The organism is Promicromonospora sp. CA-289599, assembly GCF_050936155.1.
Lineage (GTDB): Bacteria > Actinomycetota > Actinomycetes > Actinomycetales > Cellulomonadaceae > Promicromonospora.
In genome coordinates, this window is sequence record NZ_JBNJNI010000001.1 from 3872411 (window position 1) to 3928821 (window position 56411).

The following is a 56411-nucleotide window of genomic DNA, read 5'->3' on the forward strand; positions in this document are numbered from 1 at the left end:
TCAACAGCTATCGCAAGAAGCAGCGCGAGCCGCAGCAGTCCCAGGCGGAGGACGTCGAGGACTGGCAGATCGCGCGCGCGGCGTCGCACACGTCGCGCGGGCTCCGCTCGGCGGAGGTCGAGGCGCTGGACCGGCTGCCGGACAGCGATGTGAAGCGGGCGCTCGCCGAGCTCCCGGAGGACCGACGGATGGTCGTGTACTACGCCGACGTCGAGGGCTTCCCCTACAAGGAGATCGCCGAGATCATGGGAACTCCGATCGGGACGGTGATGTCCCGGCTCCACCGCGGACGGCGGCAGCTGCGTGAGCTCCTCGCCGACTACGCCGCCCAGCGAGGACTCGTCAGCCAGGCGCCCGGAGGTGCGCAGTGAACAACATCCAGCCCATCCCGCACGACACGGCGGGGGAGTCCGAGTGCGAGCACGCACTGAAACACCTCTACGAGTACCTGGACTCCGAGATGACGCCGGAGGACGAGACGCGCATGCGCGCGCACGTCGCGCACTGCTCGCCGTGCCTGGCGGAGCTGAGCGTCGAGGACCTCGTGAAGCAGCTGGTGCGCCGCTCCTGCAGCGAGCGCGCGCCGGACACGCTGCGGATACGCATCCACGAGCAGCTGACGGTCATGACCGTCGCCGAGTGACCTGTCTGGCTGACCGCGGCCGGGCATGACGAAGGGCCGGGACCCATTGGGTTCCCGGCCCTTTCGCGTGCCCTGGCTGGGCGGCTCACGGTCCTGACGGACGCTTGAGCCAGCTCAGGCGTTGGGACGCTTGCCGTGGTTGGCGGCCGAGCCCTTGCGGCTACGGCGCTTACGACCGCGCTTGCTCATGGGTGTCTCCTGACAGGTGACGGACTGAATGGCTCCATGATCCCACAGATCGTGAGGTTGTCCGGCCGCAAAGGGGTTGCCGGACGAACAAACGCGATATATCGTGAGTGAGGTCAACGCGATATATCGCGTTGAGGCAGCGACGGTCCGAGCCAGCCACGAGCACCGGAGGAACCCATGAGCGCAGACAGCTGGACCGTCACCGGTCCGCAGACCATCGAGCTGGACGGTGTGACCAGCGTCGATGCTCATGTCGTCGACGGCCGGCTCGACATCGTGGCGCACGACGAGCCGGTGGTCCGGGTCGAGGTGCACTCGGTGGAGGGCCGTTCGCTCGAGGTACGCCTCGACGCGGGGCGCCTGGTGATCGAGCACGAGAGCGGCCTGTCCGGCTGGGGCTCGTTCATGAAGCGGTTCGCCGACTTCGGCGGAAAGGCCCGTGCCGACATCCACGTGGCGGTACCGGCCGGGACCGCCGTGCGGCTCGGCACGGTCCGCGGCGAGGGCCTCCTCGCCGGTACGACGGCGGGCGCGTCGGCGTCCACCGTCTCCGGGTCGCTGCTGGTCTCCCGCACCGCCGGCGACCTCCGGCTGAACACGGTCTCCGGCGAGGTGACGGTCCGCGACCATGTCGGCGAGGTCACGAGCAACACCGTGTCCGCCGACGTCGTGGTGAGCGCTTCCGCCGACTCGGTCACGTCGTCCTCGGTGTCCGGGGACGTGACGTTCGACCTGGTGAACCAGCCGCACTCCGTCCGGGTCAACACCGTGTCCGGGAACATGCTCCTGCGGGTGCCGGACGAGCGGGCCGTCGAGGTCTCCGTCCAGAGCGTCAGCGGGCGGGTGACCCTGGGTGGCCTGCAGTTCACGGGCGGCGGTGGCTCGAAGGTCGTCGGCGGCGACCGGTCGGCGGGCCCCGGCGTCATGCACCTGCGGGTGACCGGTGTCTCCGGTGACGTCACGGTGATCGGCGGGCCGCAGGACGCGGTCGCCGACGCTCCGTCCGGCACCGTGCCCGCGGACCAGTCGCCCGTGGAGCTGTAGTGCCTCCGGTGTTCGCCCACGGGGAACTGCGCCTGTACCTCCTGGTGCTGCTCCTGGACGGGCCCCGGCACGGGTACGAGGTCATCACCGAGCTCACCCGGCGTTTCGGTGGCACCTACCGCCCCAGTGCCGGGACCATCTATCCGCGGCTGGCCCGGCTCGAGGAGGAGGGCCTGGTGCGCCGCTCCGTCCCGGGATCCGGTGCCGGGGCGCCGGGCTCACCGGGAGCCGGCCGCAAGGCCACCTACGAGCTCACCCCTGCCGGCCGCGCGGAGATCGACGCGCGTCTCGACGACGTCAGGCGGCTGGAGCGCAGCGTGGCCGAGACGGTGCGCAGCCTGGCGGACGAGGTGCGGGCCGACGTCCGCGACACGATGCGAGGCCTGCGGGCCGAGCTCGCCGCGGCCGCGCAGGAGGTCCGCACACGGCCACGCCCGGATGCCGCGCCCGACCCGCGTCGCACGCAGTCCAACTCCCTGCGGCACGACGCCGAGGCGGTCCTGCAGCGCTTCCGTAACGACGTCCTGGCCGATCTGCGAGAGGCGGACGTCGCCGGTACGGTGTCCGCGCTGACCGTGGAGACGCTCCGCACAGTTCTCGACTCGGCACGTTCCGCGATCCGTGGGACGCTGCCGCACAGCACGACCTCTCCGCCGCGTCGTGCGGACCGAATCCCATGAATGCCATCCGAACTCCACAGCAACCTCCCCAGCAGCTTTTCCCAATGAACGGAGCACAGCGATGACCACCGAGTCCTGGAGCGTGGCCGCCCCGCAGACCATCGAGGTCGGCGGCGCCTCGACCCTGATCGTCCGCCTGACGAACGGACGCGCGGAGATCGTGGCAGACCCGAACCGCACGTCCGGAGCCCTCGTCGAAGTCATCGAGGTATCGGCGCGGCCGCTGCAGATCCTCGCCGAGCACGGCAACCTCCGGGTCGCCTACGACTTCCCGGGGCTCGAGGGCTTCGTGGACCGCTTCCGCGGGCTCAAGGACCAGGACGCAGCAGTCGTCAGGGTGACCGTGCCCGCCACGTCGGTGGTGGACGTCGCCACGGTCGGCGCCGAGGTCGTGGTGACCGGGTCGCAGTCCGGCGTCAACGTCAAGACCGCCGGCGGCGCCATCACCGTGACCGGCACTACCGGGTCCGTGACCACCAAGTCCGGCACGGGAGCGGTCACCGTCGCCGAGCACGCGGGCGACGTGTCGGTCTCGACGGTCTCCGGAGCGGCGTCCGTGGTGGGTGCCCTGGGCCGGGTGTCCGTCCAGACGGTATCCGGTGCGGTCGACGTCACCGCCATCGGCACCACACCCCTCGTCAACGCCAAGACGGTCTCCGGCCCGGCAGCGGTGCAGCTTGACGCCGGGTCCCCGGTCAACCTCCGTGCGCGCAGCGTCACGGGCAAGGTCGTCATCGACGGGGCACAGGCGACGTCCAGCGCGCAGCGCACCGTCGTCGTCGACCACGCCGAGCCGGGTGCGGCGGCGTACATCTCGACCAACACCGTCTCGGGAACGGCCACGATCACCCGCGGCTGACCGAGCTCGGCGAAGTAGAGCGCCTGTCCGGGTCTCCCTGGCGACACAAGGGAGACCCGGACAGGCGCTCTACTTCTCTCTCAGGCGACCTCGTCCTGGGGGAGGCCCAGCCAGGCGTGCCAGCCGGTGTGCAGCACCAGCCACGCCATCAGCCCGTAGCCGGCCTGGCCGGGGTAGACGCCACCACCCTGCGCGAGGTCGGCGAGCCACTGCTCGTGCTGCGCCAGCGGTGTGTACGTGTCGACGTACGGCACCCGGCGCCGGTTGGCGACGTCGGCGAACGCGTCCGACAGCTCCGCGATCCGGCTGCCCTCCGCGGGCAGCCCGGGCGGCGGCCCGACGACGAACGCCGCCGTCCGGTTCGCGTCCGCGACGTCGAGGATGTTCGCCAGGTTCAGCCGCGAGCGCGCGACGGTGAGCCCGGAGGCGACGTCGTGCCGCCCCAGGGCCACCACCAGGCGGTTCTCGACCTCGGAGTCCGAGCCGAACCGCGTGGCGGTCTCCGCCTCCCAGCGGGCGCCGAGCTGCGTGCTGGTCTCGCCGGGCACAGCGAGGGTGAAGAGCATGGCGGGCCGGGAGAAATGGGTGCGTGCGAGGACACGACCGGTCCAGCCGAGCGCACGAGCGTCTCCGACACCCGTGGCCAGCTCGTCACCGACGACGCAGATGCGCACCTCGCGATCCTGCAACGGACTCTCCTTGCCTGTTCCCGGCAGCCTGGCGGACGGCCGGTTCCCCATTGTGGTGCACGGACGGTGGCCGAACAGTGCCAACGCGCCGACGCGTGTGCGCCCACGTGAACCAGCGACACTTTCGCAGCGCCGTCAGTGCGGTGACGTCGAAGGGCGCCGTCAGAGCAGCGTCATCCCCCAGCGGACGGCGTGCCGCTCACCCGGAGCGAGGTGCACGAGCCGCTCGCCCGTGCGGAACGCGTCGGCCACGCACGTCATCGGCTCGGCGGCGAGGCCCATCCGGCGACGGTCCGGGTCGATGTGGTCGCCGGAGCACACCTGCCAGACGTCCTGCGACTCGTCCATCCAGACCGCCGCGGTGCGGCCGTCCGGTGCGGACAGATGGGCCCAGGAGAGGCCGTCCGCGTCGCGCACGACGTCGACGTACGCGTCGTCCAGGTCCAGCCCGGCCGCGCTGCGCGGCTCACGCAGGTCAAAGGTGCCCGACGCTGGTTCGGTGCCGGTCGGGAGCAGCCGCTCGTCGGTCGTGACGCGCGTGGCCGCGTCGAGGCGGACGGTGCACTCGTCCAGGTTCGCGCCACCTGTCGAGAGCCACGGGTGGAACCCGCACCCGTAGGGCGCGGTGCTCCCACCGACGTTCGTGACGTCGAGGATGACCTCGAGGCCCGCGTCGGACAGGGCGTAGCGGATCTGCGCGACCAGCTGGAACGGGTAGCCCGGCCGGGCGACGAGCTCGAGCTCGAGGGTCACGGCGGAACCCGTGTGCTCGATCACCGACCAGCGCTCCCATGCCGCGAGCCCGTGCAGCGCGGTGTTGCGCGCGGGCTCCGTGACGGGCAGCTGGTGCGTCGTGCCGCCGTACTCGTAGGAGCCGTCGCGAAGCCGGTTCGGCCAGGGGATCAGCACGGCACAGTTGAACACCGGGCTGATCTCGTCCGCCCTGAAGGGCACCACGACGTCGCGGCCGTCGACCGAGTACTCTCGCAGCGCCGCACCCACCTGGGTGACCGTCGCACGGTGGCCTTCGTGGCTGATCCGGAACTGGTCCCCGGAAGGGTGGGGCCTGGCCGCAGCCACGGGAGGAATTTCTGTCGTCACACTCACACCGTAACCGTAGGGCAATTTATGCCTGCGCCACGTAGCGTGAGACAGCAGACTAGGGGGTCGGGTTCTGTGACGTTCGCACGACCCCGCTACGAACAGGACCTGATGTCGGGTCCACGCGGGCACGTCTGCCCGCCCATAAGCAGGAGGAACGATGGAACAGCAGGTACTCGGACGGACGGGTCGGCTCGTATCGGCTGTGGGCCTGGGCACCTGGCAGCTCGGCGCTGACTGGGGAGAGGTCAGCGAGGGCGACGCCCGCGCCGTCCTCGAGGCCTCGCTCGAGGCCGGGGTGACCTTCTTCGACACCGCAGACGTCTACGGTGACGGCCGCAGCGAGCAGGCGATCGGATCCTTCCTGAAGGAGCACCCCGACGCCGGCATCACCGTCGCCACGAAGATGGGCCGGCGCATGGACCAGGTGCCGGAGAACTACGTGCTGGAGCACTTCCGGGAGTGGACCGACCGGTCCCGGCAGAACCTCGGCGTCGACCGGCTGGACCTGGTGCAGCTCCACTGCCCGCCCACGCCCGTCTACTCCTCGGACGCCGTCTACGACGCGCTCGACCAGCTCGTGTCCGACGGCGCCATCGCCGCCTACGGCGTGAGCGTCGAGAAGACCACCGAGGCGCTCGAGGCCATCGCGCGGCCCAACGTCGCCAGCGTGCAGATCATCCTCAACGCGTTCCGGCTCAAGCCGCTCGACGAGGTGCTGCCGGCGGCCTCCGCCGCGGGCGTCGGCATCATCGCGCGCGTGCCGCTCGCGTCCGGCCTGCTCTCGGGCAAGTACACCAAGGACACGGTGTTCGCCGAGAACGACCACCGCAACTACAACCGCGAGGGCGCCGCCTTCGACGTCGGCGAGACGTTCTCCGGCGTGCCCTACGAGGTGGGGCTCGAGGCCGCCGCCCGGTTCACGGAGCTGGCGCGGGAGCTCGTCGGCGAGACCCTGACCCCGGCGCAGGCCGCGATCGCCTGGGCCTGGCAGCGACCGGGCGTCTCCTCCGTGATCCCGGGTGCGCGCAACGTCGAGCAGGCCCGGGCCAACGCCGCGGCCGGGCACGCGGAGACGCTGGGCCCGCTCTTCATGTCCGGCGTGCGGGAGATCTACGACGAGATGATCAAGGAGCACGTCCACGACAAGTGGTGAGCTCACCCCGCCGAAGTAGGTAGGTGTCCACGAAGTAGAGCGCCTGTCCGAGTCTCCCTGGTTGCGCCAGGGAGACTCGGACAGGCGCTCTACTTCGTGGAGCTGTACGTCAGCCGCGTGTGAAGGCCTGCTCGAGGAGCGTCTTCTGCTGCGCCTGGTGCAGCTTGGCGGTGCCGGCGGCGGTCGATGCGGACGCCGGGCGGGAGACCACCTTGACGTACGGCATGTCCAGCGGCAGGGCCAGGTGGATGAAGCCCCACGCACCCTGGTTCTGCGGCTCGTCCTGCACCCAGACCAGCTCGGCGCCGTCGTACTTGGCGAGCTCCGCGCGGATCTGCGCCTCCGGGAACGGGTACAGCTGCTCGAGGCGGACGATGGCCACCCCGTCGTCGCCGCGCTTGGTGCGCTCGGCGAGCAGGTCGTAGTACACGCGACCCGTGCAGAAGAGCACGCGGTTCACCTTGGCCGGGTCGGCCACCGGGTCCGGGATGACTTCCTGGAACGTGCCCGACGTGAAGTCCTCCACCGAGGAGGCCGCCGCCTTGAGACGCAGCAGCTGCTTCGGCGTGAACACCACGAGCGGACGGCGCGGGCGGGCGTACGCCTGGCGGCGCAGCAGGTGGAAGTACGACGCCGGGGTGGACGGCTGCGCGATCGTCAGGTTGTTCTCCGCGCCGAGCTGCAGGAACCGCTCGATGCGGGCGGACGAGTGGTCCGGACCCTGGCCCTCGTAGCCGTGCGGCAGCAGCATGACGACCGACGACGACTGGCCCCACTTCTGCTCGGCGGACGAGATGAACTCGTCGATCACCGTCTGGGCGCCGTTGACGAAGTCGCCGAACTGCGCCTCCCAGAGCACCAGGGCGTCCGGGCGCTCCACCGAGTAGCCGTACTCGAAGCCGAGTGCGGCGTACTCCGACAGCGAGGAGTCGTAGACCCAGAACTTGGCCTGGTCGCCCGACATGTACAGCAGCGGCGTCCACTCGGCGCCGGTCTCCCGGTCGTGCAGCACCGCGTGCCGCTGCACGAAGGTGCCGCGGCGGGAGTCCTGCCCGGCGAGGCGCACCGGGGTGCCCTCGACGAGCAGCGAACCGAAGGCGACGAGCTCGCCGAAGCCCCAGTCGATGCCGCCTTCCTTCGCCATGAGCTGGCGCTTCTCCAGCATCTGCGCGAGCTTCGGGTGGATCGTGAAGCCCTCGGGCGGCGTGGTGTGCACGTCGCCGACCTGCTGCAGCATCTCCGGCGAGATCGCCGTCTGCCAGCCCACCATCGTCCCGGCGTCCTCGCGCTGGGACTCGGGGCGCTCCAGACCGGCGAGGTGCTCCGTCTGCGGGGCGGGCGTGAAGCCCGACTTGGTCTCGGTGAAGACCCGCTCGAGCTGCGACTGGTAGTCCTGCAGCGCGCCCTCGGCCTCTTCGACGGTGATGTCACCACGGGCGACCAGGTTCTCGGTGTACAGCTTGCGCACCGAGCGCTTGGTCTCGATGAGGTTGTACATGAGCGGCTGCGTCATCGACGGGTCGTCGCCCTCGTTGTGCCCGCGGCGGCGGTAGCAGATGAGGTCGATGATGACGTCCTGGCCGAACTGCTCGCGGAACGCGAAGGCGAGCTCGGCGGTCCGCACGACGGCCTCGGGGTCGTCGCCGTTCACGTGCAGCACCGGGACCTGGTAGCCCTTGGCGACGTCGGTCGCGTACGTGGTAGAGCGGGACGCCGTCGGGCCGGTGGTGAAGCCGACCTGGTTGTTGACGACGACGTGGATCGTGCCGCCCGTGCGGTACCCGCGCAGCTGCGACAGGTTCAGCACCTCGGGCACGACGCCCTGGCCCGCGAAGGCCGCGTCGCCGTGCACCAGGATCGGCAGCACGGAGAAGCCGTCGCCGCCGAGGTCGATGCGGTCCTGCTTGGCGCGCACGATGCCCTCGAGCACCGGGTCGACTGCCTCGAGGTGCGACGGGTTGGCGGCAAGGTAGACGCGGGTCGTGGCGCCGGACTCCGACGTGAACGTGCCCTCGGTGCCGAGGTGGTACTTCACGTCGCCGGAACCCTGGACGCTCTTGGGGTCGAGCTGGCCCTCGAACTCCTTGAAGATCTGGCCGTAGCTCTTGCCCGCGATGTTCGCCAGCACGTTGAGGCGGCCGCGGTGGGCCATGCCGATACCGACCTCGTCGAGGCCGCCCTCGGCGGCCCGCGACAGGATCGCGTCGAGCAGCGGGATCAGGGACTCGCCACCCTCCAGCGAGAAGCGCTTCTGCCCGACGAACTTGGTCTGCAGGAACGTCTCGAACGCCTCGGCGGAGTTCAGGCGGCGCAGGATGCGCAGCTGGTCCTCGCGCGGCGTCTTGGCGTAGCCCGCCTCCAGGCGCTCCTGGAGCCACTTGCGCTGGCCCGGGTCGGCGATGTGCATGTACTCGATGCCGATGGTGCGGCAGTACGAGTCGCGCAGCAGGCCGAGGATCTCGCGCAGCGTGGCCTTGGGCTTGGTGCCGAAGCCTGCCGTCGGGAAGGTGCGGTCCAGGTCCCACAGCGTCAGGCCGTGGTTCTGGATGTCCAGGTCCGGGTGCTTGCGCTGGCGGTAGGCCAGCGGGTCCGTGTCGGCCATCAGGTGGCCGCGCGAGCGGTACGACTGGATGACCTCGGCGATCTTGGCCGGCTTGGCGGCCTCGACGTCGGCGTCGACCGTGTTGTCCCGGACCCAGCGGACGGGCTCGTACGGGACGCGCAGCGCCGCGAAGACGCGGTCGTAGAAGCCGTCCAGGCCGAGCAGCTTCTCCGAGATGATCTTGAGGAACTCGCCGGACTGCGCGCCCTGGATGATGCGGTGGTCGTAGGTCGACGTGATCGTCATGACCTTCGAGATGCCCATCTTGGCGAGCTGCTCCTCGGACGCGCCGGCGAACTCCGCCGGGTAGTCCATGGCGCCGACGCCGACGATGGTGCCCTGGCCCTGCATGAGGCGCGGCACGGAGTGCACGGTGCCGATGCCACCGGGGTTGGTCAGCGAGATCGTCGTGCCCTGGAAGTCGGGCACGGCGAGCTTGCCGCCGCGGGCCTTGCGGACCAGTTCCTCGTAAGCCGCCCAGAACTCGGCGAAGTCGAGCTCCTCGGCCTTCTTGATGCTCGGCACCAGCAGCTGGCGCGAGCCGTCCGGCTTGGCGAGGTCGATCGCGAGACCGAAGCCCACGTGCGCGGGCTGGTTGACGCCCGGCTTGCCGTCCACCGGCTCGTAGTGCGCGTTCATGACCGGCATGTCGGCCAGCGCCTCGACCAGCGCGAAGCCGATGAGGTGCGTGAACGAGATCTTGCCGCCACGACCACGCTTGAGGTGGTTGTTGATGACGATGCGGTTGTCGACCATCAGCTTGGCGGGCACGGCGCGCACCGAGGTGGCGGTGGGGACCTCGAGCGAGGCCTCCATGTTCGTGACCACGCGCGCGGCGGGGCCGCGCAGCTTCTGGATGTCGTCTACGGCGTCCGGGTGCGCCACCGGGCGCTCGAACGTGTCCGCGTAGTGCGTGGTGGGCGGGGTGGCGATGGGGTTCGCCGGGTTGACCTTGGGGTCGGCAGGCAGGCGCTTCTTGCGCACCTTCTGCGCCGCCTCCGACGCGGCGGTGCCGCCGGTCACCGGGGGTGCCGACTGCCGGGCGGGAGCCGGGGCAGGGGCCGCCGGGCTTGCCTGGGTCGCACCTGCGCCGGCTGGAGCCCCGTCGGCCGGCGCTGCGTCGGCCGGAGCCGTCGGAGCTGCTGCCGGTGCGCCGTCCTTGGTGGAGCCGTTCTCGCCGGGGGTGTAGTCGGCGAAGAAGTCCCACCACGCGGGGTCTACCGCGTTCTTGTCCTTGAGGTACTGCTGGTAGAGCTCGTCGACAAGCCATTCGTTGGCTCCGAATGACGAGCTCGCCACGCTGATCGACTCTGAACCAGCCTTAGGGGACACGCGCGGATCGCCCACCTTCACCACAGTTGCGTTCGTCGCGCGCCAGACTTGTCGCAGCACGCGAAGCCCGAATGTTTTCGGACCCTCCAAGGGTAGGCCCTTATCGCCCGCTGGTGGGCTTGGCCGCACGGGCCCTGCGGGGCGCGACGGCGCCAAAGAAGTTGGTTCGTCATGTTTATCGCACGCTGAGCAAAACCCGGGCAACATTCGGCCTGGAAGTCCCCAACACGGCGTTACGGGGCTTCCTGCGGGGCGGACAATCTTTGGCGCGTGTGACAGAAATCACGCGACTCCGTCTCACGCTCTGACCGCTCGCGCCCCTAGGCTTCTCGGTTTCTCACGGGACGCGGGTCGGTCCGTGTGATCAGTCCGTGTGCGTGGTCGAGACACCCGGTGCCGGGTGCGCCCGCGCCGGGAGGGTGACCCGCATCGTCGCGCCCCGGTCGGAGTCGACCACCTGGACGTGCCCGCCGTGCAGTTCGACCGCCCAGCGGACGATGGCCAGGCCGATCCCGGTGCCCCCGCTCGACCCGACGGTACTCCCGACCGTGCCGCCGCCGAAGGTGTCGCCCGCAGATCCGTTCCGGCCCCGGCCGTCCGTCCGGTCCGCCGTCGACCCGGTGCCGCGCACGAACCGCTGGAAGATCCGCTCGCGGTCCGCCGCGGCGATACCGGGACCCTCGTCACTGACCTCCAGCACGACGTCGGCGCCCTCGGTGCTGTCCACGGGGTAGGCGTCCAGGCGGACGACACCGCCCGGCGGCGAGTGCCGGATCGCGTTCTGCAGCAGGTTCATGACCACCTGGTGGAGGCGTTCGGCGTCGCCCTCGATGGAGAGGTCCTCCGGCGTGACGTCGACGACGTAGTGGAGGTCCTTGGCGGCGTCGACCATCGAGAGGTCCTCCGCACAGTCCTCGAGGAAGTCGCCGACGGCGATGTTGCCCACGTTGAGGGCCGAGGCGCCCGCCTCGATGCGCGAGAGATCCAGCAGGTAGGTGACGAGCCGGGTGAGCCGGTCCGTCTGGGCGTGCGCCTGCTCCAGCGCGGCCGGGGTGGGCTCGACGACGCCGTCGACCATGTTCTCCAGCTGCGCCTTGAGCGCGGCGACCGGGGTGCGCAGCTCGTGGGACACGTTGGCGATCAGGTCACGGCGGGTCTGCTCGACCGAGGCCAGGTCCTCGGCCATGCGGTTGAAGGCGTGCGCGAGCTGCCCGACCTCGTCGCTGCTCGTCGCGCGCACCCGGCGGGTGTAGTCGCCGTCCGCCATGGCCTCGACGGCCTCGGTGATCTCCCGCAGCGGCGACGTCATACCGCGGGCCAGGACCTGCGTGACCAGCAGCGACAGGATGATGGCCAGGGGGAAGGTGCGGCTCGGTCCCAGGGACGCCTGCAGACCGAGCCACGTGATCAGCACCGCCGCCGAGACCGTCACCGCCACCAGCACGCCCAGCTTGATCTTGAGCGAGCGCAGCGGGTCCAGCGGCCGCACGTCGGGGACGCGGGGTACGTGCGGTCTCATCAGAACCCTTTTTCTGGCTACGGGTTGGCCTGGTTGGCCTGGTTGGCGGGCGGCTCGAACGCGTACCCGACACCGTGCACGGTACGGATCAGGTCAGGGCCGAGCTTGCGGCGCAGGGCCTTGATGTGGGAGTCCACGGTGCGGGTCCCGCTGGCGTCCGCCCAGTCCCAGACCTCGGCGAGCAGGCGCTCGCGCGTGAGGACGGTCTTGGGTGAGCCGGCGAGCATGACGAGCAGCTCGAACTCGGTCGGAGTGAGATGGACCTCCTCGCCGCCGCGGTAGACACGGCGCTGGGCGCGGTCCACCGTGACGTCGCCCATCATCATGGGCGGGTCGGCGGGCGTCGTCGCGGCGGCCTGCGCCGCCCGGTCCACGCGGCGCAGGAGCGCCTTGATCCGGGCCACGAGCTCGCGCATCGAGAACGGCTTGGTCATGTAGTCGTCCGCGCCGACGCCGAGGCCGACCAGCATGTCGGTCTCGTCGTCCCGCGCGGTGAGCATGAGGATCGGCGTGGGGTGCTCGGCCTGGATGCGTCGCGTGACCTCGAGCCCGTCGATGCCGGGCAGCATCACGTCGAGCACGACGAGGTCGGGGCGCAGCCGTGAGGCGGCGTCGACGCCGGACAAGCCGTCGCGTGCGACCTCGACCCGCCAGCCCTCGGCGGACAGCCGCTGGGCGATGGCCGTCGCGATCGTCGGCTCGTCCTCCACTACGAGCACGGTCGCGCTCTGCTGACCGGTCGAGGCTGCGGCCGACGCCGGACCGGGCTGCTGCGAGGCCCCAGACGGCTGGGGGTTACCAGATGACATAGGTCAATCATGCCCGTACCTACCTGATAAGACCCTGATAACGGCCTGACTGCGTGTCCGAGCGCCCGGTCGCTCGTGCGCGCAGCCCTTCCGGAGCGTTCCCGCTACGATCTGTCGCACGATGATCGAGCGATATCCCGACCGAAGATCCTGGAAGAATCCAGACCCCCCGAAAGCCCTCCGGAGCGCGAGATGACCGGCGACTGGATCCTGGTCGCCGTCGGCGTCCTTCTCACAGCAGGTACTGCTGTCTTCGTGGCCGGGGAGTTCTCCCTCGTCACCATCGATCCCGCGGTGATCGGTGACTCCGACGACTCGGAGGGGGACAGACCCGGCCGGACCCGGTCCGATCCCCAGTCCTCCGCGGCCAACCCTCGGTCCCCCCACGCTGCCCGGCCCGCACTCGGCCAGAGCATGCGGGACCGCAGCGTACGCACCGCACTGCGCCACCTCTCGACCGAGCTGAGCTCCGCCCAGGTCGGCATCACGCTGACCACCATCCTGCTCGGCTACACCGCCCAGCCGGCGCTGAACTCCCTGCTCTCGGCAGCATTCGGCGCGACGTCCGTGCCGACGGCGGTCTCCGTGGTGCTCGCGGGCGTGCTGGCCGTCGTGCTGGTGAACGTCTTCTCCATGGTGTTCGGTGAGCTGATCCCCAAGAACTTTGCGCTCTCCACCCCCCTTGCCACCGCGCGCCTCGTGGTGCCGATCCAGCGTGGGTTCACCATTGCCTTCAAGCCCGTGATCGCTGGGCTCAACGGCTCCGCCAACGCCCTGCTGAGGCGCATGGGCGTGGAGCCGCGTGAGGAGTTGTCCGGAGCCCGGTCCGCGTCCGAGCTGGCCTCGCTCGTGCGCCGCTCGGCGGAGGAGGGCACGCTCGAGGAGTCCGTCGCGACGCTGCTGACCAACTCGATCGAGCTGGACACGCTGAGCGCGCGCGACGTCATGACCGACCGCCTGCGCATGTCGGTGCTGGACCGGACGGCGACGGCGGAGGACGTCGTCGCGCTCGCCCGACGCACCGGACACTCGCGGTTCCCGGTGATCGGGGAGGACCGGGACGACGTCGTCGGCCTCGTGCACCTGCGGCGCGCGGTCGGCGTACCGCACGACCGCCGGAGCGAGGTGCCCGCGGCCGCCCTCATGGTGGACGCGCCCCGCGTCCCGGAGACGGTGCGCCTGGGCCCGCTGCTCGTGGAGCTGCGCGGGTTCGGTATGCAGATGGCGGTGGTCGTCGACGAGTACGGCGGCACCTCCGGCGTCGTCACGCTGGAGGACGTCGTCGAGGAGCTGGTGGGCGACGTCGCGGACGAGCACGACCCCCGGCGGGCCGGCGCGGCCCGTGCCGCCGACGGGTCGTGGATAGTGCCGGGCGTGCTGCGCCCGGACGAGCTCGTCGAGTACACCGCCATCGAGGTTCCGGAGGGGGCCGCGTACGAGACGCTCGGCGGCCTCGTCATGGCGGAGCTCGGTCGCATGCCCACCGTCGGCGACGAGGTCACGGTGGGGACCGCGGCCGCCCGCGTGACCCTGCGGGTGGAGGCCATGGACGGGCGCCGTGTCGAGCGGGTGCGGGTGCGCTCGCTGCCCGACGACCGGCCGGGGGACGACCGGGCCCGGAACGACCGGTCCCGGCCGGACCGGGTCAGGGCCGACCGGACGCGCAGCGAGAAGGGGACGAGCCGATGAGCACGACCACCGCACTGATCATCGGTCTCGTGCTGCTCGCGGGCAACGCCTTCTTCGTCGGCGCCGAGTTCGCCGTCATCTCCGCGCGCCGCAGCGCCATCGAGCCGCTCGCCGCGGCAGGGGACCGGCGGGCCGTCACCGTCCTGTGGGCCATGGAGCACGTGTCGCTCATGCTCGCCTGTGCCCAGCTCGGCGTGACCGTCTGCTCCACAGGCCTCGGCATCGTCGCGGAACCCGCGCTCGCGCACCTGCTCGAGGGGCCGCTGCACAGCCTCGGGGTGAGCGACGACCTCACCCACCCGATCGCCCTCGTCATCGCGCTGTCCCTGGTCGTGTACCTGCACGTGGTGCTCGGCGAGATGGTGCCCAAGAACCTCGCGGTATCCGGCCCGGACCGGGCGGTCATGTGGTTCGGCCCGCCGCTGGTGCTCCTCGCCCGCGTCCTGCGTCCCGTCATCGGCGGCCTGAACTGGATCGCCAACCACGCGGTGCGGCTGGCGGGCGTCGAACCCAAGGACGAGGTCGCCTCCGCGTTCACCGCGGAGGAGGTGCAGTCCATCGTCGAGCACTCCCAGGCCGAGGGTGTGCTGCGCGACGAGCAGGGCCTCCTGACCGGCGCCATCGAGTTCTCCAACCGCACGGCGAGCGACGTCATGGTGCCCGTCAGCGGCCTGGTGTCCGTCGACGAGCACAGCACGCCCGACGACGTCGAGCGGCTGGTGTCGAAGCACGGCTTCAGCCGGTTCCCCGTCGTGACGCACGGCGAGGACGGCGACGAGCTCGTCGGCTACCTGCACCTCAAGGACGTCCTCTACGCGACGGGGCCCGCCCGGTTCGAGCCGGTGGCCGCGTGGCGGGTCCGAGCGCTGGCCGCCGTCGGGCCCGACGACGAGGTCGAGGACGCGCTGCGGGTCATGCAGAGGTCCGGCTCACACCTCGCTCGTGTCGAGGGCAACGAGGGCCAGGTCCTCGGCGTCGTCTTCCTCGAGGACATCCTGGAGGAGCTCGTGGGCGAGGTGCGCGATGCGATGCAGCGCCGGTGAGGCGGTCGGGAAGGCATGAACAGGTAGTGATCACGTCATGTGCGGGTCGGACGATGTCCCGGCGGGGCTTGGCAGGCGGGCCGGCCCCGGTTAGTGTCTCGTGCGACAGAGACACCGCGAGGGGCCGCGGACGCTCGACGACGGAGGATCAGTGGAGTCCACGGCTGTGACGAGCCTGCAGCCCGCGCCCATGACGCGCCGAGCGCGGCGCGAGGCGCAGGAGCAGCAGGCCCAGGCCCTGCGCGCGCACGTACTGCGGGCTCAGGGAGCGCGGGTCCGGCGTCCGCAGGCCCAGCCTCCGCAGGTCCAGCCTCCGCTGATCCAGCCGACGCCGGCGCAGGCGAGCCAGCCGGTGGCGACCCGGAGTGCCACGTCGTTCGACCAGGTGGTCACCGGGGCCATCACCCGGCCCACCAGGCCGACGTCGTCCGTGCCCGCCGGGCAGCGGATCGTCTCCCGGGCGGCCGTGATCGGCACGCTGGCCGCAGCGACCATCGCCGCGCCGTTCGTGCAGGGCACCGCGGAGTCGGGCGAGTCCCCGTTCGACATCGAGGCGCCGCACACCGGGCCGAACGTGCTCGACCTCGTGACGCAGCCCGTCGAACGCCCGAAGACCTCCGCTGCCGTCGTCCGGGCCGAGATGATCACCCGGCCCGAGTCGGCCGCCAGCCGCTCGCTCGACCGCGGCCCTCTGCCGGACTGCGACGTCAGCGCTCCCGTGGAAGGCACCAACGGTGCGCTCGCGGACCACTCCCTGTGCGAGCTGTGGCAGGCGGGGGAGTACCTGCGGCCCGACGCCGCGATGTCGCTCAGCGCCCTCAACGAGGCGTTCCGGGCGTCGTTCGGCCGGGAGATGTGCCTCGTCGCGAGCTACCGCGACCTGAGCACGCAGTACGAGATCAAGGCCGCCAGAGGGTATTTCGCAGCCTCGCCGGGCACGTCCATGCACGGCTGGGGTCTTGCGATCGACCTCTGCTCGAAGGAGACCGGGGACAGCGAGGTCTTCTCGTGGCTCTGGGCCAACGCGCCGTCCTACGGCTGGCAGAACCCCGCGTGGGCCCAGCTCGGCGGGAGCAAGTACGAGCCGTGGCACTGGGAGTTCGTGTCGGGCGTCGCCGAGAAGGGCGAGTGGGACGGGTAGGACCCGTCAGAAGCGCAGGTGGGTGTTCGGTCCGAAGTCCTGGCGGAACACCGGGCCGTCGCTCGCGAGCTCGGCGGCGAACGACGGCGCCCACGCGCTGTAGGGCTCCATGGCGAGCGACTCGTTCGAGAACCGGCGGTCGTCGGTGATCTCGGTGACGCAGAAGTCCGGGATCTGCAGGCCTGTCACCGGGCCCGAGCGTTCGCACTCGGCCACCACCAGTGGATGGTTGGCGCCGCCGAAGACGTCGATCGACCAGCCGTCCGCCCCGAGCCAGACGGCGTAGCGGACCTTGACGATCGGTGCCCCGCCGCGGCGGACCAGCTCGACGCCGATGCTCGGGTCCAGCTCTCGCTCCGCCTCGTAGCGGGTGCCACCCACCGCGGGCCCCTTCACCGTGACTGCCGCGAAGTCGATGTCCGCGACGTGCGCCCGCAGGAGTTCCGCGGGGTCGGTGTCGCCGGTCAGGTCGGCGTCGATGTCACCGGCCTGGACGCGGACCCGGAGGGCGTAACCGTCGTCCGCCAGGAAGTAGGACTGGACGATGAGGGCCGGCGCGTCCCGGAGCTCGGCCGGGAGGTCGCGCACGAAGAACCGGCGCTCGAACTCGAAGTCGGCGTAGCCGCGGTCGGTGTCGGCCGGGGCAGCCTCGTCGAAGCGATCATCGCTCATGTGAGATCCCTCGCCATGCTCGGCAGCTGATGCTCGGTAGGTGCTTCGTATGCATCCTTCCGCAGATGGTTGTCTGCGGATGGTTCAAGAAGTCTACGCAACCGGCTCGGTGCGAGGCGCCGTGCCGCCGATGAGCTCGCCGCCCACGACTCTGCCGCCCACGAACGTGCTCAGGGCCGCGGCGATCACCTCGTGGCGGCTGTCGATGCTGCCGGGCTTCAGCACGACCGGCGTGCCGACCAGGGCGATGTTGGCCGAGGCGGCGATGCGCCGGACGAACGTCCGCTGGCGTGCGACGACCGCCTTCGGGTCCGCGACATCCACCGCGAGCACCCGCCGGAAGGTCAGCCGGGCCTCGCGGACGCCGGTGACCTCGGTCCAGAGCACCTGCTCGACGCCGAGGTTGGGCAGCCAGTCGGTCAGCCCCTCGCCGTCGAGCGTGAGCACGGGCCAGGTGGGCAGCAGCAGGCGGCGCACGATGATGAGCCCCAGGCCGGTGAAGACCAGGACGCCGATGGCGCTCAGCGAGACGACGGCGAGCGCGGCCGGTGCGGCGCTCGCCTGCGCGGCGTCGAAGCCGAGGCGGGCGGCCACAGCGCAGAGCACGACCAGCGCGAGGGTGGTCAGGGCGAGCGTGAGGACGTGGGCACGGGACGGGTAGAAGTCCACGGACTCGTCGGGCATACCCGGGACAGTAGCGGCACCGGGGGCGCATCGGTAGCCCGGTGCGGGGGTGCGTCGGTCGGCGCTCGAGTGGTATGTCACCCGAGCAGGAGCCGAGCGCCAGCCAGGGCCGTCGCGACGAGCACGGCCGTGCTGAACACCGGGCCCGAGATCCGGTGCGCCACGAGCCGGCCGAGCAGCAGGCCCGCGACCATGCCCGGGAGCAGCGCGAGCGAGACGTGCAGCGAGTCCGGGGAGACGAGGCCCAGGCTGGTGCTGAACGGCAGCTTCGCGAGGTTCACGGTGAGGAAGAACAGAGCGACGGTGCCGAGCAGACCGGCCCGCGAGACGCCGGCGCGCAGCAGGTACAGGCTCATCGGCGGACCGCCCGCGTTCGCGATCATCGTCGAGAGGCCGGCCGTGGCGCCCAGGGCCGTGCGGGCGATGCGGTCGCGCAGCCGGGGACGGGTGGCGGCCGGGGGCGGGGCGGCAGCGTCGTCGTCGGGCATGGGGTTGGATGCGGGGCTGCTCGGCGGACGGCGGGCGGCCCGGCGCGCGGCGAGCTGTCGCACCAGGTCGCCCAGCCCGGCGAGGAGGAGCAGGGCTCCGACGATCCGGGCGCTGACGTCGGGTGGCGCCCAGCGCAGGGCGGCGAAGCCGACCAGGATCCCGAGGGCGACGCTGGGCAGGAGCGCCCGCAGGATGCGCCAGCGCACGTTCCGGCCATACGCGCTGACGGCGACGAGGTCACCGACGATGAGCAGGGGCAGAGCAACGCCCGCGGCAGGGACGGGCGGGAGCACGGTTGCGATGACTGCCGCGCCGAGCGCCCCCAGGGGAGGCAGGCCCGTCTTGGACAGGCCCATGAGGAGCGCGGCGATCGTGCCGCCGATGATGACGGGAACCGTCAGGTCCAGTGCGGTGTCCATGGCGATGTGGACTCTACGGCGACGCGCTCGGACGGCGGTGGGCCGCTCACCGGGCGGGACCGATCACACGTTCCGGTCGAGTAATACGCTACAGGCCCGTATCGTTTTTGGGTGAGGACTGAACAGTGACGGCCCAGCGGCGTCGTGCGCCGGGCAGGCCACGGAACACGGAGGCGGACCGCGCGGTGCTGAGTGCGGCGCTCGACCTGATCGCCGAGGCCGGCGTCGAGGGTGTGAGCATCGATCAGGCGGCGAAGCGCGCGGGGGTTGCCCGCACTACCGTCTATCGCCGCTACGCGACGCGCGACGACCTGGCGGTCGCCGCCCTCGTGGCGAACGAGGCGGCGGTGCTCGTCTCCTTCCAGGTCCCCGACCAGCCAAGCCTCGCCGACCTGGTCACCACCTGGTCGGCCGGCCTGAGCGCTCCCCGGTCGCGGGTACTGCTGCGCCGCATGATGTCGGTGCCACGTGAGCACCCGAAGCTGTGGGCGGCCTTCCGCGCGGCGAGTGCGGGCTCGCGCGACCTGAGCGTCCATGACCTGGTGATTCGTGCGCGAGACGAGGGCCAGCTGGCGGCGGACGCCGACGTCGAGATGGTGCAGGCCATGCTTACGGGCGCCGTGGCGGTTCACCTCACGAACTATCCCGACGACGTGTCGGCGGAGGAGGTTGCCGAGTACTTCTGGCGGGTGCTGCGCACGCTGGGGTTCCGGGTCGCCACCACGGGCCGGCTCTGAGGTCGGCCGCCTACTTGCCGTCGAACGGCACCCGCTCGGAGAGAAGCCAGTCGCGGTAGGCCCGCAACACCGCCCCGTCCGCCGAGGACCGGACCGACAGAACGCCGTACTGGATGTCCTCGAAGCCGTCCGGGCCGGAGTTGATCAGGTGGGTGGCACCCCCTATGGACAGGATGGCCCGCAGCACTCTTGTGCCGGTCTCCGCGAACGCCGCGGCATTCTTCACCTGGACGAGATGCTGGCTGTCGCCGGTGCCTTCGACGACGTAGTAGTAGGTCCCGAGAGCCATCTGCGTTCCCCTCATCGCCCTGCACGCCCGGTGCGTCGTGGGTCCTGCGGCCGAACGTACGGCATCTGGTGCCGGGCGGCGGGGAGATCGGTAGGGAACGGCTTTCGGTTGTCGGATGGGGTTCTACCGGCAAGTCCTCGGGGAGCCGGTAGGGTCCCAGGCGATGAAAAGCGACGAATGGGCTGAAATCATCCGATCGGCGAAGCGGGGCGACGAGGATGGCGTCTTGACTTGGACGTGCCCGGAGTGCAACGAGTACTCCGTCGAGATGGGCGTGCGGTTCGAGCACGGCGAAGCGGTCGAGTACACATTGATGTGCCTCTACTGCGGAGCAGAGGTCGTTGCACCGGCCTGACCGGTCAGGTCGACCCCGCCTCAAGCGCTGCGGCCACTCGGGCACGTGTTCACCCACCAATAGCATCGTCAGCAGGGCCTGCGTGACCAACGCACCCTCCTACCGTGGAGCGTGAACCATCAACATGCCGATGAGCCAGCAGCAGGTCGACGAGTTCTTCCGTGCGTATGCGCCAGCGGACGTCCAGCACACCGTCGCTTGGCTGGTGTCGAGCGGCTATGTGCTCGTCTCACAGGACGGCACGAACACGTTCGGCGCGCTGTTCGTCTTCGAGGGCGATTCGGTGGTACAGATCATCGTCGACCGTTCGCAGTGGTCGCTCGACATAGCTGCGGCGCCCGCGGCGGAGTTCTGGCACTACGACCTGCTGCTCGCGGCGCAGAGCAGCCAGGAGTACGGACGACGGTTCCCGGTTGTCGGTACCCGCACGTTGGGCGGGCACCTCCCGAAGCAGCTTCCGGAAGGCGTGAGCTGGCGTGAGACGCTGCCGGGCATACTTCTCTGGGTCCAGGCGAGCGACGTGACCGAGTCGGTCACCGAGGCACAACGGCAGCGCTCGATGCTCATGTGGCCACGGAACCGCGAGGGCGTCCGCGACGAATAGCAGGCCGGATGCGCGGCGAAGCTGGCCATGGACAAGTACCCGGGACGCTGACCGTGGTGGGGAGATTGGTGGGGGACAGCCTCCGACCCCGGGCAGAAAGAAGGCCCCTCATCAGGCGTCATGCCTGGTGAGGGGCCTTTTTCGGGTGGTGCGCCTGAAGGGATTCGAACCCCCGACCTTCTGCTCCGGAGGCAGACGCTCTATCCACTGAGCTACAGGCGCGTGGCCGAGATCCATGAGCTGTTGCTCACCGTATCGGCCGAAACGAGACTACCAGGTGACGGACGTGAGGAGCGCATCGATACCTGTGACACGCGTCTGGCAACCTTCCGTCGCTCGCCTGCGTCTGTGTCCCATGAATCGACGAAGAGCCCGATCCCACCGGCGTACCGACGTACGCGGGCGACGACGAACGAGGTGGTGGACATGCTGAGTGACGACGCGGCGGTCGTGGACGAAACCCGTGCCACGGTCGTGACGACGGGCACGCGCGCCGACCGGTTCACCTCGTTCGCCAGGGACCGGTCACCTGAGCTGTCCCGCATCGCCTACCTGTTGTGCGGCGACGTGCACCGGGCCTCGGACCTGGTGCAGCTTGCGCTGGAGCGGACGTACCGGGCCTGGAACAGGGTGGGCGACGGAGACCCGTTCGCTTACGCCCGCAGGATCATCGCCACTGCGCGGATCGACTCCTGGCGGCGGACCAAGCACGACGTCCTCGTCGCTCCCACCGACCTACGGCCTGGTTCCGCACCGGACGGCACGCAGCACGTCGTCGACCGCGACGAGCTGGTGCGGGCCCTGCGCCAGCTCCCGGCGGGACAGCGGCGCGTCGTCGTCCTGCGATACCTGCTGGATCGCACCGAGAAGCAGACCGCCGAGGACCTCGGGATCTCCGTGGGCGCCGTGAAGTCGGGCGCGTCACGCGGCCTCGACCGGCTGCGGGAGGTCCTGGGCAAGGGAAACCCAAGGTCAGCGACGACGGACGGCACGCCCTCGCGGAAGGAGGCGCAGTCATGAAGGAACAGAGCGACATCCTGGTGAAGCTGATCCACGACGCCGCGGGGCAGGTCGGGCCTCTGGACGGGATCGACGGTGAGGCCATGGCACGGCGGGCGATCCGCCACGAGCGCACGCGTCGCGGCGTGATCGGGGGTGCCGCGGCCATCGTGCTGGCGGCCGTGGGTGCGACAGGCGTGATCTGGTTCACCGACCGACAGGCGCTTCCGGCGCTTCTGCCGTGGTTCTCGAACTCGGGCGAGGTCCGTTCGGACGGCCTGGTCTTCGAGGTGCCGGACGGCTACGAGAAGTTCAGCCCCACGGGGGACCCGATGTGGGGACTCGACCCGGTGATCCCGGGCGAACTGGATATGGAGTCCCTTCCGTCGGCCGAGTCGTGGGTCGCCGTCGACCCGGTGGACGGTGTGCCGCTCGTCGGCAGGCAGGTCGGCAACCCGGTGGTCGACACCGAAGTGCCCGGTGCGGCGTCCGCGAAGTACTCCTGGTACTCCGCGGACGGCGCCGGCGAGCCGATGGCCGACGAGCTCACGGCGGACGCCGGCGACTTCGTGGGCGAGCTGGACGTACAGCTCGCTGACGGGACGGTCGTCAGGGTCACCATGAAGCTCCACGACGACCCCACGCCGCAGGCCACCTTCGAGCGGCTGGTCGACACGGTCCGGATCGACGAGGAGTACGAAGGCCCGGAAACCTTGCCGATGATTCCGCAGGAGGACCTGCCGCTTCTCGAGGCGGGCGAAGTACCCGCCTCCTGGCGGCAGGCAGAGTTCCACGGCCTGGAGTACGCGGCACCCGATGACTGGACGGCCGGCGGGCAGGACCTGGAGAACCCTGGCGACACGCTTATCCTCGAGCGGCAGGACGACAAGGTGGAGCTCCGGATGGAGCTGACCGACCACCTGATGTACATCGAGAACGCCCAGATCGCGGCCGAGTACGCCGAGCTCGGCGAGGACCTCCCGTACTACCGCTTCGACCTGGCGGGCTCGGACGTGGCACAGGTCCGGATCGAGCGTTTCGACGGCGAGTACCAGGCCTACATCGAGGTGCGTCGGGCCGGCGGCAGGGGCTACATGGTGAACTTCTTCGGGCGCCCCGGTGCCGGGGACCTCGACGACGACCTCGCGGCGCTCCTCGGCAGCCTCGGCTTGACCGCCGCGTCGAAGGACGGAGCCATTGCCTACGACGACCTGGATCCCGCGGACCCGCTGCTGCAGGACCCGCCGTCGGACTGGGAAGCGGACACGTTCGAGGGCCTTGAGATGAGCCTGCCGCAGGAGCTCAAGAGCGACGAAGGGACGTGGGGAATCTGGAGCAGCGACTCCCCGGACTCCTGGGAGGACCTGTCGGTCTCGCTCTGGGACCTGGAGGCGTACGAGCAGCCCTTCGACCTCGACGAGAGCGGGTACCGGTACGAGCCGCCCGGTACGACACGCGGGGTCGTGACCGTAGGGACAAGCACCGAGACCGGCGAGCCGACCTTCCTGGGGCACGCCACCTTCTGGCTGACAGCTGACGGGCGCAAGTCGTTCGAGGTCCGGTACGAGGGCTCGGGTGCGACCGAGGAACGGTGGTGGCAGATTCTCGCATCGCTGGACGCGGCGGACCTGGACGTGCCCTGACCTCTACCCGACATCTCTGCCCGACGGTGGCCGGCGCACCCAGGTGCGCCGGCCGCCGTCGGACATCGCGTTCCCGGCCTGTGGAAAGCGTGGGCCTCGTGTCGGCGCTCGCCCGTAGAATCGTCGAGTGACACCTACCCAGCTCTCCGAAGCACTCAGTGCTGCCCTCGCCGCGGCCGTCGCCGACGGCACGCTCGCCCTGCCCGCCGACGCCGTGCCGGCGTCGGTTCACGTGGAGCGACCCAGGCAGCGAGAGCACGGGGACTGGGCCACGAACGTGGCCCTGCAGCTCGCGAAGAAGGCGGGCACGACGCCGCGCGCGCTGGCCGAGGACCTGGCCGCCCGCCTCGGCGCGACGCCCGGCATCGAGTCGGTGGGCGTCGCAGGCCCGGGCTTCCTCAACATCAAGCTCGACGCCGGGGCGGCGGGCGAGCTCGCGCGCACCATCGTCGAGGCGGGCGCGGCGTACGGCCGGGGCGACGCCCTGACCGGCCAGGTCATCAACCTGGAGTTCATCAGCGCCAACCCGACCGGTCCGCTGCACATCGGCCACACCCGCTGGGCCGCGCTCGGCGACTCGCTGGGCCGCATCCTCCGCGCGGCCGGCGCCGAGGTGGCCGCCGAGTACTACATCAACGACGCCGGCGCGCAGATGGACCGCTTCGGCGAGTCCGTCCTGGCGCGCGCGACGGACACCGAGGTGCCCGAGGGTGGCTACCGCGGCGAGTACGTCAAGGAGCTCGCGGCCAAGGTGCTCGCGGACCACCCCGAGCTGCCGGAGCTGCCGCGCGACGAGGCGATCGCCGTCGCCCGCGAGGCCGGCTACAAGCACCAGCTCGCCGAGATCCGCGAGGTGCTGGCGAACTTCGGCGTGCACTTCGACGTCTGGTTCTCCGAGCGCGAGCTGCACAGCTCGGGCGCAGTCGAGAAGGCCGTGGCCCGCCTGCGCGAGCAGGGGCACGTGTTCGACAAGGAGGGCGCGGTCTGGCTGCGCACGACGGACTTCACGGACGACAAGGACCGCGTGATGATCCGGGCGAACGGCGAGCCCACCTACTTCGCCGCTGATGCCGCGTACTACCTGTCGAAGAAAGACCGCGGGTTCCCGGGCAAGATCTACCTGCTCGGCGCCGACCACCACGGGTACGTCAACCGCCTCAAGGCCATCGCGGCCTGCGCCGGGGACGATCCGGAGACCAACATCGAGGTGCTGATCGGGCAGCTCGTCAACGTCGGCGGCGCCAAGCTGTCCAAGCGCGCGGGCAACATCATCGAGCTGCGCGACCTCGTCGACTGGATCGGCAAGGACGCCGTCCGCTACTCCCTGGCCCGTTACCCCGCGGACTCGCCGCTGGAGCTGCAGGGCGAGGACATGATCAAGCAGTCCAACGACAACCCCGTGTTCTACGTGCAGTACGCGCACAGCCGCACGGTCCAGATCGGGATCAAGGCCGTCGAGCGTGGCGTGCGCCGCGCCGACGGGTTCGACCCGGCGCAGCTGTCGCACGCCTCGGAGACCGCCCTGATCGGTCGGCTCACGGAGTTCCCGCGGATCGTGGCCCAGGCCGGCGAGCTGCGCGAGCCGCACCGCGTGGCCCGGTACCTTGAGGCGCTCGCCGGCGACTTCCACGCCTGGTACAACGACGACGACAAGCTGCGCGTCACCCCGTACCCGGACGAAGAGGTCACGGACGCGCACCGTGCCCGCCTCTGGCTGAACGACGCCGTCCGCACGGTCCTCGCCAACGGCCTGGACCTGCTGGGCGTGAGCGCCCCGGAGCGGATGTGATGGGCGGCTACGTGATGGGCCCTGACGTGAGCGGCCCGCCCTGGTCGAGCGGCGTCGGCCGACTGCCGGACGGCGCGGTAGCCGTCGGGGGAGTCGACGTGCGCGAGCTCGCCGCTCAGCACGGCACGCCCGCCTACGTGCTGGACGAGGCCGACTTTCGCATGCGGGCCCGCGCGTACCGCACGGCGTTCGAGGCGGCGTTCGGCGCCGTCGGCACAGGCGTGGACGTGTACTACGCGGGCAAGGCGCTGCTCACCGTGGCCGTCGCGCGCTGGGCGCGTGAGGAAGGCCTGCGGGTCGACACGGCGTCGGGCGGCGAGCTGGCCATCGCGCTCCGAGCCGAGGTTCCCGGCGCCGAGATCGGCCTGCACGGCAACAACAAGTCCGACGCCGAGATCCTGCGGGCGCTCGACGCCGGCGTGGGCCGCATCATCGTGGACTCGCTGGTCGAGATCGAGCGGGTCGCTCGCCTCGCCCGCGAGCGCGGGGTCGTGGCACCCGTGATGGTCCGGGTGACCACCGGCGTGCACGCCGGTGGTCACGAGTACATCGCGACGGCGCACGAGGACCAGAAGTTCGGGCTGTCGGTCAACTCGGGGTCCGGGGCGACGAGCCCGGCGATGGCCGCGCTGCTCGCGGTGCTGAAGCATCCCGAGCTGAAGCTGCTGGGCATCCACTCGCACATCGGCTCCCAGATCCTCGACCCCGACGGCTTCGAGGCCGCCGCACGCGTGGTGCTGCGGCTGCGGGCCGAGCTGGCGGAGCGGTCCGGCCTGCTCGTCGACGAGATCGACCTGGGCGGCGGCTACGGCATCGCCTACCTGCCCGGCGAGGTCGCGCTCGACCCGGAGCGCGTAGCCAAGGACATCGCGCAGTCGGTGGCCGGGGTGTGCAAGGAACTCGGCACGAACCTGCCCCGGTTCTCGATCGAACCCGGCAGGGCGATCGTCGGCCCGGCGGGCCTCACGCTCTACACGGTCGGCACGGTCAAGCCGGTCACCGTGTCGGACGACGACGGCGCCGACTTCACACGCACCTACGTGTCCATCGACGGCGGCATGAGCGACAACATCCGCCCGGCCCTGTACGGGGCGGCGTACCACGCGGAACTCGTCGGCCGGTCGTCCGCCGCGGAGAACGTGCTGGCGCGCGTGGTGGGCAAGCACTGCGAGTCGGGCGACATCGTCGTGCACGAGGTGCGGCTCCCCGCGGACGTGCGGGCCGGGGACCTGCTCGCGGTCGCCGCGACCGGCGCCTACGGGCGGTCCATGGCATCGAACTACAACATGCTGCCGCGCCCGCCGGTCGTCGCGGTGTCCGACGGCGCCGCGCGGGTGCTCGTCCGCCGCGAGACCGAGGACGACCTGCTGGGCCTCGACCAGGGCTGACCCTCTCGGCTCCGGGCGTCCGCCCGGGGCCGAGAGGACCGTTCAGGCGCTCGGGTCAGACGTCCTGGGCGTCGTCGACGTGGCAGCCCTCGGCGGAGTCGCCGTACGCGTCGATGTGCTCCTCGATCTGCGTGGACAGGTCGTCGATCTGCTCGGTGAGCTTGTCCATCTCCGCGCCGATGGTCTCGACCGCCGCGACGTCGCGCGCGTTGATGGCGGCCATGAAGTCGTTCAGCCCGTCGATGTACGTGGCGGACTTCTCGTCCAGCTTCGCGGAGACCTCGAGCATCGCGTCGGCGTCACCGATCGCGCCGATGCAGGCCGCCGCGGTGCTCTCGGCACGCGACTTGGCGGTCTCCAGGCCGTCGATCGTCGCCTCTGCGTCGGCGAGGCTCTCCTCGGCGCTCGTCAGCTTGGCCGAGAGCGACGTGGCACGTGACTCCCAGTCGTCGGCCGAGACCGTGCCGAGCGCTCCCCACACGATGGCGCACACGAGCAGCACCGCGAGCACGACCACCGCGACGTTGGCCCTGACGAAGGCCACTGCCTTGTCGAGCGCCTTCGGCGGCGCGGGTTCGGAGGTGGGTACGGGCTTCGGTTCAGCAGCAGAAGCAGGGGCGGGCTCGGCGCCGGCCGGCAGGTCGCTCTCCGGCGCGGCGGGCGCCGGGTCGGGTTCGGGGGTGGGATTCAGCTCAGCGGCGGGACGCGCGCGCTCGTCGTCGGACATGCGGGCAACGTACTGGCTGAAAACTGGCGAAAAGCCCGAAAAGCAACAGATCGCAGAAAGATCACCCGCCCGTTGAGTGCTGGATATTCGCCCTTCGAACGGCTTGCAAGGGGCAAATATCCAGCACTCAACGATGGCTGACCGCTACGGGCGGTCGATGGTGATCGTCGGGGAGGTCCAGGTCTCCCAGTGCTTGGGGTTCCAGGTGTCGCCGTCGGCCTTCAGGGCCTTGAGGGAGAGCACGTAGTCGCCGTCGGGCACGGTCTTCGTGACCCCGCGGAGCGTGGTGTACGAGCCGTCCCACGCGTAGGCGGTGAGCCCGCCCGCCGTCTCGTTCCGCTCCACGCCCGTCACGTCGACGGCGAACGCGCCGCGGCGGTCCACCGGGCGGCGGGTCTCGGCGTCGAGCACCCTGACCTGCAGCGTCTCCACCTGGTGCTGGAAGTGGACGAGCGTGTACGGGATGTCGGGCAGGCCGTTGACGGTGCCGAGCGAGTACGCGGCACCCTCGGGCTTGAGCTCGTAGTCGCCCTGCGGGTCGATGCAGTCCAGGTTGATGAACTCGGTGCAGGCAGTGATGCTCCCGACCGACGGCAGGTCGGCCACGACCTCGCCGCCGGACATGACCGGCGTGATCGGGTCGATCGCCTGGTAGTCGCCCGCGTACCCGGCGTACGGCACCGAGTACTCGGTGCCGTCGCCTGCCGTGACCACGACGTACCCGCCGTAGATGAGCTGGTCGGCGTCGGTCGCCTCGGGTGCGGTGACTGCCACGCGGATCACCTCGGACTTGCCCGGCCGCAGCTTGACCGACTCGCGGCTGAACGACACGTCCGCGTAGGCGTCGGCGAACGACGGCGCGAAGGTGTTGCCGTACGTCGCGAGTGCCGGGGCGTGCGACACGGTGTAGGTGACCGTCTTCTTGGTCGTGTTGCGGACCGTCACCGACTTGGTGATGGTTCCTGTCTTGGTGCTCTCGCCGAGTGAGAGCTTCGCGGGCCGCACGGTGGCGCCGGCCTGGACGACACCGGGGATGTCGAGCATGCCCGCACCCTGCCGGTGCGCGTTGTCGAGGTAGCCGGCAGTCGGTGCCCCGGACCACGCGGCCGGGTCGGCGCTGTTCTGCAGCACGCTCCGGACCTGCGAGGCGCGCAGGCGCGGCTGCGCCTCGAGCAGCAGGGCGACGGCGCCTGCGACGTGCGGCGACGCCATCGACGTGCCGGAGTTGACGCCGTGCCCGCCCTGCTCCAGCGGCAGGGTCGAGTTGATGTTGCCGCCGGGGGCGCCGATGTCGGGCTTGAGGGCCAGGTCGGGAGACAGGCCGTACGAGCTGAACGAGCTGATCAGGCCGCCGGTCGGGCTGGGCGTGGACACCTCGCCGGCGGACCACGTGAGCGTCACCTCGGTGCCGGCGGCGAGCTCGGCCACGAGGGCCTTGCCCTCGGCCTGCGGGATGCCGATACCCGGGATGTCACGGTCCACGACGCCACCGCCTGAGAACAGGCCGGGGCTCGAGTTGTAGATCACGACCGCGGTGGCGCCCGCCGCGTGCGCCGTCGAGTACTTCTCCTCGAAGGAGCAGGAACCGCGTGCGATGAGTGCGGTCTTGCCCGCGACGTCGGCCTCCAGCGGTATGTCGACGCTGGGGCAGACGGTTCCGGCGTCGACCAGCGGGTCGGTGGTGCCCTCGGTGGGCGGGTCCGCGACGTCACCGAGACCCAGGTAGGGCACTGCCGTGCCCGACGGGTTCGCGACGACGGAGCGCGCGGTCACGTGGGTGTTGTCGAACGACGCGACACCGATGACCTTCTCGCCCAGGCCGGGCGCACCCGCCGAGTAGAGGCCCGACGCGCCCGAGTTACCGATCGAGGCGACGACGACCATGCCGCGGTCGACGAGCCGGTCGCTGGCGGTGGCCGTCGGGTAGGACGGCCAGGAGAAGGCGGAGCCGATCGACATGTTCAGTACGTCCATGTCGTCGGCCAGGGCGCGCTCCATGGCCGCGATCATGATGTCGGCGGAGGTGGAACCCTCGCAGCCGAACACGCGGTACGCCCCGAAGGAGACGCCGGGCGCCACGCCCGTGATCCCGTCGGCCCGGTCCTCGGCGTCCGCGCCGACGATGCCCGCCACGTGGGTGCCGTGGCCCTGGCAGTCGTCGGGGACGGCGTCGGGGTGCGGGACCCGCCGGTCCGGGTCGCTCGAGGCCTCGTTGTAGTCGTCGCCGACCAGGTCGTAGCCCGCGACCACGCGGCTGTTCGGGAAGCCGGGGCCGCCCAGGTCCGGGTGGTCGGTGTCGATGCCCGTGTCCATGACGGCGACCTTCACGCCCTCGCCCGTCAGGCCGAGCTCGTTCTGCGCGATGTCGGCACCCGTCATGCCGAGCGCCGTCGCCATGTCCGGCTCGTTGCCGGGGACGGTCTCCGGGATCGAGATCTGCGTCATGGGGTAGATCGCCTTGACGCCCTCGGTGCGCTGCAGCTTCCCGAGCTGGGCCGAGTCCATGTCGATGGAGTAGCCGTTGAACAGGGTGTGGAACGTGCGCCGGACCGAATAGTCGACGTCGGCGTGCTTCGCGGCCGCGCGGAACTCCTGGTGTTCGGCCGTGAGGGTCTTGCTGTCGGTGCCCGCCGACGCCGGCTCGCTCTCCAGCTCGACGAACCATGAGCCCTTGGTCTCGTTGACCAGGCTGGTGTCGACGGAAGCCGGGATCTCGTGGACCGGCGCTATCGGGTCGATGGCGCCGGCGCCTCCGACCGTCGCACCCTGGGCGGCGAGGCCCTGGGCGGTGACACCCCCGGCAGCCAGCGCGAGCGCGGCGAGCGCTCCGAGGTACCTGCTGCGATTCATTCGTGCTCCCCGTTCGGGAGGCCACCGCTTGCTACCGCGGTGGCCCTTATGTGAAGAAAGCGTGACTCGGGTGACTTTAGAGGAGCACTTCCGCGCTGGGGAAGACGCGGAGGGCAAACCGGGTGATTTTCCGGTGTGGTGCTATCGCACGTCGATGTGGATCGGGTTGGTGTAGAGCCAGGTGTCCGCCCACGGGTCGCCGTCGTTGTCGTCGTGGGGCACCGGGCCGGCCGGGTCGATCGACGCTCCGAGGTATCCGGCGCCGTGCCGGTTCCCGTCGCTGCCGCGCAACCGGATGTAGCAGGACTGCGTGATGCGGCCCAGCGGGACGCGCAGGTGATAGGTGCCGGACCGGCCGCTCGTGTCGATCTGCTCGACCACGCGTGTCTCGGGCGCCTGCCAGCTGTCGCGGTCCGTCGACGGACCGGTCACGGCACCCCGGATCACGTCCAGGTGGGCGAGCCGGGGGAGCACCCCGTGCGGGTTGGGGCGGTGTGCGCTGCGTACCTTGACCCTGAGCTCCACAGCGGTCCCGCGTTCCACGGTGAGCCGTCCGCCGAGCGTGCTGCTCCGGCCCCGTGCTCCGACCAGCCGGACGTCGAGCCCGTCGACGAGGTGTCCGTGGTCCACCCAGACCCGGCCGCGGCGCAGGCCGTCCATGACGTCGAGGTAGCCGTGCCGGGTCACGCCGACGTGGGTCCGGCTGAACTCGCCGGGCCAGAAGTCGCTGCCGGGCTGGGGCGTCCCGGTGTCCACGGGGGACGGCTTCCAGCCCAGCGAGTCGAAGCTCTCGCCGGGTGGCATGTCGCCGTCGCGCCAGGTGTCCCAGATGGTGCGGTGGTTGTCGGAGTTGGAGGTGATCGAGAACAGGCTCCCCTCTGCCAGCATCGCGTCCCACAGGCCGCCGACGGTCGCCGTCATCCAGTCGAAGCCACCGACCGTGCGGTACGCCTCGACCGGGTAGCCGGACCAGGAGTCCGGGCGCGGTGCGTTGTTGTACTCGCCGCGCTGGGCCCGCGTGCCGCCGCGGTACGCGACCCAGTCCGGGTCCGCGTCGCCCTGGGCACCGGGCGCGCCCTCCATGCCGATGCAGATCCCGCGCGCGGCGTCACGCCAGGCCCGGATCTCGTGCGGGGAGTCGATGCCGAGCCGGGACGGGTGGTTGGCCAGCACGAGGACGTCGTCGACGTAGCCTCTTGTCTTCTGGGCGGCGAGCCACCGCAGCGCGTCCACCGCGCGCTGCTCGTTCTCGGGCAGGTCGGCGTCCCAGCCGTTGAGCTTGCCGTCCCACCGCCGCTCGAACTCGCGCAGCAGCTCGACCTCGTGCCGGCCGGGTGCGGTGAACACGGTGCCGTGCTCGGCAGCCGGGATGTACCACTCCAGGCCCTGGAAGATGAGCTGGCGCGGGTTGCGTGCCCGCGCGGCCATGATCTCCTCGTGCTCGGCGGCAGCTCCCTTGTCACGGTGCCCGAAGTTGCTGTGCTCCGTGAAGACCATCCAGTCCAGGCCGAGCTCCGCGCCCTTCCGGGCGAGCTGGTCGAAGTCGTACTTGGCGTCGTGGCTGTACCGGGAGTGCACGTGGTGGTCGCCGACGAGCCAGGCCAGCTGAGGGTCCCTGTGCTTGGGCGCGGCGACGGCGGTGCCGGCGTGCGCGCCGGTGGCGAGCGCGAGCCCGCCGGCCATACCGAGGCGCAGGAACGTGCGGCGGGAGGCGCCTTGCGGGTCCAGGGACGAGGCCGGGACCGACGGATCGGCCCAGGCGGGCAGATCGGTGGCGCGGAACGGGTGGGGCATGGTTCCTCCTGCGGCAGTTCTGGGTAACGCCACAGGGTTACGCCGTCCGAAGGCCCGGAGATGAACGCGACACATCGGCTGCCTGTCGGCCGGACGTCGAGTCGCTGCCTCCCGCTGACACCGTTCCCCTCGAAGGGGAGAGCCCGACGCCGGCCGGTGGCCCCCGGGGTGGTGGGGCGGAGAGAGACGGCAACCGGCACGGCGTCGGGCAGCTTGGGGCGGGGGACTCAGACCTGGTCGGCGGGCGAGTCCACCAGGTGTCCCTGATAGGCGGGGTTCGTCAGGAACGCCGGGAAGTCGTCCTGGAGGGCGACCTGGCGGAAGATCGCCGCCGCGTCGTCGAGCCTGCTGCCGGGCTCCTGCGGGAGCGCGGCGACGACGTCGAGCAGGATCCTCTCGACCCGCTCCCGCGTGATCGGGAGCCGGTCGTCGTGGGTCACCGTGCCCGAGGCGATCCACTGCCACACCTGGGACCGGGAGATCTCGGCGGTGGCGGCGTCCTCCATCAGGTTGTCGAGCGCCGCGGCTCCGGTACCGCGCAGCCAGGCGTCGATGTAGCGGACGGCGACCGAGACGTTCGACCGCAGCCCGGCGGAGGTCACGGTCGCCCCGGCACGCCGCGCGGAGGCGATGTCGAGGAGCTCGTGCTGCCCCACGACGACGTCCGGCCGCTGCCGAGACACCTGGTTCGGCGCATCCCCGAGGACGGCGTCGAACTCGGCCTCGGCCACCGGGATCAGGTCGGGGTGGGCCACCCACGTGCCGTCGAAGCCGTCGCCGGCCTCACGCTTCTTGTCGGCCGCGACCTGCTGGAACGCCTGCCGGGTGACCTCCGGGTTGCGGCGGTCCGGGATGAACGCGCTCATCCCGCCGATGGCGTGCGCCCCGCGCTTGTGGCACGTGGCGACGAGCAGCTCGGTGTACGCGCGCATGAACGGTGCGGTCATGGTGACCTGCGCGCGGTCCGGCAGCACGTACGAGTCACCGCGTGTGCGGAAGCACTTGATGATCGAGAACAGGTAGTCCCAGCGACCCGCGTTGAGCCCCGCGCAGTGGTCACGGAGCTCGTAGAGGATCTCCTCCATCTCGAACGCCGCGGGCAGCGTCTCGATGAGCACCGTGGCGCGGATCGTGCCGCGGGGGATGCCCAGCGCGTCCTGCGCGACCTCGAACACCTCGTTCCACAGCCGCGCCTCCTTGTACCCCTCCAGCTTGGGCAGATAGAAGTACGGGCCCCGGCCGCGAGCGATCAGCTCGGCGGCGTTGTGGAAGAAGTAGAGCCCGAAGTCCACGAGGCTGCCCAGGGCGCCGCTCGTGATGCCGTTCGCGTCCGTGTAGCGCAGGTGGGCCTCGTCGAGGTGCCAGCCACGCGGGCGGAACACGATCGTCGGGAGGTCGACGATGTCGGCGGACCGCAGCGTGTACTCCTTGCCGGCCTCGTTGGTGAAGCTCAGCGAGCCGCGGATGGCGTCGTGCAGCGCGAGCTGCCCCTCGACCACGTTGGGCCACGTCGGGCTGGACGCGTCCTCGGCGTCGGCCAGCCAGCACCGGGCACCGGAGTTGAGCGCGTTGATGGTCATCTTCGGGTCGGTCGGACCCGTGATCTCGACGCGGCGGTCCTCCAGGCCGGGCGCGTTCCGGGAGCCGGCGACCCGCCAGTGCGGGTCGTCGCGCACCGGACGCGTCGAGGCCCGGAAGTCGGGGTCGCTGCCGTCCGCGATGTCCTGCCGGCGCAGCTGGCGCTGCGCGATCAGCTCGTCGCGGGCGGCGTCGAACCGGTCGTGGAGCAGGGCGAGGAACTGGAGCGCGTCAGCGCTCAGGATCTCGGCGTAGCGCGGGCCGACCGACCCGGTGACGGTGATGACGCCCCGGCGCGAGCCGGTTCGCGAGGCACCCACCCCGCCGTTCGGCAGCGAGCTCGGTGCGGAGCTCCTGTGCGTCGGCGTGGAGGCCGGGCGTGCCGAGGCCGGGTGTGCGGAGGCCGGGTGTGCGGAGGCCGGGCGTGCGGAGGCCGGGCGTGCGGCCGACGTCGGCATGGCGCCCGCACGTGCGGCGGGCGGCGTGCCGATCCCGGCGAGACCGGCGTCCGGGTCGAAGGGGTTGGCGCCCTGCGGGCGTGTGTCGATGGTCGCGGTCATCAGAACTGCGCCGCCTCGGTGGAACCGGCCAGAGCCGTGGTGGACGAGTTGGGGTTCAGCGCCGTCGCCACGCGGTCGAAGTAACCGGTGCCGACCTCGCGCTGGTGCTTGGTGGCGGTGTAGCCGCGCGCCTCGGCGGCGAACTCCTTCTCCTGCAGCTCGACGTACGCGGTCATCTGCTCACGGGCGTAACCGTGGGCCAGGTCGAACATCGAGTAGTTCAGGGCGTGGAAGCCGGCCAGGGTGATGAACTGGAACTTGAAGCCCATCGCGCCCAGCTCGCGCTGGAACTTCGCGATCGTGTCGTCGTCCAGGTGCTTCTTCCAGTTGAACGACGGCGAGCAGTTGTAGCTCAGCATCTGGTCCGGGAAGTCGGCCTTCACTGCCTCGGCGAACTTGCGGGCGAGCTCGAGGTCGGGCGTGCCGGTCTCCATCCAGATCAGGTCGGAGTACGGCGCGTAGGCCTTGGCACGGGCGATGCACGGCTCGATGCCGTTGGTCACCTTGTAGAAGCCCTCGGCGGTGCGCTCGCCGGTGATGAACGGCAGGTCGCGCTCGTCGACGTCGGACGTGATCAGGGTCGCGGCCTCGGCGTCGGTCCGGGCGATCACGATGGACGGCACGTCGGCGACGTCGGCCGCGAGGCGGGCCGCGTTCAGGGTGCGCACGTGCTGCTGCGTCGGGATGAGCACCTTGCCGCCGAGGTGGCCGCACTTCTTCTCCGAGGCGAGCTGGTCCTCCCAGTGCACGCCGGCCGCGCCCGAGGTGATCATCGACTTCATCAGCTCGTACGCGTTGAGCGGGCCACCGAAGCCGGCCTCGGCGTCGGCCACGATCGGGGCCAGCCAGTCACGGGTCGGCGTGCCGTTCTCGGAGACGTCGATCTGGTCGGCGCGCAGGAGTGCGTTGTTGATGCGGCGGACCACCGCGGGCACCGAGTTGGCCGGGTACAGCGACTGGTCGGGGTAGGTCTGCCCCGAGAGGTTCGCGTCACCGGCGACCTGCCAGCCGGACAGGTAGATGGCCTGCAGGCCCGCCTTGACCTGCTGCACCGCCTGGTTTCCGGTCAGCGCCCCGAGGGCGTTGATGTAGTCCTCCTCGTGCAGCTGTCGCCACAGGCGCTCGGCGCCGCGGCGGGCGAGGGTGTTCTCCTCGCCGACCGAGCCGCGCAGCGCGACGACGTCCTCGGGAGTGTAGGTGCGCTCGATGCCGGCCCAGCGAGGGTCGGACTCCCAGGACTGCTGCAGCTCGGCAGCGGTCTGCACCTGGTCGCCGGTGCGCACGGGAGTCGACGCGGTCGTCGCGGACACAGTTGCCTCTGACGGGGAATCGATGGTGGGTGCGCTCATGGCGGGTCTCCTTCTCGGGAACGTCGGTCCTGGGACTTCGGTGGAACGTCGTCACCGCGCCTGCCGGGTGACGTGTTACGACCTTCTGCCCTGCGCAACCCCCTTCACAAGGAGATCTGGGTAGAAGAACTTCAGTTCTTCTGTTGAACGGAAGCCTCTCCGTATGTCACCCTCGGGCATGGCAGTTACCCCTGGCAATCGCAGAACCGCGCGAAACGTCACTTCTTCGCTTCCTACGCAGAACGGCGCAGCCCGGGCGGCGGGCCAGTCGCGCGTCCGTGTACCTGGTCAGGCTCTCGGCCGGGTGCCCAGCCAGGCTGCGACGCCGGCGGCCGGTCCGGCCGAGGCGGAGCCGGACGCACTCACCATCGGACGGCGCATCCGGCACCTGCGGACCAGCAAGGGCATGACGCTCGACGACCTCGCTTCGGCGATCGACCGGGCGCCGTCCCAGGTCAGCACGCTGGAGAACGGCAAGCGGGAGCCCAAGTTCTCGCAGCTGCAGACCATCGCCCGGGCGCTCGGCGTCGGCGTGGACGACCTGCTCTCGGCCGAGGCGCCGTCCGAGCGGGACGGGCTGGAGATCGAGCTGGAGCGGGTGCAGCGCGGCCCGCTGTTCGCGTCGCTCGGCATCGAGGGCGTACGCATCGGCAAGTCGCTGCCCCACGACGCCCTCGCGACCATCCTGGCGCTGCACCGCGAGCTCGAGCGGCTCCACACCGAGCGGGCGGCCACTCCGGAGGAGGCCCGCCGGGCCAACGGTGAGCTCCGCGACGACATGCGCGCCAAGGACAACTACCTGCCCGAGCTGGAGCAGGTCGCGAAGGAGCTGCTCGCCGACGTCGGGCACACGTCGGGCCCGCTGCCGCAACGCATGGCGGCCGAGATCGCCGCGCACCTCGGCTTCACGCTGCACTACGTGAGCGACCTGCCGCACTCGACGCGTTCGGTGATCGACACCCGGAACCGGCGCCTCTACCTGCCGTCCAAGGGCTTCCGCGGGCGTTCCAACACCCGGTCGGCGCTGCTGCAGGCGCTCGCCTCGCACGTGCTCGACCACACCGAGCCCGGCGACTACGGCGAGTTCCTGCGCCAGCGCGTCGAGGCGAACTACCTGGCGGCGGCCTTGATGGTGCCCGAGAAGCCGGGCGTGAAGTTCCTGCGCGACGCGAAGGACGAGCGCGCCATCGCCATCGAGGACCTGCGTGACGCCTTCGGGGTCTCGTTCGAGACGGCGGCGCACCGGTTCACCAACCTCGCGACCAGGCACCTCGGGATTCCCGTGCACTTCATGAAGGTCCACGAGTCCGGGATCCTGCACAAGGCGTACGAGAACGACGGCGTGCGGTTCCCCTCGGACGCGCTGGGCGCGGTGGAGGGGCAGCACGTGTGCAAGCAGTGGACGGCGCGGCGCGTGTTCGACGTCGAGGACCGGTTCAACCCGTACGCGCAGTACACCGACACGACGTCCGGCACGTACTGGTGCACCTCGCGCGTGGAGAACACGTCGGACGGCGCGTTCTCGGTGTCGGTCGGCGTGCCGTTCGCGGACGTCAAGTGGTTCGAGGGACGTGACACCGCGGAGCGGACGGCCTCGCGCTGCCCCGACGAGTCGTGCTGCCGTCGTCCGCCCGAGGAGCTCTCCGCGAAGTGGGGCGACTTCGCCTGGCCCTCGGCGCGGCCGCACGCGTCGATGCTGGCGGCGATGCCCTCGGGCGCGTACCCCGGGGTGGAGACGACGGAGGTCTACCGGTTCCTGGAGCGGCACGCTCCGGAGGACTGAGTCTGCAGTCGACGGTGGATGGAACGCGCGCTGACCGGGTGTGACACTGGCACATGGCATGACCTGCCGGTACTGGCCCGATGGAGGAGTCAACGATGACTGAAGTGGGTAGCACGGGGTTCGACAAGGTGGTCGCGAGCGCGGCCGAGGCGGTCGCCGACATACCGGACGGCGCGTCGCTCGCCGTGGGCGGGTTCGGCCTGTGCGGCAACCCGATAGCGCTGATCGAGGCTCTGCTCGCGCAGGGCACCGCCGGCCTGTCCGTGGTGAGCAACAACTGCGGCGTCGACGACTGGGGACTCGGCGTGCTGCTGAACGCCCACCGCATCGCGAAGATGACCAGCTCGTACGTGGGGGAGAACAAGGAGTTCGAGCGGCAGTTCCTGTCCGGGGAGCTCGAGCTGGAGCTCACCCCGCAGGGCACGCTCGCCGAGAAGCTCCGCGCCGGTGGCGCGGGTATCGCGGCCTTCTTCACCCGCACGGGTGTGGGCACGCAGGTGGCGGACGGCGGCCTGCCGCGCAAGTACGACGGCGCCGGCGGCATCGCCATCGCGTCGCCGGCCAAGGAGGTGCGCACGTTCGGGGACAGCACCGACGAGTACGTGCTGGAGGAGTCGATCAGCACCGACTACGCGCTGGTGCACGCGCTGCGCGGGGACCGGCACGGGAACCTCGTCTTCAACAAGTCGGCCCGCAACTTCTCGCCGCTCGCCGCGATGGCGGGGCGGGTGTGCGTCGCCCAGGTCGAGGAGCTCGTCGAACCGGGGGAGATCGACCCGGACACCGTGCACCTGCCGGGGGTCTACGTGCACCGCGTGGTGCACGTGGGCACCGACATCGAGAAGCGGATCGAGCGGCGCACGGTGACCACGCCGTCGTCGGCCGCCACTCCGGACATGAAGGGGGCCTGAACCATGGCACTGACCCGACAGGAGATGGCCGCGCGCGCCGCGCGCGAGCTGACCGACGGCATGTACGTGAACCTGGGCATCGGGCTGCCGACGCTCGTGCCGAACTACGTGCCGGAGGGCCGGCACCTGGTGCTGCAGTCCGAGAATGGGATCCTCGGCGTGGGGCCGTACCCGACGGAGGACGCGGTGGACCCCGACCTGATCAACGCGGGCAAGGAGACGGTGACGCTCCTGCCGGGCTCGTCGATCTTCGACTCCGCGACGTCGTTCGGCATGATCCGCGGCGGCAAGATCGACGCCGCGATCCTTGGCGGTATGCAGGTCTCCGCCACGGGCGACCTGGCCAACTGGATGATCCCCGGCAAGATGGTCAAGGGCATGGGCGGCGCGATGGACCTGGTGCACGGCGCGGGGCGCGTGATCGTCCTCATGGAGCACGTGGCGCGGGACGGGTCGCCGAAGATCCTGAACGCCTGCTCGCTGCCGCTGACCGGCAAGGGCGTGGTGAACCGGATCATCACCGACCTGGCGGTGCTCGACGTGACGCCGTCCGGCCTGGTGCTGCGCGAGCTCGCACCGGGAGTCACCGCCGACGAGGTGGTGGAGAAGACGGAGCCGGAGCTCACCGTGGAGCTCGTCCAGCCGATGGTCTGAGGGCTACGGGGTGCTGAGCACCGGGCGATACGCTGAAGTACGACGGCCAAAGGAGGTCTCATGACTGACCCGATCAACACTCCGGCAAGCGCCACGAGCGCGGCCCCGGGTGCGGAGAACCGCGCTGACAAGACCAGCGCTCAGAACAACCACGCAGACGACGTCGTGATCGTCTCGGCGGCGCGGACGCCGCAGGGACGGCTGAAGGGCTCGCTGGCCACGCTCAGCGCGGTCGAGCTCGGCGCGGTAGCCGCGCGGCGTGCCCTGGAGGGCGCTGGTCCGCTCGCCGCCGATGTCGACAAGGTGATCTTCGGCCAGGTGATCCAGGCGGGTGCCGGGCAGAACCCGGCCCGGCAGACGGCGGTCGCCGCGGGCGTCCCCTGGGACGTCCAGGCGGTCACCGTCAACAAGGTGTGCCTCTCGGGGCTGACGGCGATCATCGACGGCGCCCGGCTGCTGCGGACCGGCGAGGCGGCAGTGGTGCTGGTGGGCGGGCAGGAGTCGATGACGAACGCGCCGCACCTGCTGCCCGGTTCGCGGTTCGGGTTCGGCTACGGCTCTGCCGAGCTGCTGGACTCCGTGGCGCACGACGCCCTGACCGACGCGTTCGACGGCGTCTCCATGGGTATCTCGACCGAGGACCACAACACCGGAGACGTCTTCGTTTCGCGCCAGGAGCAGGACGCGATCGCCGCGTCCTCGCACCAGCGGGCCGCGGCGGCGTGGAAGGACGGGGTCTTCGAGGCGGAGCTCGCACCGGTCTCGGTGCCGCAGCGCCGCGGCGAGCCGGTAGAGGTGCGCACCGACGAGGGTGTCCGGCCCGACACCACGCCCGAGTCGCTGGCGAAGCTGCGCCCCGCGTTCGCGGGCGAGGGAACGCTCACTGCGGGCAACTCGTCACAGATCTCCGACGGCGCCTCGGCGCTCGTGCTCACCACCCGCGGCCGCGCGGAAGCGGCAGGGGTTCCGGTGCTTGCGACGGTCCGCGCGCACGGGCAGGTGGCAGGCCCGGACAACTCCCTGCACTCCCAGCCGGCCCGGGCGATCGCCCAGGCCCTGGAGCGGGAGGGCTGGACCGCCGAGGACCTTGACGTCGTGGAGATCAACGAGGCGTTCGCCGTGGTGGTCGGGGTCTCGGCGAAGGCGCTGGGGGTTCCGCTGGACCGCGTCAACGTGCACGGCGGCGGGATCGCCCTGGGCCACCCCGTCGGGGCGTCCGGGGCCCGCATAGCGGTGCACGCGGCGCACGAGCTCGCGCGCCGCGGGGGCGGACGGGCCGCCGTCGGCCTGTGCGGTGGCGGAGGCCAGGGCGAGGCGCTCCTCCTGGAGCTCTGACGCCGTAGCGCCGTCGTCGGCCGAGCTTGTCGGGACGTGGTCCCGACAAGCTCGACCGACGGACGGGCGAACCTCAGTAGGACTCGCGGTCCTTGGTGTCGCCTATGTAGCTGCGGACCTGGTCCGGCCGGCCGTCGAGGTTCATGTCGGCCGCGCGGGCCCGGCGGGCGTCCCAGCGCAGCGAGATCGCGCCGAGGATCGCGGCGAGCACAGAGGCGCCGAGAATCGCGATCTTGGCCCCGTCGGTGTGCTCCGAGTCCCCGAAGGACAGCTCGCTGATCAGCAGTGACACCGTGAACCCGATGCCGGCCAGGAATGCCACGGGCAGCAGGTCGCGCACGCCGATGCCGTCGGGCAGCCGCAGGGGCGTGATCCGGGTGACCAGTGCCGTTGTCGCGAGCACGCCGATGAGCTTGCCCAGCACCAGGCCGGCGGCTATCGCGGCGACGACCGGCTGGCCGATCACGGCGCCCGGACCGTCGCCGTCGACCAGGGAGACACCCGCGGCGAAGAACGCGAACACGGGCAGCGCGATGCCGGAGGAGAGGGGCTTGAGCCGATGCTCGTACCGGGTGGTGCGGGACTTCGCCTCGCCGTGCATGGCGATCGCCGGGACGGTGAAGCCCAGCAGCACGCCCGAGATGGTCGCGTGGACGCCGGACGCGTGCATCAGCGCCCACGCGACCACCGCGAGCGGCAGCAGGACGAACCACCGTGGCTTCCGCGACCGGACGTGCCACAGGAAGAGCGCGACGCAGACGAGCGTGCCGAGCAGGGAGAGCCAGTGGATCTCGCTGGTGTAGAAGATCGCGATGACGACGATCGCGAGCAGGTCGTCCACGACGGCGAGCGTGAGCAGGAAGGTCCGGATCGCCGTCGGCAGGCCGCGGCCGAAGATGGCGAGCACGCCCACCGCGAACGCGATGTCCGTGGCGGTGGGGATGGCCCAACCGTGCAGGGCGCCGGGTGCACCGAGGCTCAGGACGACGGCGACGTAGATCAGGGCGGGCAGGGCCATGCCGCCGACCGCCGCGATCATCGGGACGCCCGCTTCCTTCGGGTTGCGGAGGCTGCCGGCGACGAACTCCTGCTTGAGCTCCACGCCGACCACGAAGAAGAAGATCGCGAGCAGGCCGTCCGCGGCCCAGGTGCTGAGGGACAGATCCAGGTGAACCGGCAGCGGCCCGATCGCGGCGGGACCGACCACCGTCGCGGACAGTGCCTGGTAGGCGTCTCGCCAGGGGGAGTTCGCCCAGAGCAGGGCGAGGAACGCGGCCCCGATCAGGAGCGCACCGCCCGTGGTCTCACGGGAGGCCCAGGTCCGGAGCCGCTTGATTCGGGTGGGGGCGACGGCGTCAGAGCTCAACGCGGGTCCTCTCGGGTCTACGGATCGTCGAAAAGGGAGCGGTCGACCCGGTCCACGCCGACCAGACTTCCCGGCACAGCCTGAGCTTCACCCTACTCGGAGGCGAGCCCCGCACAGACCGCGCGCAGCCTGGTGACCGTGTTCCAGTTCCGGGCGGTGGTCGGTGCCCCGGCTGCCCTGTCGACGACCTTCGGCGTGAGCTTCGACCGGCCGATCCCGTCCGCGTAGTGCACGTACAGCACCCCAGCGCCGGTCGCGAGCAGCTCGCGGCCCGCGTTGGCCAGGTCGAGCCGGGCGATGCCTGCCTCGTCCAGGTCGCCGAACGGGACGTGCACCTGGAGCTGCGCCGGATGATCCCGCGCGGCGGCAGCGAAGGGGTTGGCTCGGGCTATCGCCTCCAGCCGCTCGGCACTCAGGGCGACGGCGGCCACGTCCTGACCCAGTCGCTCGGTGAGGCAGCGCTGTACCAGGTGTGCGACGTCGGCGGACGTGGACGCGCCGGAAGTGCCCGGCGTGACCACGAGGTTGCCGCTGTTGAGGAGGGTGCGGGCGGCTCCGAGCCCGGCGTCGGCGGCTGCGCCGATCAGGTCGGCGGACGTCACGCGCAGGCCGGGTCCGACGTTGACGGCGCGGAGCAGGACGGCGAAGGAATCCATGCGTCCCATCCTGACGCTTCGGCGAGCCTTCCAGCGAGTTTTACGATTCCTTGGGGCGATCGTCAAGTTATTACCAACGTGTGAACAGTTCGTGACAACTTGCGACCCGCCGGGGCGCGGGTCTGGTCATGGGATGGCAGTGCGCGTAGTTTCCATTTCAGGGACGGCACCCAGTCGCCCCTTCGGGAGGCCAACCTATGGAGTGCTCGCTCCGTGGAGAAGGGCCGGTCCCGGCTCTGTGCCACGACGCGGCATACCGAGTCGGTCATCCGGCCCATCCACCAGCCCCGGTTCGTCCGGGTCGGTTCCGCCGACAGGCGGTACTCGCCAGGTAGTGACGAGGCTGTCACGGCGCCTCGGCGCCGGAGGGAGAACCGCAGTGAGCCAATCCGCACACACCACCCGTCCGTCCGACCAGAGTGCCGACGCCGCTCCCGGCGCGGCAGGTGACGAACGTAGGACCTTCGTCATCGACACGTCTGTGCTGTTGAGTGATCCCAAGGCGATGTTGCGGTTCGCGGAGCACGATGTAGTACTCCCGATCGTCGTGATCACGGAGCTGGAGGGCAAGCGGAACCACGCCGAGCTCGGGTACTTCGCCCGGAGCGCCCTGCGGATGCTGGACGGGCTGCGCGTCCAGCACGGCCGCCTCGACGCACCGGTCCCTGTGGGGGACTCGGGCGGCACGCTCCGGGTGGAGCTCAACCACGTGGACCCGACGGTCCTGCCCGCAGGGTTCCGGCTCGGCGACAACGACACCCGCATCCTCGCGGTGGCCGCCAACCTCGCGGCCGAGGGCAACAGCGTCACGGTGGTCTCCAAGGACCTGCCGATGCGGGTGAAGGCGTCCGCCGTCGGCCTGCAGGCCGAGGAGTACAAGGCTGAGCTCGCGGTGGACTCGGGCTGGACCGGGATGCGCGAGATCGACCTGTCCGACGAGCAGATGGGCGCTCTCTGGGACAACGACTCGGTCGAGATCGCGGCACTGGACCCGGCGACGGTCGAGGCCGCCTCGCCGCTCCTCGTGCACACGGGGATGGTGGTGCACTCGCCGGGCGGTTCCGCGCTCGGCCGCGTGACGGCGGACAAGCGGGTGCAGCTGGTCCGCGGTGACCAGGAGGTGTTCGGGGTCCACGGGCGCTCGGCGGAGCAGCGTGTGGCCATCGACCTGCTGCTCGACCCGGACATCGGGATCGTCTCGCTCGGCGGCCGGGCCGGCACGGGCAAGTCGGCACTCGCCCTGTGCGCCGGCCTGGAGTCCGTGCTGGAGCGGCAGAAGCACCGCAAGGTGGTCGTGTTCCGGCCGCTGTACGCCGTGGGCGGGCAGGAGCTGGGCTACCTGCCCGGGTCGGAGTCCGAGAAGATGAACCCGTGGGCGCAGGCCGTCTTCGACACGCTCGGGGCGCTGGTCTCGCCCGCGGTGCTGGAGGAGGTCATCGAGCGCGACATGCTCGAGGTGCTGCCGCTCACGCACATCCGCGGGCGGTCCCTGCACGACGCGTTCGTCATCGTGGACGAGGCGCAGTCCCTGGAGCGGAACGTCCTGCTCACGGTGCTCTCGCGGATCGGTCAGGGGTCGCGCGTGGTGCTCACCCACGACGTCGCCCAGCGGGACAACCTGCGGGTGGGGCGGCACGACGGCGTCGCGGCGGTCATCGAGGCGCTCAAGGGGCACCCGCTCTTCGCGCACGTGACCCTCACCCGGTCCGAGCGGTCGCCGGTGGCGGCGCTGGTGACCGACATGCTGGAGCGGCTGGAGGTCTGATACGTAGGGTCCGTGGTCGCGCCGGCCGCACGATGTCAGACGCTCAGGTCACTCCAGTGACCTGAGCGTCTGACATGTTCGTAACTCCTGGCACAGAAGAGGCGTGCCGCCGGACGGAACCCCCCAGCCCCGCAGTCCGGCGGTACGCCTCTTCGAGTGCATGAGCGACAGTAGCAGACTTAGGTAAGGCTAACCAAAGGATCTCGCCGACAGTTGTGACCCGTTTCCAGGGTGGCTGTCTCAATACGGGCGTTGTCTCGCTTGTCGGATATAGCATCGGGGCCATGCTGATTGCCGAAGACTTCCTGCTGCTCGCCGTCGACGACGAGACGGGCAAGACCGCCAACGTCGACAACCTGGGTGTTCGCCTCGCCGGCGCACTCCTCGCGGACCTCGCCGCCGCGAACAAGACCCTCATGCGGGGCGCGCCGGAGGCCGGCGCGACCAAGGAGGAGCGCGAGAAGGCCGGGGACGCCACGATCCTCGTCACCGACAACGCGCCCACCGGCCACGTGGCGCTCGACGCCGCCCTGCAGGCCGCGCTCGCCGCCCCTGACGCGCCCGCGCGCAAGATCGTCGAGGCCATCTCCGAGAACGCGGAGGAGAACCTCCTGGCCGCCCTCGTCGAGCGCGGCGTTCTCGAGAAGGAGGAGACCAAGCTCTTCCGCATGCTCCCGATCACCCGCTGGCCGGCCGCCGACTCGAGCCACGAGACCGCGCTGCGCGCCAACCTCACGAAGGTTCTCGTCGAGGGCGCGGAGCCCGACGAGCGCACCGCCACCCTGATCTCCCTGCTGCACGGCTCGGGCCTCATCGGTGGCCTGGTCGGCAAGGAGCAGCGCAAGGCCGCCCAGGACCGCGCCGAGGAGATCGCCGGCAGCGAGTGGGGCGTCGCGACCGTCGCCACCCAGGTCGCCATCGCGGCGACGGTGGCCACCGTCGCCACCGTGGGTGTCGCCGCTGCGGCGTTCATCCTGCTGTCGAACGACGCCGAGAAGACCGCTGACGCGGCCGCGCCGGCCGCCGAGTCGGTAGAAACCCCGGTGGCCTGACCTAAACCAATTGTTGTGAGCGTGATCGTTGCGCCTGGATCGGACGCTCAGGCGCAACGATCACGTTCATGACGAAGTGGTTCCCTCGGGCCGAGCGTCAGGCCCGCGGCGGGCGCGTCATCGACAGCACGTCGAGCGCGGTGTCGAGCTGCGCCTCGGTGACCTCGCCACGCTCGACGAAGCCGAGGTCGATCACTGCCTGCCGCACGGTGATGCCCTCCTTGACGGCGGTCTTCGCGACCTTCGCGGCGGCCTCGTAGCCGATCACACGGTTCAGCGGCGTCACGATCGACGGGGACGACTCGGCGAGCGCGCGGGCCCGGTCGACGTTCGCGGTGATGCCGACGACGGTCTTGTCCGCCAGCACGCGCGACGAGTTCGACAGCAGCCGGATCGACTCCAGCACGCCCTGGGCGATCACCGGGATCTGCACGTTGAGCTCGAACGAGCCGGAGGCACCTGCCCACGCCACGGTCGCGTCGTTGCCGATGACACGCGCGCACACCATGAGCACGGCCTCGGGGATGACGGGGTTGACCTTGCCCGGCATGATCGAGGAGCCCGGCTGCAGGTCGGGCAGCGCGATCTCGCCCAGGCCCGTGTTGGGGCCGGAGCCCATCCAGCGCAGGTCGTTGCAGATCTTCGTCAGCGAGACCGCGATGGTGCGCAGCGCACCCGACAGCTCGACCAGGCCGTCGCGGGCCGACTGGGCCTCGAAGTGGTCGCGGGCCTCGGTCAGCGGCAGGCCGGTGTCCTCGGCGAGCAGGGCGATGACCCGCTGCGGGAAGCCTGCCGGGGTGTTGATACCGGTGCCGACGGCGGTACCGCCCAGCGGCACCTCCGCGGCACGCGGGAGCGCTGACTGCAGGCGCTCGACGCCGTAGCGGACGGCGGCCGCGTACCCGCCGAACTCCTGGCCCAGCGTGACCGGGGTGGCGTCCATGAGGTGCGTGCGACCGGACTTCACGACCTCCGCGTACTCCACGGACTTCGCCTGGAGTGCCTCCGCCAGGTGGGTGAGCGCCGGGACCAGGTCGTTCACGACACCCGAGGTCGCGGCGACGTGCACGGAGGTCGGGAAGACGTCGTTCGACGACTGCGACGCGTTGACGTGGTCGTTCGGGTGCACGTCCTTGCCGAGCGCGGCAGTGGCGAGCGTCGCGAGGACCTCGTTGGTGTTCATGTTCGACGATGTGCCCGAGCCGGTCTGGAAGACGTCGATCGGGAAGTGGCCGTCGTGCTTGCCGGAGGCGACCTCGTCCGCGGCGGCGACGATCGCCTCGGCGATGTCCTTGTCGAGCACGCCGAGCTCCGCGTTCGCGGTGGCGGCGGCCTTCTTCACGCGGGCCAGGGCCTCGATGTGCGAACGCTCGAGGGGGGTGCCGGAGATCGGGAAGTTCTCGACGGCACGCTGCGTCTGGGCGCGGTAGAGGGCGTTCTTCGGGACGCGCACCTCACCCATGGTGTCGTGCTCGATACGGAACTCGGTGTCGCCGGACGGGACGACGGTGTCAGCAGTCATGGTTCTATCGTGCCGCAGCCGCGCCCCGCCGACGCACCTGAGCACGTGACTCGTGTCACCCCGGCCCCCGTCGCGCCTGTCAGTCGGTCCGCGGCAGGGCCGCGGGCAGCTCGCCGACCTCCCCGATCACGTTGACCATGCGTGCGCTGCCCTCCGCGAGGTCGTACTCGAGACCGACCACCGCGCACCTGCCCTCCTCGACCGCCTTGGCCAGGCCCGCCGAGTAGCTGTGCAGCATCCCGACGGTGTGCTTCACGTGCTCCCGGCGCAGGACGTTCTGGTCGGACAGGGCGTCCATGGCCTTGGCCGGGTCACCCGAGGTGATGTTGACGATCGACGGGATCACGCGGTCCACCACGGCCCGCACGAACCCGCCGGGCTGTTCACCCGTCGCGAGCGTGTGCGCGGCGGCGGCCACGGCACCGCAGGAGTCGTGCCCCAGCACCACGACGAGGGACGCGCCGAGCACGTCGACCCCGTACTCGATGGAGCCGATCACCGTGGTGTCCACGACGTGGCCCGCGGTGCGGACCACGAACACGTCGCCCAGGCCCTGGTCGAAGATGATCTCCGCGGCGACCCGGGAGTCCGAGCAGCCGAAGATCACCGTGTGCGGGTGCTGCGCGGCCTGCAGCTCGCGGCGTCGGGCCGCGCCCTGGGACGGGTGGGCCGGAGCGTCCGCGACGAAGCGGTCGTTGCCGGAGCGCAGCAGCGCCCACGCGTCACGCGGGCTGATCCGCTCTGGTACCACGGTCATCGGCTTACCTCCTCACGGCGAGGCGGGTTGGCTCCCGCCCGGGACACGGTGATGGCCGCGACGGCGCAGCAGCGGTCCAGGATCTGCTGCACGGTCGCGACGTCGACGGCGTCGAGCGCACCGCGCCGGTCGGCGCCGAGCAGGTCGTGCTCCCACAGGCCGTCGATGAGCGCACCCATGAACGAGTCGCCGGCACCCACGGTGTCGACCACCTCCACCCGCGGGGCGACCGCCTCGACCGCACCGGCGTCGGACACGGCTACCGCGCCCTTGCCGCCGAACGTGACCACCACCAGCGCGGGCGTGCCGCGCTGCCAGTCGCGTGCGACGGCGACGGGGTCGGTACCGGGGTAGAGCCAGGCCAGGTCCTCGTCGCTCACCTTCACCACGTCGGAGAGCTGCACGAGCGCCTCGACACGCGGACGCACCTCCTCGGCGGGGCCCATGATCGCGGGCCGCGCGTTCGGGTCGTACGTGGTGGTCGACGTCGCCCGCGCCGCCTCGAGGACCTGCCGCACCTCGGTGGCGCCCGGCTCGAGGATCGCCGCGATCGAGCCCGTGTGGACCGCGAGGGCAGCGCTGCCGCCGACCTGGGCGCTCGCCTCGGCGCTGGTGTCAGCACCCGGCAGGGCCTCGGCGGGGACGCGCCACGCCAGATCGAAGTCGTAGGTGGCGGAGCCGCTCTCGTCCAGCGTCGCGACCGCGACGCTGGTGCGTTCCGCGCCGTCGCTGCCCGGCACGAGCGCGACACCGGACTCGGCGAGCCATGCGCGCACCAGGTCGCCCCGTGCGTCGGCGCCGAGCCAGGTCGCGAGCCGGACCTCCCGGCTCAGGCGGCCCAGCGTGAGCGCGACGTTGGCGATGCTCCCCCCGGGATGTTCGGCGGAGGAGCCGTCGGGCCGGTGCACCTCGTCCACGAGTGCCTCGCCCACGGCGAGGACGTACCCGCTCACTCGGCGTCCTCCGGCGACTCGGCCGACGAGAGAGACCCCTGCTGCGCGGCGGCGAGGCGCTCGCGGGCGCCGTCGAGCCATTCCTGGCAGCGTGCGGCCAGGGCCTCGCCGCGCTCCCAGAGCGCGAGCGACGCCTCCAGCGGCTCGCCGCCGGTCTCCAGGCGGCCGACCACCTGCACGAGCTCGTCGCGCGCCTGCTCATAGCTGAGCGTCGCGACGTCGGGAGCGTTCCTCACCGGATCGGTTCCGGTCGCAGCATCTGTACTCACGGGAGACAGTCAACAGCACGCCACCGACATCTGCGGCGTCCGTCCACAGGAATGAGTTTGGCTTCGGCCGGTCCGACGTCGGACCATGGTGTCCCATGGGCCATCTCGAAGTCGCGCACGTCGAATACCACCTGCCGGATGGCCGGACGTTGCTGGGTGACGTCTCGTTCCGCGTGGGTGAGCGGAGTGCGACGGCGATCGTCGGGCCGAACGGTGCCGGCAAGACCACTCTGCTGCGCATCATCACCGGCGAGCTGGCGCCGCACGCCGGTTCCGTGGCCGTGAGCGGTGGGCTCGGCGTCATGCGCCAGTTCGTCGGCTCCGTGCGCGACGAGACCACCGTGCGCGACCTGCTTGTGTCCGTGTCCGCACCCCGGCTGCGCGAGGTGGCGCGCGCCGTCGACGAGGCCGAGCACCGGATGCTGACGGTCGACGACGAGGCCGCCCAGATGGCGTACGCGCAGGCGCTCTCGGACTGGGCGGAGGTGCGCGGCTACGAGGCCGAGACGCTGTGGGACGTCTGCACCATGGCCGCGCTCGGCATGCCGTACGACCGGGTGCAGTTCCGCGAGGTGCGGACGATGTCGGGCGGTGAGCAGAAGCGGCTCGTGCTGGAGGCGCTGCTGCGCGGCACCGACGAGGTGCTGCTGCTCGACGAGCCGGACAACTACCTGGACGTTCCGGGAAAGCGCTGGCTGGAGGAGCAGCTCAAGGCCACCAAGAAGACCGTCCTGTTCGTGTCGCACGACAGGGAGCTGCTGTCGCGGTCGGCGGACCGGATCGTGTCGCTGGAGCCGAGCCCCGCGGGCGCGGACGCCTGGGTGCACGGTGGCGGCTTCTCCACGTTTCACGACGCCCGACGCGAGCGGTTCGCGCGGTTCGAGGAGCTGCGCCGTCGCTGGGACGAGAAGCATGCCCAGCTCAAGAAGCTGGTCCTGACGCTGCGCAACCAGGCGGCGAGCAGCCCCGACATGGCCTCGCGCTATCACGCGGCGCAGACGCGGCTGCGGAAGTTCGAGGACGTCGGCCCGCCGCCCGAGCCGCCGCGTGAGCAGGACATCACCATGAACCTGCGCGGTGGGCGCACGGGCCTGCGGGCCGTGACCTGCGAAGGGCTGGAGCTCTCCGGGCTCATGAAGCCGTTCGACCTGGAGGTCTTCTACGGCGAGCGGGTGGCCGTGCTGGGCTCGAACGGCTCCGGCAAGTCGCACTTCCTGCGGCTGCTGGCGGGTGGCGACGTCGCGCACACCGGCTCGTGGAAGCTCGGGGCGCGGGTGGTCGCCGGCCACTTCGCGCAGACGCACGCACACCCTGAGCTGTTCGACCGTGCGCTGCTCGACATCCTGTGGGAGGACCACGCGCAGGACAAGGGCAAGGCGATGGCCCGGCTGCGACGCTACGAGCTCACCGAGGCGGCGGACCGGCCCTTCGACAGGCTGTCCGGCGGCCAGCAGGCGCGGTTCCAGATCCTGCTGCTCGAGCTCGCCGGCTCGACGGCGCTCCTCCTCGACGAGCCCACCGACAACCTCGACCTCGAGTCGGCCGAGGCTCTCCAGGACGGGCTGGAGTCGTTCGACGGGACGGTGCTGGCCGTGACGCACGACCGCTGGTTCGCGCGCTCGTTCGACCGGTACCTGGTCTTCGGGTCCGACGGCGTCGTGCGCGAGACCTCGGAGCCCGTGTGGGACGAGCGCCGGGTCGAACGGGAGCGGTAGGCGGGTTCAGGCGGGCGCGACGCCGTGCTCGGCGAGCCGCTCCAGCAGGACGTCGTGCCCCTCTTTGAGGCGCCAGTCCACGGCAGCCATCCCGGTCGCCCGGGCGCCGGTGACGTTGGGGGAGTGGTCGTCGATGAAGAGGATCGCCGCCGGATCGGCCCCGATCCGGGTCGCGGCCTTCTGGAAGAACGCGACGTCCGGCTTCGCCACCCCGAGGTCGCAGGAGTAGAGCTTGACGTCGAACAGTTCGTCGTAGGGCAGCTCGGCCCGCATGTACTCGGCCCGGCGCCGGACCTGGTTGGTGCCGAGGTGCACGCCGTACCCGGCGTCGCGCAGCCCACGGACCAGGTCCAGCGAGGCCGGTGACGTGGCGATGTTCAGCCAGACGGCCTCGAACAGGTCGGCGGCCGGCACATCGACGTCGTACTGCCGCAGGACTTCGGCGAGCACAGGCAGGAAGTCGTCGTCGCCCCCCAGCAGCGGCCGCTCGTAGGCCGAGGCGAGGGTCAGGATCTCGGGGGCGCGCTCGCCGAGCAGCGGCGTGGCCGAGGCGAAGAAACCGTCTCGGATCTCCTGGAGCACGCCGTCGGCGTCGAAGAGTACGTGTCGGATGGTCGTCACCAGCGAACCGTAACGGTCCCACGCCACGGTGGCCGGGGCGCGCGCCGCACCGCGCCCGGTGCGGCCCGTCACAGATCCGGGGCGATCCCGGTCGAACTCATGACGGGCCGTCCGGCTCGTCGAGAACGTCCCGGACATGAATGGGGAGCACACCATGAAGATCGTGGTCATCGGCGGCACCGGCCTCGTAGGCAGCCAGGTCGTGAACAATCTGCGCGAACACGGGCACGAAGCGGTGGCAGCCTCGCCACAGACCGGCGTGAACACCCTGACCGGCGAGGGCCTGCCGGAGGTGCTCGAGGGCGCACAGGTGCTGATCGACCTCAGCAACTCGCCCTCGTTCGCGGAGGAGGACGTCACCAGCTTCTTCCGCACCTCGACCACCAACCTGCTCGAGGCCGAGGCGAAGGCGGGAGTGCAGCACCACGTGATCCTCTCGATCGTGGGGGCCGAGGGCGTCGACGCCGGCTACATGCGCGCCAAGATCGTGCAGGAGAACCTCGTCAAGGCCTCCGACGCGGGCTGGTCCATCGTGCGGTCCACGCAGTTCCTCGAGTTCCTCGGCTCGATCGCCGACACGGCGACCGTCGACGGCGTGGTCCACATGGCGCCGGTCCGCTTCCAGCCCATCGCCTCGGCGGACGTCGCCCGGTTCGTCGCCAGGACCGCCGTCGGCACCCCGCTGAACGGCACCATCGACATCGCCGGACCGGAGGTCTTCGGCTTCGACGAGATCGTGCGCACCTACCTGGCGTCGAAGGACGACCCGCGCGAGGTCCGCACCGACCCGGGCGCCACGTACTTCGGCGCGGCGCTCGAGGACGGCGAGCTCGTGCCGCACGGGGAGGCCCTGCTGGGCGAGGTCAGCTACGAGCAGTGGCGGAAGGCCCAGGCGTAACGCTCAGCGCGAACCCTCCGGCGCGGCCCGGCCTGCCCGGGCCCGCCGGAACGGGTCGATCTTCTCCGGGTTCAGCTGCCACATGAGCTCGTGCAGGCCGTCGGACGACGCGGTGACCGCAAGGATGCCCACCAGCTCGCCGTCCCGCTCCATCGCCATGCCCTCCTCGCCGTTGACCTCTATCGGCCGCGTCGTGATACCGGCCCAGAAGACCTCCGCGAACGAGGACAGGACCCGCGCCACCTTGTGCCTGCCCTGCACCGCGACCCGTGCGACGTGCTTCGCGGTCCCGTTGCTGTCGGCCCGCGTGACGACGTTCTCGGCGAACAGCCGCTCCAACCGCTCGACGTCGCCCACCCGGGCCGCGGCGAGGAACGCCTCCAGGAGCGCGCGGCGCTCCGTGCTGGTCACCGTGTTGCGCGGCTCCGACGCGATGTGCTTGCGCGCCCGGCTCACGAGCTGGCGCGTGGCGGCGGGCGACACCCCGACGATCCGCGCGATCTCCGGGTACGCGTAGTCGAACGCCTCCCGCAGCACGTAGGCAGCGCGTTCGGTAGGGGTCAGCCGTTCGAGCAGCACCAGCAGCGCGACGTCCAGGGCCTCCGCCCGCTCCGCGCCGAGCGTCGGGTCCTCGCTCGTGTCGACGGGCTCGGGCAGCCACGGCCCCACGTAGGTCTCGCGGCGCGACCGTGCACTCTGCAGCACGTTGATCGCCAGCCGCGTCGCGGCGGTGGTGAGGAACGCCTGCGGGTTCACCACCACCGAACGGTCGGTCGTCTGCCACCGCACCCACGTCTCCTGCACGACGTCCTCCGCCTCGGCCGCCGAGCCGAGCATCCGGTACGCGATGCCGAACAGTCGCCTGCGGGCGGTGGCGAACACCGCTGCCGCGTCGTCGAGCGTGGTGTCAACGTCACCTGTCATCGTGCTCTCCTTCTGGTGCCGTATCGACCGTAACCGACCGAATGTCCTTGGGCCCGGTCTCACGGCGGGTAAACATGTTGCCATGACCACACCCGACCCGATCTTCGTGGATCCTCGGCTCGCGCGGCTCTACGACTCCTTCGACGACGACCGCAGCGACCTCGGCCTGTACGCCGACCTCGCCGCACGGTTCGGCGCCCGAACGGTCCTCGATGTCGGCTGCGGGACCGGGGTGCTCGCCCTCCTCCTTGCCGAGCGCGGCCTGCGCGTGACCGGCGTCGACCCCGCCGCCGCCTCGCTCGAGGTGGCCCGCCGCAAGCCCGGTGCCGACACCGTCACCTGGGTCGAGGGCGGGGCCGACGCCGTCGCTGGCCTGCACCTCGCCGCCGACCTCGCGACGATGACCGGCAACGTCGCGCAGGTGTTCACCACCGACGCCGAGTGGGCAGGGGCGCTCGCGGCGGTCCACTCGGCGCTCCGCCCCGGTGGCGTGCTCGTGTTCGAGACCCGCGTGCCGGCGCGGCAGGCCTGGCTCGGGTGGACCCGCGAGCTCCGGTCCGTCCGCCGCGACATCCCCGGGGTGGGCGAGGTGGAGATGTGGAACGACCTGCTGGAGGTGGCGCTCCCGCTGGTCACCTTCCAGCAGTCCTACCGTTTCCCGCCCGGCGTGCTGCCCGGCGACGACGTGGTCACCTCGGTCTCGACCCTGCGGTTCCGCGAGCGGGACGAGACCGAGGCGACGCTGGTCGCCGCCGGGTTCGAGGTCGCCGAGGTGCTGGACGCGCCCGACCGGCCGGGTCTGGAGTGGGTGTTCGTGGCGCGCCGGGTCTGATCATCCCAATTCGCCGAGGGCCGGCGAGCCGGCCGCGAGGAGTGAGTACGATCCATCACTCCTCGTGCCGACGAGGAGGCGGCACGAGGGGACACCACGTGGGACACAGCACGACGCGCAGGCTGAAGCTGCACACGAAGCCCGTCCATCAGGGGGAGCAGCCCCCGGCCGAGGGCACCGGGGCGGTCTGGCATCACATCGACGTGTTCGCGGCGCAGGGATCGACCCGCACGATCGCCCACGTGGAGCGGGAGCTGCCGCCGGGCGGCGTATCTGCCTACCTCGCGGCGCGGCGCACGGGCGCTCGGTCCTTCGTGCTGTGGGCGGACGAGCACCGTGAAGCGCTGTCTGCCACTGTCGGTACCGTCTCCGGCGCGAACGGCGTCGCCGTCTACCAGGTGCTCGGTCCGCAGGGCGAGCTGCTGTGCACGATCGAGCGCGCCAAGGCGTTCAGCAAGGGACTTCGCACCCGGTGGACGGTGAGCCGGCCCGGTGAGCCCGACCTGGTGGGCTACAAGGGCCGGCTCGTCTGGTGGTGCACGTGGTGGCTCTTTTCTCCGCTGCTGCCCTTTGTCTGGGTCGCTGCGGTGTTCAGCATGTCCGACGTGCCACGCTCGCCCGGCCGCATCATCTGGCGCACACGCGGCCGGGCGCTCCTGGAGCTCAAGCTGATGTGGAACGAGATCCACCTGCACGACCCGGAGCTGGACGAGCGAGTGGGAGCCGCGCTGCTGGCCCTGGTCCGTTCGTTCGACCGGCAGAGCGGCGGATGGGACGGCTGGACGGAGAAGCAGGCCCAACGGATCAGTCGGGCGAGCCGGAGGAACAGGCCGAGCTGATCAGCGAAGTGCGCTGAAGAAGTCCCGGATGTCGTTCGCGAGCAGCTCGGGCTCCTCCATCGCGGGGAAGTGGCCGCCCTCGGTGAAGTCGCTCCAGTGGCTTATCGCGTTCCACGGGTCGAGCGCGCGACGCATGAGCGGGTGGGTGTCGAACACCACCCAGGCGGCGGGTACATCGGACGCCCCGGCCCAGCCGAGGCCCGAGTGCTCCGACTCGTAGTAGAACTGCGCGCTCGATGCTCCGCTGCGGGTGAACCAGTACAAGCTGACGTTGGTGAGCAGCTGGTCGCGGTCGACCGCCTCGTCGGGGGTCGCGTGCCGGGGGTTGGTCCAGGTCTGGAACTTCTCGGCGATCCACGCGAGCTGGCCGACGGGCGAGTCGCTGAGGGCCGCCGCGATGGTGTCGGGGCGGTGGTTCTGCATCTCGAAGTAACCACGCTCGGCGATGTCCTCGGTGCGGATCGCCTCGATCTGGGCGATCTCGTCCTCGGTCAGCCCGTCGGGGTACGGGAACTTGTCGCCGACCATGCCCAGCATCCTGCCGTCGCTCCCGACGTGGGTGCCGATCACGCGCTCCGGGTGGACCGCAGCGAGCCGGCCGGTGACGCCCGCACCGATGTCGGTGCCGTGCGTGGCGAACCGTTCGTAGCCGAGCCGCGTCATGATCTCGGCGTACGCCTCGGTGGTGCGTGCCAGCTCCCAGCCGGTCCCCGACAGCGGGGTTGAGAACCCGAACCCGGGCAGCGACGGGATGACCACGTGGAAGTCGTCGGTCAGCAGCGGGATCAGACGCTGGTACTCGACGAACGAGCCCGGCCAGCCGTGGCACAGGATGAGCGGGGTGGCCTCGGGGTTCGCCGAACGTGCGTGGACGACGTGGAACGTCTGGCCGTCGACGACCGTCGTGAACTGCTCGTGCTCGTTGAGCTTGGCCTCCTGCGCGCGCCAGTCGAACCCGTCGCGCCAGTACTCGGCGAGCTCGGTCAGGTAGGCCTGGGGGATGCCGCGGCTGAAGTCCGTGCGGTCGTCCCGACCCGGCACCGGGAGCGGGCGGCGGGTCCGTGCGAGCCGGTCCTGGAGGTCGTCGATGTCGGCCTGCGGAACGTCGATGCGGAACGGGGTGAGTGCGCTGTCCTGGTTCATGACACCTACAGTGTCAGCCGAAGAGGACAGGTTCTGTCCTCTACTGGCCGCCTCATCTTAGGGAGTTGTCGCGGTGACCTCGGCGTCCAGCGCGCCCTCCGCGAGGCGGACGTGCACGCCGGCCCCGACCGCGACGTCGTCGGGCCGCCGCACCACGTGGCCGTCGGCACGCTGTACGACGGCGTAGCCGCGCTCCAGCGTCGATGCCGGCGACAACGCCCGCACCTGGGCGCCGAGCCGCCCGATCTCACCGCTCGCGCGCAGCAGCAGCGTGCTCAGGGCGTGCCTGCTGTGCCGGAGCGACTGGACGATGTCGCGCTCCCGGGCCTCCAGCATCGTGTGCGGCGCGGCGAGGACCGGGCGGGAGCGGACGCCGTCGAGCCCGTGCTGCTCGCGGTCGATCATGGCCGCGATCGCGCCGCGCATCCGGCTGCGGGCCTGGGTGAGGCGAAGGCGCTCCTCCGACACGTCGGGCACTATCCGCTTGGCCGCGTCGGTGGGCGTGGAGGCGCGGTAGTCGGCGACCAGGTCGAGGAGTGGCGCGTCGGTCTCGTGGCCGATCGCGCTGACCAGGGGAGTGCGGGCCTGCGCGACGGCGCGGACCAGCGACTCGTTGCTGAACGGCAGCAGGTCCTCGACGGAGCCGCCGCCCCGTGCGACGACTATGACGTCGACCCGGGGGTCCTGATCGAGCTCGGCGATCGCGTTCGACACCTCGCGCACGGCGTTGACGCCCTGGACCGCCACCTCGCGGATCTCGAACCGCACCTGGGGCCAGCGGGCCCGGGCGTTCACCACCACGTCGTGCTCGGCCTTGGACTCGCGTCCGCACACGAGCCCGACGACCGCGGGCAGGAAGGGGAGCTTCCGCTTGCGTGACAGGTCGAACAGGCCCTCCGCCGCGAGGACCTTCTTGAGGGCCTCGATCCGGGCGAGCAGCTCGCCGACGCCGACAGCCTTGATCTCGTTGGCCTGCATCTGCAGCGTGCCGCGC

General features: G+C 70.9%; 51 protein-coding genes and 1 tRNA gene (2 of these 52 running past the window's edge). 26 read left to right on the forward strand and 26 right to left on the reverse strand.

The window, feature by feature from the left end; genetic code table 11:
* Positions 1-371: the end of a sigma-70 family RNA polymerase sigma factor gene (locus ACQEVI_RS17150; protein ID WP_432900934.1), read on the forward strand. It extends 424 nt beyond the left edge of the window; the window shows 371 of its 795 coding nt (coding positions 425-795); its start codon lies beyond the left edge, outside the window; it ends in the stop codon at positions 369-371.
* Entirely contained in the window at positions 368-643 is a 276-nt protein-coding gene (gene rsrA, locus ACQEVI_RS17155; protein ID WP_432900935.1) for a mycothiol system anti-sigma-R factor, read from the forward strand. The genes ACQEVI_RS17150 and rsrA overlap by 4 nt, the downstream gene beginning before the upstream one ends.
* 114 nt (positions 644-757) lie before the next feature.
* Here rsrA and ACQEVI_RS17160 read toward each other — a convergent pair whose 3' ends face one another.
* Positions 758-832: a 50S ribosomal protein bL37 gene (locus ACQEVI_RS17160; RefSeq protein ID WP_156968370.1), complete on the reverse strand. Its 75-nt coding sequence runs from the start codon at positions 830-832 to the stop codon at positions 758-760.
* Positions 833-1009: 177 nt separating this feature from the next.
* Between ACQEVI_RS17160 and ACQEVI_RS17165 the strand changes: the two genes are divergently transcribed.
* From ACQEVI_RS17165 to ACQEVI_RS17175, 3 genes are all read left to right on the forward strand, one after another.
* A complete protein-coding gene (locus ACQEVI_RS17165; protein ID WP_432900938.1) occupies positions 1010-1876 on the forward strand; it encodes a DUF4097 family beta strand repeat-containing protein in 867 nt (288 codons plus the stop codon).
* A complete protein-coding gene (locus ACQEVI_RS17170) occupies positions 1876-2556 on the forward strand; it encodes a PadR family transcriptional regulator (protein WP_432900940.1) in 681 nt (226 codons plus the stop codon). Before ACQEVI_RS17165 ends, ACQEVI_RS17170 begins: the two co-directional genes overlap by 1 nt.
* Before the next feature lie 61 nt (positions 2557-2617).
* Entirely contained in the window at positions 2618-3415 is a 798-nt protein-coding gene (locus tag ACQEVI_RS17175) for a hypothetical protein (protein ID WP_432900943.1), read from the forward strand.
* Between the two features lie 80 nt (positions 3416-3495).
* Here the strand turns inward: ACQEVI_RS17175 and ACQEVI_RS17180 are convergent, their stop codons facing one another.
* Both ACQEVI_RS17180 and ACQEVI_RS17185 read right to left on the reverse strand, forming a co-directional pair.
* On the reverse strand, positions 3496-4089 hold the full coding sequence (locus ACQEVI_RS17180; RefSeq protein WP_116677529.1) for a GDSL-type esterase/lipase family protein: 594 nt from the start codon (positions 4087-4089) through the stop codon (positions 3496-3498).
* Positions 4090-4266: 177 nt separating this feature from the next.
* Positions 4267-5184, reverse strand: coding sequence for an aldose 1-epimerase family protein (locus ACQEVI_RS17185; RefSeq protein ID WP_432900944.1), 918 nt, complete (start codon positions 5182-5184; stop codon positions 4267-4269).
* A 181-nt stretch (positions 5185-5365) separates the two neighbouring features.
* On the opposite strand from ACQEVI_RS17185, the gene ACQEVI_RS17190 reads away from it, so the two are divergent.
* A complete protein-coding gene (locus tag ACQEVI_RS17190; RefSeq protein WP_432900947.1) occupies positions 5366-6361 on the forward strand; it encodes an aldo/keto reductase in 996 nt (331 codons plus the stop codon).
* Positions 6362-6470: 109 nt separating this feature from the next.
* Here the strand turns inward: ACQEVI_RS17190 and ACQEVI_RS17195 are convergent, their stop codons facing one another.
* From ACQEVI_RS17195 to ACQEVI_RS17205, 3 genes are all read right to left on the reverse strand, one after another.
* Positions 6471-10262: a multifunctional oxoglutarate decarboxylase/oxoglutarate dehydrogenase thiamine pyrophosphate-binding subunit/dihydrolipoyllysine-residue succinyltransferase subunit gene (locus tag ACQEVI_RS17195; RefSeq protein WP_432900949.1), complete on the reverse strand. Its 3792-nt coding sequence runs from the start codon at positions 10260-10262 to the stop codon at positions 6471-6473.
* Positions 10263-10659: 397 nt separating this feature from the next.
* On the reverse strand, positions 10660-11814 hold the full coding sequence (locus tag ACQEVI_RS17200; RefSeq protein ID WP_432900951.1) for a sensor histidine kinase: 1155 nt from the start codon (positions 11812-11814) through the stop codon (positions 10660-10662).
* 17 nt (positions 11815-11831) lie between these two features.
* Entirely contained in the window at positions 11832-12623 is a 792-nt protein-coding gene (locus ACQEVI_RS17205; protein ID WP_432900954.1) for a response regulator transcription factor, read from the reverse strand.
* Positions 12624-12815: 192 nt separating this feature from the next.
* Between ACQEVI_RS17205 and ACQEVI_RS17210 the strand changes: the two genes are divergently transcribed.
* The 3 genes from ACQEVI_RS17210 to ACQEVI_RS17220 all read left to right on the forward strand — a co-directional run bounded on the left by ACQEVI_RS17210 (position 12816) and on the right by ACQEVI_RS17220 (position 16496).
* Positions 12816-14312: a hemolysin family protein gene (locus tag ACQEVI_RS17210; RefSeq protein WP_432900956.1), complete on the forward strand. Its 1497-nt coding sequence runs from the start codon at positions 12816-12818 to the stop codon at positions 14310-14312.
* Positions 14309-15355 carry a hemolysin family protein gene (locus tag ACQEVI_RS17215; protein WP_432900958.1) on the forward strand — a complete coding sequence of 349 codons (1047 nt, stop codon included), beginning with the start codon at positions 14309-14311 and terminating at the stop codon, positions 15353-15355. Before ACQEVI_RS17210 ends, ACQEVI_RS17215 begins: the two co-directional genes overlap by 4 nt.
* 151 nt (positions 15356-15506) lie before the next feature.
* Positions 15507-16496, forward strand: coding sequence for a M15 family metallopeptidase (locus ACQEVI_RS17220; RefSeq protein ID WP_432900961.1), 990 nt, complete (start codon positions 15507-15509; stop codon positions 16494-16496).
* A gap of 6 nt (positions 16497-16502) precedes the next feature.
* Here the strand turns inward: ACQEVI_RS17220 and ACQEVI_RS17225 are convergent, their stop codons facing one another.
* The 3 genes from ACQEVI_RS17225 to ACQEVI_RS17235 form a co-directional block, all read right to left on the reverse strand.
* Positions 16503-17168: a CYTH domain-containing protein gene (locus ACQEVI_RS17225; protein WP_432900963.1), complete on the reverse strand. Its 666-nt coding sequence runs from the start codon at positions 17166-17168 to the stop codon at positions 16503-16505.
* Positions 17169-17261: 93 nt separating this feature from the next.
* Positions 17262-17852, reverse strand: coding sequence for an STM3941 family protein (locus ACQEVI_RS17230; protein ID WP_432900965.1), 591 nt, complete (start codon positions 17850-17852; stop codon positions 17262-17264).
* Positions 17853-17929: 77 nt separating this feature from the next.
* Positions 17930-18760: a TSUP family transporter gene (locus ACQEVI_RS17235; RefSeq protein ID WP_432900968.1), complete on the reverse strand. Its 831-nt coding sequence runs from the start codon at positions 18758-18760 to the stop codon at positions 17930-17932.
* 125 nt (positions 18761-18885) lie between these two features.
* On the opposite strand from ACQEVI_RS17235, the gene ACQEVI_RS17240 reads away from it, so the two are divergent.
* Positions 18886-19497, forward strand: coding sequence for a TetR/AcrR family transcriptional regulator (locus tag ACQEVI_RS17240; RefSeq protein WP_432900971.1), 612 nt, complete (start codon positions 18886-18888; stop codon positions 19495-19497).
* Between the two features lie 10 nt (positions 19498-19507).
* Here ACQEVI_RS17240 and ACQEVI_RS17245 read toward each other — a convergent pair whose 3' ends face one another.
* Complete coding sequence (locus tag ACQEVI_RS17245; RefSeq protein WP_432900973.1) at positions 19508-19786, reverse strand: hypothetical protein; 279 nt, start codon at positions 19784-19786, stop codon at positions 19508-19510.
* A gap of 115 nt (positions 19787-19901) precedes the next feature.
* Between ACQEVI_RS17245 and ACQEVI_RS17250 the strand changes: the two genes are divergently transcribed.
* Positions 19902-20141 (forward strand): hypothetical protein, encoded by a 240-nt coding sequence (locus ACQEVI_RS17250; protein ID WP_432900975.1) that lies wholly within the window; start codon positions 19902-19904, stop codon positions 20139-20141.
* A 130-nt stretch (positions 20142-20271) separates the two neighbouring features.
* Positions 20272-20745, forward strand: coding sequence for a hypothetical protein (locus tag ACQEVI_RS17255; RefSeq protein WP_432900977.1), 474 nt, complete (start codon positions 20272-20274; stop codon positions 20743-20745).
* A 146-nt stretch (positions 20746-20891) separates the two neighbouring features.
* Here ACQEVI_RS17255 and ACQEVI_RS17260 read toward each other — a convergent pair.
* A tRNA-Arg gene (locus ACQEVI_RS17260) sits at positions 20892-20967 on the reverse strand.
* Between the two features lie 204 nt (positions 20968-21171).
* Between ACQEVI_RS17260 and ACQEVI_RS17265 the strand changes: the two genes are divergently transcribed.
* The 4 genes from ACQEVI_RS17265 to lysA all read left to right on the forward strand — a co-directional run bounded on the left by ACQEVI_RS17265 (position 21172) and on the right by lysA (position 26564).
* Positions 21172-21765 carry a SigE family RNA polymerase sigma factor gene (locus ACQEVI_RS17265; RefSeq protein ID WP_432900979.1) on the forward strand — a complete coding sequence of 198 codons (594 nt, stop codon included), beginning with the start codon at positions 21172-21174 and terminating at the stop codon, positions 21763-21765.
* Positions 21762-23387 (forward strand): hypothetical protein, encoded by a 1626-nt coding sequence (locus ACQEVI_RS17270; protein WP_432900981.1) that lies wholly within the window; start codon positions 21762-21764, stop codon positions 23385-23387. Before ACQEVI_RS17265 ends, ACQEVI_RS17270 begins: the two co-directional genes overlap by 4 nt.
* Positions 23388-23514: 127 nt before the next feature.
* Entirely contained in the window at positions 23515-25176 is a 1662-nt protein-coding gene (gene argS, locus ACQEVI_RS17275; protein ID WP_432900984.1) for an arginine--tRNA ligase, read from the forward strand.
* Complete coding sequence (lysA, locus tag ACQEVI_RS17280) at positions 25176-26564, forward strand: diaminopimelate decarboxylase (RefSeq protein ID WP_432900987.1); 1389 nt, start codon at positions 25176-25178, stop codon at positions 26562-26564. The genes argS and lysA overlap by 1 nt, the downstream gene beginning before the upstream one ends.
* Before the next feature lie 55 nt (positions 26565-26619).
* On the opposite strand, the gene ACQEVI_RS17285 is transcribed toward lysA, so the two are convergent.
* From ACQEVI_RS17285 to aceA, 5 genes are all read right to left on the reverse strand, one after another.
* A complete protein-coding gene (locus ACQEVI_RS17285) occupies positions 26620-27291 on the reverse strand; it encodes a hypothetical protein (RefSeq protein WP_432900989.1) in 672 nt (223 codons plus the stop codon).
* 144 nt (positions 27292-27435) lie between these two features.
* On the reverse strand, positions 27436-30141 hold the full coding sequence (locus ACQEVI_RS17290) for a S8 family serine peptidase (RefSeq protein WP_432900992.1): 2706 nt from the start codon (positions 30139-30141) through the stop codon (positions 27436-27438).
* A 141-nt stretch (positions 30142-30282) separates the two neighbouring features.
* Complete coding sequence (locus tag ACQEVI_RS17295; protein WP_432900995.1) at positions 30283-31935, reverse strand: PHP domain-containing protein; 1653 nt, start codon at positions 31933-31935, stop codon at positions 30283-30285.
* 227 nt (positions 31936-32162) lie between these two features.
* Entirely contained in the window at positions 32163-34073 is a 1911-nt protein-coding gene (gene aceB / locus ACQEVI_RS17300) for a malate synthase A (RefSeq protein WP_432900997.1), read from the reverse strand.
* On the reverse strand, positions 34073-35422 hold the full coding sequence (aceA, locus tag ACQEVI_RS17305; RefSeq protein ID WP_432901000.1) for an isocitrate lyase: 1350 nt from the start codon (positions 35420-35422) through the stop codon (positions 34073-34075). The genes aceB and aceA overlap by 1 nt, the downstream gene beginning before the upstream one ends.
* 304 nt (positions 35423-35726) lie before the next feature.
* Between aceA and ACQEVI_RS17310 the strand changes: the two genes are divergently transcribed.
* The 4 genes from ACQEVI_RS17310 to ACQEVI_RS17325 all read left to right on the forward strand — a co-directional run bounded on the left by ACQEVI_RS17310 (position 35727) and on the right by ACQEVI_RS17325 (position 40105).
* The gene (locus ACQEVI_RS17310) at positions 35727-37205 is read left to right on the forward strand and encodes a helix-turn-helix domain-containing protein (protein WP_432901002.1); all 1479 of its coding nucleotides are present in this window, start codon (positions 35727-35729) and stop codon (positions 37203-37205) included.
* A 95-nt stretch (positions 37206-37300) separates the two neighbouring features.
* Positions 37301-38116 (forward strand): CoA transferase subunit A, encoded by an 816-nt coding sequence (locus ACQEVI_RS17315; protein WP_432901006.1) that lies wholly within the window; start codon positions 37301-37303, stop codon positions 38114-38116.
* 3 nt (positions 38117-38119) lie between these two features.
* Positions 38120-38770, forward strand: a complete 651-nt coding sequence (locus ACQEVI_RS17320) for a CoA transferase subunit B (protein WP_432901009.1) — start codon at positions 38120-38122, stop codon at positions 38768-38770.
* A 60-nt stretch (positions 38771-38830) separates the two neighbouring features.
* The gene (locus ACQEVI_RS17325) at positions 38831-40105 is read left to right on the forward strand and encodes an acetyl-CoA C-acetyltransferase (RefSeq protein WP_432901012.1); all 1275 of its coding nucleotides are present in this window, start codon (positions 38831-38833) and stop codon (positions 40103-40105) included.
* Positions 40106-40178: 73 nt separating this feature from the next.
* On the opposite strand, the gene nhaA is transcribed toward ACQEVI_RS17325, so the two are convergent.
* Together nhaA and ACQEVI_RS17335 are read right to left on the reverse strand one after the other, a co-directional pair.
* Positions 40179-41471: a Na+/H+ antiporter NhaA gene (gene nhaA / locus ACQEVI_RS17330; RefSeq protein WP_432901014.1), complete on the reverse strand. Its 1293-nt coding sequence runs from the start codon at positions 41469-41471 to the stop codon at positions 40179-40181.
* A 92-nt stretch (positions 41472-41563) separates the two neighbouring features.
* Complete coding sequence (locus ACQEVI_RS17335) at positions 41564-42127, reverse strand: DUF1697 domain-containing protein (RefSeq protein ID WP_432901017.1); 564 nt, start codon at positions 42125-42127, stop codon at positions 41564-41566.
* 505 nt (positions 42128-42632) lie between these two features.
* On the opposite strand from ACQEVI_RS17335, the gene ACQEVI_RS17340 reads away from it, so the two are divergent.
* Both ACQEVI_RS17340 and ACQEVI_RS17345 read left to right on the forward strand, forming a co-directional pair.
* Positions 42633-43892, forward strand: a complete 1260-nt coding sequence (locus ACQEVI_RS17340; protein WP_432905980.1) for a PhoH family protein — start codon at positions 42633-42635, stop codon at positions 43890-43892.
* 284 nt (positions 43893-44176) lie between these two features.
* Positions 44177-44944, forward strand: a complete 768-nt coding sequence (locus tag ACQEVI_RS17345; RefSeq protein ID WP_432901020.1) for a GOLPH3/VPS74 family protein — start codon at positions 44177-44179, stop codon at positions 44942-44944.
* 97 nt (positions 44945-45041) lie between these two features.
* On the opposite strand, the gene ACQEVI_RS17350 is transcribed toward ACQEVI_RS17345, so the two are convergent.
* The 4 genes from ACQEVI_RS17350 to ACQEVI_RS17365 form a co-directional block, all read right to left on the reverse strand.
* Positions 45042-46466, reverse strand: a complete 1425-nt coding sequence (locus ACQEVI_RS17350; protein WP_432901023.1) for a class II fumarate hydratase — start codon at positions 46464-46466, stop codon at positions 45042-45044.
* 79 nt (positions 46467-46545) lie between these two features.
* On the reverse strand, positions 46546-47223 hold the full coding sequence (locus ACQEVI_RS17355) for a carbonic anhydrase (protein WP_432901026.1): 678 nt from the start codon (positions 47221-47223) through the stop codon (positions 46546-46548).
* A complete protein-coding gene (locus tag ACQEVI_RS17360; protein WP_432901029.1) occupies positions 47220-48176 on the reverse strand; it encodes a carbohydrate kinase family protein in 957 nt (318 codons plus the stop codon). Before ACQEVI_RS17360 ends, ACQEVI_RS17355 begins: the two co-directional genes overlap by 4 nt.
* A complete protein-coding gene (locus ACQEVI_RS17365; RefSeq protein ID WP_432901032.1) occupies positions 48173-48445 on the reverse strand; it encodes an exodeoxyribonuclease VII small subunit in 273 nt (90 codons plus the stop codon). The genes ACQEVI_RS17360 and ACQEVI_RS17365 overlap by 4 nt, the downstream gene beginning before the upstream one ends.
* A 95-nt stretch (positions 48446-48540) precedes the next feature.
* Here ACQEVI_RS17365 and ACQEVI_RS17370 point away from each other — a divergent pair, with 95 nt between their 5' ends.
* Positions 48541-50160, forward strand: a complete 1620-nt coding sequence (locus ACQEVI_RS17370) for an ABC-F family ATP-binding cassette domain-containing protein (RefSeq protein ID WP_432901035.1) — start codon at positions 48541-48543, stop codon at positions 50158-50160.
* A 6-nt stretch (positions 50161-50166) separates the two neighbouring features.
* Here the strand turns inward: ACQEVI_RS17370 and ACQEVI_RS17375 are convergent, their stop codons facing one another.
* Complete coding sequence (locus ACQEVI_RS17375) at positions 50167-50781, reverse strand: HAD family hydrolase (protein WP_432901038.1); 615 nt, start codon at positions 50779-50781, stop codon at positions 50167-50169.
* Positions 50782-50935: 154 nt separating this feature from the next.
* On the opposite strand from ACQEVI_RS17375, the gene ACQEVI_RS17380 reads away from it, so the two are divergent.
* Positions 50936-51679, forward strand: a complete 744-nt coding sequence (locus ACQEVI_RS17380) for an SDR family oxidoreductase (RefSeq protein ID WP_432901040.1) — start codon at positions 50936-50938, stop codon at positions 51677-51679.
* A 3-nt stretch (positions 51680-51682) separates the two neighbouring features.
* Here ACQEVI_RS17380 and sigJ read toward each other — a convergent pair whose 3' ends face one another.
* Positions 51683-52603: an RNA polymerase sigma factor SigJ gene (gene sigJ / locus ACQEVI_RS17385; protein ID WP_432901043.1), complete on the reverse strand. Its 921-nt coding sequence runs from the start codon at positions 52601-52603 to the stop codon at positions 51683-51685.
* Between the two features lie 82 nt (positions 52604-52685).
* Here sigJ and ACQEVI_RS17390 point away from each other — a divergent pair, with 82 nt between their 5' ends.
* Both ACQEVI_RS17390 and ACQEVI_RS17395 read left to right on the forward strand, forming a co-directional pair.
* The gene (locus ACQEVI_RS17390) at positions 52686-53435 is read left to right on the forward strand and encodes a class I SAM-dependent methyltransferase (RefSeq protein WP_432901046.1); all 750 of its coding nucleotides are present in this window, start codon (positions 52686-52688) and stop codon (positions 53433-53435) included.
* A 98-nt stretch (positions 53436-53533) separates the two neighbouring features.
* A complete protein-coding gene (locus ACQEVI_RS17395; RefSeq protein ID WP_432901049.1) occupies positions 53534-54274 on the forward strand; it encodes a hypothetical protein in 741 nt (246 codons plus the stop codon).
* Here ACQEVI_RS17395 and ACQEVI_RS17400 read toward each other — a convergent pair whose 3' ends face one another.
* Positions 54275-55417: an epoxide hydrolase family protein gene (locus ACQEVI_RS17400; RefSeq protein WP_432901051.1), complete on the reverse strand. Its 1143-nt coding sequence runs from the start codon at positions 55415-55417 to the stop codon at positions 54275-54277.
* Positions 55418-55474: 57 nt separating this feature from the next.
* Positions 55475-56411 carry the 3' portion of an exodeoxyribonuclease VII large subunit gene (xseA, locus tag ACQEVI_RS17405; protein WP_432901053.1) on the reverse strand. It continues 326 nt past the right edge of the window, so 937 of the gene's 1263 nt are visible here — the last part of the coding sequence; the start codon falls outside the window, past its right edge; the stop codon is at positions 55475-55477.

Bases quoted from the DNA above. Each gene is read 5' to 3' on its own strand.
- ACQEVI_RS17165 (WP_432900938.1), top strand. From the start codon at position 1,010: ATGAGCGCAGACAGCTGGACCGTCACCGGTCCGCAGACCATCGAGCTG.
- ACQEVI_RS17175 (WP_432900943.1), top strand. From the start codon at position 2,618: ATGACCACCGAGTCCTGGAGCGTGGCCGCCCCGCAGACCATCGAGGTC.
- ACQEVI_RS17190 (WP_432900947.1), top strand. From the start codon at position 5,366: ATGGAACAGCAGGTACTCGGACGGACGGGTCGGCTCGTATCGGCTGTG.
- ACQEVI_RS17200 (WP_432900951.1), bottom strand. From the start codon at position 11,814: ATGAGACCGCACGTACCCCGCGTCCCCGACGTGCGGCCGCTGGACCCG.
- ACQEVI_RS17205 (WP_432900954.1), bottom strand. From the start codon at position 12,623: ATGTCATCTGGTAACCCCCAGCCGTCTGGGGCCTCGCAGCAGCCCGGT.
- ACQEVI_RS17210 (WP_432900956.1), top strand. From the start codon at position 12,816: ATGACCGGCGACTGGATCCTGGTCGCCGTCGGCGTCCTTCTCACAGCA.
- ACQEVI_RS17215 (WP_432900958.1), top strand. From the start codon at position 14,309: ATGAGCACGACCACCGCACTGATCATCGGTCTCGTGCTGCTCGCGGGC.
- ACQEVI_RS17225 (WP_432900963.1), bottom strand. From the start codon at position 17,168: ATGAGCGATGATCGCTTCGACGAGGCTGCCCCGGCCGACACCGACCGC.
- ACQEVI_RS17230 (WP_432900965.1), bottom strand. From the start codon at position 17,852: ATGCCCGACGAGTCCGTGGACTTCTACCCGTCCCGTGCCCACGTCCTC.
- ACQEVI_RS17235 (WP_432900968.1), bottom strand. From the start codon at position 18,760: ATGGACACCGCACTGGACCTGACGGTTCCCGTCATCATCGGCGGCACG.
- ACQEVI_RS17245 (WP_432900973.1), bottom strand. From the start codon at position 19,786: ATGGCTCTCGGGACCTACTACTACGTCGTCGAAGGCACCGGCGACAGC.
- ACQEVI_RS17250 (WP_432900975.1), top strand. From the start codon at position 19,902: ATGGGGTTCTACCGGCAAGTCCTCGGGGAGCCGGTAGGGTCCCAGGCG.
- ACQEVI_RS17255 (WP_432900977.1), top strand. From the start codon at position 20,272: ATGAGCCAGCAGCAGGTCGACGAGTTCTTCCGTGCGTATGCGCCAGCG.
- ACQEVI_RS17265 (WP_432900979.1), top strand. From the start codon at position 21,172: ATGCTGAGTGACGACGCGGCGGTCGTGGACGAAACCCGTGCCACGGTC.
- ACQEVI_RS17270 (WP_432900981.1), top strand. From the start codon at position 21,762: ATGAAGGAACAGAGCGACATCCTGGTGAAGCTGATCCACGACGCCGCG.
- lysA (WP_432900987.1), top strand. From the start codon at position 25,176: ATGGGCGGCTACGTGATGGGCCCTGACGTGAGCGGCCCGCCCTGGTCG.
- ACQEVI_RS17285 (WP_432900989.1), bottom strand. From the start codon at position 27,291: ATGTCCGACGACGAGCGCGCGCGTCCCGCCGCTGAGCTGAATCCCACC.
- ACQEVI_RS17290 (WP_432900992.1), bottom strand. From the start codon at position 30,141: ATGAATCGCAGCAGGTACCTCGGAGCGCTCGCCGCGCTCGCGCTGGCT.
- ACQEVI_RS17295 (WP_432900995.1), bottom strand. From the start codon at position 31,935: ATGCCCCACCCGTTCCGCGCCACCGATCTGCCCGCCTGGGCCGATCCG.
- aceB (WP_432900997.1), bottom strand. From the start codon at position 34,073: ATGACCGCGACCATCGACACACGCCCGCAGGGCGCCAACCCCTTCGAC.
- aceA (WP_432901000.1), bottom strand. From the start codon at position 35,422: ATGAGCGCACCCACCATCGATTCCCCGTCAGAGGCAACTGTGTCCGCG.
- ACQEVI_RS17315 (WP_432901006.1), top strand. From the start codon at position 37,301: ATGACTGAAGTGGGTAGCACGGGGTTCGACAAGGTGGTCGCGAGCGCG.
- ACQEVI_RS17320 (WP_432901009.1), top strand. From the start codon at position 38,120: ATGGCACTGACCCGACAGGAGATGGCCGCGCGCGCCGCGCGCGAGCTG.
- ACQEVI_RS17325 (WP_432901012.1), top strand. From the start codon at position 38,831: ATGACTGACCCGATCAACACTCCGGCAAGCGCCACGAGCGCGGCCCCG.
- ACQEVI_RS17335 (WP_432901017.1), bottom strand. From the start codon at position 42,127: ATGGATTCCTTCGCCGTCCTGCTCCGCGCCGTCAACGTCGGACCCGGC.
- ACQEVI_RS17340 (WP_432905980.1), top strand. From the start codon at position 42,633: ATGTTGCGGTTCGCGGAGCACGATGTAGTACTCCCGATCGTCGTGATC.
- ACQEVI_RS17345 (WP_432901020.1), top strand. From the start codon at position 44,177: ATGCTGATTGCCGAAGACTTCCTGCTGCTCGCCGTCGACGACGAGACG.
- ACQEVI_RS17350 (WP_432901023.1), bottom strand. From the start codon at position 46,466: ATGACTGCTGACACCGTCGTCCCGTCCGGCGACACCGAGTTCCGTATC.
- ACQEVI_RS17355 (WP_432901026.1), bottom strand. From the start codon at position 47,223: ATGACCGTGGTACCAGAGCGGATCAGCCCGCGTGACGCGTGGGCGCTG.
- ACQEVI_RS17370 (WP_432901035.1), top strand. From the start codon at position 48,541: ATGGGCCATCTCGAAGTCGCGCACGTCGAATACCACCTGCCGGATGGC.
- ACQEVI_RS17380 (WP_432901040.1), top strand. From the start codon at position 50,936: ATGAAGATCGTGGTCATCGGCGGCACCGGCCTCGTAGGCAGCCAGGTC.
- sigJ (WP_432901043.1), bottom strand. From the start codon at position 52,603: ATGACAGGTGACGTTGACACCACGCTCGACGACGCGGCAGCGGTGTTC.
- ACQEVI_RS17390 (WP_432901046.1), top strand. From the start codon at position 52,686: ATGACCACACCCGACCCGATCTTCGTGGATCCTCGGCTCGCGCGGCTC.
- ACQEVI_RS17400 (WP_432901051.1), bottom strand. From the start codon at position 55,417: ATGAACCAGGACAGCGCACTCACCCCGTTCCGCATCGACGTTCCGCAG.